The sequence below is a fragment of the Vibrio mediterranei genome (genome assembly GCF_013364395.1).
Taxonomy (GTDB): Bacteria; Pseudomonadota; Gammaproteobacteria; order Enterobacterales; family Vibrionaceae; genus Vibrio; species Vibrio mediterranei.
Genome location: NZ_JABXGK010000007.1, coordinates 57,672 through 112,103 on the forward strand (window position 1 = coordinate 57,672; position 54,432 = coordinate 112,103).

55 protein-coding genes and 1 riboswitch (1 of these 56 cut by a window edge) are annotated in these 54,432 nt (G+C 45.4%); of the genes, 32 read left to right on the top strand and 23 right to left on the bottom strand.

The window, feature by feature from the left end; translation table 11 throughout:
- The 5 genes in view from HOP38_RS16765 to HOP38_RS16785 are tightly spaced (at most 31 nt apart) and all read left to right on the top strand, a layout consistent with a single transcriptional unit that may run on beyond the window.
- On the top strand, positions 1-281 hold the 3' portion of the coding sequence (locus HOP38_RS16765) for a flagellar basal body P-ring protein FlgI (RefSeq protein WP_006072123.1). Its footprint begins 841 nt before the window's first position; only the last 281 of its 1,122 coding nucleotides appear in the window; the start codon falls outside the window, past its left edge; the stop codon is at positions 279-281.
- Between the two features lie 9 nt (positions 282-290).
- On the top strand, positions 291-845 hold the full coding sequence (locus HOP38_RS16770) for a rod-binding protein (protein WP_198558536.1): 555 nt from the start codon (positions 291-293) through the stop codon (positions 843-845).
- 2 nt (positions 846-847) lie between these two features.
- Positions 848-2,221 (top strand): flagellar hook-associated protein FlgK, encoded by a 1,374-nt coding sequence (gene flgK / locus HOP38_RS16775; RefSeq protein WP_198558537.1) that lies wholly within the window; start codon positions 848-850, stop codon positions 2,219-2,221.
- Positions 2,222-2,230: 9 nt separating this feature from the next.
- Positions 2,231-3,130, top strand: coding sequence for a flagellar hook-associated protein FlgL (flgL, locus tag HOP38_RS16780; protein ID WP_006072129.1), 900 nt, complete (start codon positions 2,231-2,233; stop codon positions 3,128-3,130).
- A gap of 31 nt (positions 3,131-3,161) precedes the next feature.
- Positions 3,162-4,199, top strand: coding sequence for a flagellin (locus HOP38_RS16785; RefSeq protein WP_198558538.1), 1,038 nt, complete (start codon positions 3,162-3,164; stop codon positions 4,197-4,199).
- A gap of 296 nt (positions 4,200-4,495) precedes the next feature.
- On the opposite strand, the gene HOP38_RS16790 is transcribed toward HOP38_RS16785, so the two are convergent.
- The 18 genes from HOP38_RS16790 to HOP38_RS16875 all read right to left on the bottom strand — a co-directional run bounded on the left by HOP38_RS16790 (position 4,496) and on the right by HOP38_RS16875 (position 19,736).
- The gene (locus HOP38_RS16790; protein ID WP_006072133.1) at positions 4,496-4,789 is read right to left on the bottom strand and encodes a hypothetical protein; all 294 of its coding nucleotides are present in this window, start codon (positions 4,787-4,789) and stop codon (positions 4,496-4,498) included.
- Positions 4,790-4,879: 90 nt separating this feature from the next.
- Positions 4,880-5,869, bottom strand: a complete 990-nt coding sequence (locus tag HOP38_RS16795) for a flagellar motor protein MotB (protein ID WP_006072134.1) — start codon at positions 5,867-5,869, stop codon at positions 4,880-4,882.
- Complete coding sequence (gene motA, locus HOP38_RS16800) at positions 5,869-6,726, bottom strand: flagellar motor stator protein MotA (RefSeq protein WP_006072135.1); 858 nt, start codon at positions 6,724-6,726, stop codon at positions 5,869-5,871. Before motA ends, HOP38_RS16795 begins: the two co-directional genes overlap by 1 nt.
- A 9-nt stretch (positions 6,727-6,735) precedes the next feature.
- Positions 6,736-7,464, bottom strand: a complete 729-nt coding sequence (locus HOP38_RS16805) for a FliA/WhiG family RNA polymerase sigma factor (protein ID WP_006072137.1) — start codon at positions 7,462-7,464, stop codon at positions 6,736-6,738.
- A gap of 9 nt (positions 7,465-7,473) precedes the next feature.
- Positions 7,474-7,962: a flagellar basal body-associated FliL family protein gene (locus HOP38_RS16810; RefSeq protein ID WP_031493313.1), complete on the bottom strand. Its 489-nt coding sequence runs from the start codon at positions 7,960-7,962 to the stop codon at positions 7,474-7,476.
- 34 nt (positions 7,963-7,996) lie between these two features.
- Positions 7,997-9,046: a flagellar hook-length control protein FliK gene (locus HOP38_RS16815; protein ID WP_242456552.1), complete on the bottom strand. Its 1,050-nt coding sequence runs from the start codon at positions 9,044-9,046 to the stop codon at positions 7,997-7,999.
- A gap of 4 nt (positions 9,047-9,050) precedes the next feature.
- Positions 9,051-9,362 (bottom strand): hypothetical protein, encoded by a 312-nt coding sequence (locus HOP38_RS16820; RefSeq protein WP_006072143.1) that lies wholly within the window; start codon positions 9,360-9,362, stop codon positions 9,051-9,053.
- Positions 9,346-9,732 (bottom strand): flagellar export chaperone FliS, encoded by a 387-nt coding sequence (gene fliS, locus HOP38_RS16825; RefSeq protein WP_006072145.1) that lies wholly within the window; start codon positions 9,730-9,732, stop codon positions 9,346-9,348. Before fliS ends, HOP38_RS16820 begins: the two co-directional genes overlap by 17 nt.
- Positions 9,733-9,750: 18 nt before the next feature.
- Positions 9,751-11,088 carry a flagellar filament capping protein FliD gene (gene fliD, locus HOP38_RS16830; RefSeq protein ID WP_198558539.1) on the bottom strand — a complete coding sequence of 446 codons (1,338 nt, stop codon included), beginning with the start codon at positions 11,086-11,088 and terminating at the stop codon, positions 9,751-9,753.
- Positions 11,089-11,545: 457 nt separating this feature from the next.
- Entirely contained in the window at positions 11,546-12,412 is an 867-nt protein-coding gene (gene lafA / locus HOP38_RS16835) for a lateral flagellin LafA (RefSeq protein ID WP_006072148.1), read from the bottom strand.
- Positions 12,413-12,650: 238 nt separating this feature from the next.
- Positions 12,651-13,463, bottom strand: coding sequence for an EAL domain-containing protein (locus tag HOP38_RS16840; protein WP_006072151.1), 813 nt, complete (start codon positions 13,461-13,463; stop codon positions 12,651-12,653).
- On the bottom strand, positions 13,456-15,549 hold the full coding sequence (flhA, locus tag HOP38_RS16845) for a flagellar biosynthesis protein FlhA (protein WP_198558540.1): 2,094 nt from the start codon (positions 15,547-15,549) through the stop codon (positions 13,456-13,458). Before flhA ends, HOP38_RS16840 begins: the two co-directional genes overlap by 8 nt.
- Before the next feature lie 33 nt (positions 15,550-15,582).
- Complete coding sequence (gene flhB, locus HOP38_RS16850; RefSeq protein ID WP_198558541.1) at positions 15,583-16,710, bottom strand: flagellar biosynthesis protein FlhB; 1,128 nt, start codon at positions 16,708-16,710, stop codon at positions 15,583-15,585.
- A complete protein-coding gene (gene fliR / locus HOP38_RS16855; RefSeq protein WP_006072156.1) occupies positions 16,707-17,483 on the bottom strand; it encodes a flagellar biosynthetic protein FliR in 777 nt (258 codons plus the stop codon). Before fliR ends, flhB begins: the two co-directional genes overlap by 4 nt.
- Entirely contained in the window at positions 17,483-17,752 is a 270-nt protein-coding gene (gene fliQ, locus HOP38_RS16860) for a flagellar biosynthesis protein FliQ (protein ID WP_006072158.1), read from the bottom strand. The genes fliR and fliQ overlap by 1 nt, the downstream gene beginning before the upstream one ends.
- Before the next feature lie 11 nt (positions 17,753-17,763).
- Positions 17,764-18,477, bottom strand: coding sequence for a flagellar type III secretion system pore protein FliP (gene fliP, locus HOP38_RS16865; RefSeq protein ID WP_050798619.1), 714 nt, complete (start codon positions 18,475-18,477; stop codon positions 17,764-17,766).
- Positions 18,478-18,552: 75 nt separating this feature from the next.
- Positions 18,553-18,921: a flagellar motor switch protein FliN gene (gene fliN / locus HOP38_RS16870; RefSeq protein ID WP_038228711.1), complete on the bottom strand. Its 369-nt coding sequence runs from the start codon at positions 18,919-18,921 to the stop codon at positions 18,553-18,555.
- Positions 18,918-19,736, bottom strand: a complete 819-nt coding sequence (locus tag HOP38_RS16875) for a FliM/FliN family flagellar motor switch protein (RefSeq protein ID WP_242456553.1) — start codon at positions 19,734-19,736, stop codon at positions 18,918-18,920. Before HOP38_RS16875 ends, fliN begins: the two co-directional genes overlap by 4 nt.
- 519 nt (positions 19,737-20,255) lie before the next feature.
- Here HOP38_RS16875 and HOP38_RS16880 point away from each other — a divergent pair.
- From HOP38_RS16880 to tatC, 15 genes are all read left to right on the top strand, one after another.
- Positions 20,256-21,125, top strand: coding sequence for a MotY family protein (locus tag HOP38_RS16880; RefSeq protein ID WP_198558542.1), 870 nt, complete (start codon positions 20,256-20,258; stop codon positions 21,123-21,125).
- The gene (locus tag HOP38_RS16885; protein ID WP_198558543.1) at positions 21,126-22,454 is read left to right on the top strand and encodes a sigma-54-dependent transcriptional regulator; all 1,329 of its coding nucleotides are present in this window, start codon (positions 21,126-21,128) and stop codon (positions 22,452-22,454) included.
- Between the two features lie 12 nt (positions 22,455-22,466).
- Positions 22,467-22,823: a flagellar hook-basal body complex protein FliE gene (gene fliE / locus HOP38_RS16890; RefSeq protein WP_006072170.1), complete on the top strand. Its 357-nt coding sequence runs from the start codon at positions 22,467-22,469 to the stop codon at positions 22,821-22,823.
- A gap of 3 nt (positions 22,824-22,826) precedes the next feature.
- Positions 22,827-24,575, top strand: a complete 1,749-nt coding sequence (gene fliF / locus HOP38_RS16895) for a flagellar basal-body MS-ring/collar protein FliF (RefSeq protein WP_006072171.1) — start codon at positions 22,827-22,829, stop codon at positions 24,573-24,575.
- Complete coding sequence (locus HOP38_RS16900; RefSeq protein WP_006072174.1) at positions 24,541-25,557, top strand: flagellar motor switch protein FliG; 1,017 nt, start codon at positions 24,541-24,543, stop codon at positions 25,555-25,557. The genes fliF and HOP38_RS16900 overlap by 35 nt, the downstream gene beginning before the upstream one ends.
- A gap of 3 nt (positions 25,558-25,560) precedes the next feature.
- Complete coding sequence (fliH, locus tag HOP38_RS16905) at positions 25,561-26,310, top strand: flagellar assembly protein FliH (protein ID WP_006072177.1); 750 nt, start codon at positions 25,561-25,563, stop codon at positions 26,308-26,310.
- Positions 26,303-27,649 carry a flagellar protein export ATPase FliI gene (gene fliI / locus HOP38_RS16910; RefSeq protein WP_171390131.1) on the top strand — a complete coding sequence of 449 codons (1,347 nt, stop codon included), beginning with the start codon at positions 26,303-26,305 and terminating at the stop codon, positions 27,647-27,649. The genes fliH and fliI overlap by 8 nt, the downstream gene beginning before the upstream one ends.
- A 28-nt stretch (positions 27,650-27,677) precedes the next feature.
- A complete protein-coding gene (fliJ, locus tag HOP38_RS16915) occupies positions 27,678-28,109 on the top strand; it encodes a flagellar export protein FliJ (protein WP_198558544.1) in 432 nt (143 codons plus the stop codon).
- Between the two features lie 172 nt (positions 28,110-28,281).
- Positions 28,282-29,691, top strand: a complete 1,410-nt coding sequence (gene rmuC / locus HOP38_RS16920; RefSeq protein ID WP_423250097.1) for a DNA recombination protein RmuC — start codon at positions 28,282-28,284, stop codon at positions 29,689-29,691.
- A 45-nt stretch (positions 29,692-29,736) separates the two neighbouring features.
- Positions 29,737-30,519, top strand: a complete 783-nt coding sequence (gene ubiE / locus HOP38_RS16925; RefSeq protein WP_006072183.1) for a bifunctional demethylmenaquinone methyltransferase/2-methoxy-6-polyprenyl-1,4-benzoquinol methylase UbiE — start codon at positions 29,737-29,739, stop codon at positions 30,517-30,519.
- Between the two features lie 10 nt (positions 30,520-30,529).
- Positions 30,530-31,174: a ubiquinone biosynthesis accessory factor UbiJ gene (locus tag HOP38_RS16930; protein ID WP_006072185.1), complete on the top strand. Its 645-nt coding sequence runs from the start codon at positions 30,530-30,532 to the stop codon at positions 31,172-31,174.
- Positions 31,171-32,805 (top strand): ubiquinone biosynthesis regulatory protein kinase UbiB, encoded by a 1,635-nt coding sequence (gene ubiB / locus HOP38_RS16935; protein ID WP_062462577.1) that lies wholly within the window; start codon positions 31,171-31,173, stop codon positions 32,803-32,805. Before HOP38_RS16930 ends, ubiB begins: the two co-directional genes overlap by 4 nt.
- Before the next feature lie 54 nt (positions 32,806-32,859).
- Positions 32,860-33,114, top strand: coding sequence for a Sec-independent protein translocase subunit TatA (gene tatA, locus HOP38_RS16940; RefSeq protein WP_006072188.1), 255 nt, complete (start codon positions 32,860-32,862; stop codon positions 33,112-33,114).
- Positions 33,115-33,117: 3 nt separating this feature from the next.
- Positions 33,118-33,519 carry a Sec-independent protein translocase protein TatB gene (gene tatB, locus HOP38_RS16945; RefSeq protein WP_006072189.1) on the top strand — a complete coding sequence of 134 codons (402 nt, stop codon included), beginning with the start codon at positions 33,118-33,120 and terminating at the stop codon, positions 33,517-33,519.
- Between the two features lie 82 nt (positions 33,520-33,601).
- Positions 33,602-34,357: a twin-arginine translocase subunit TatC gene (tatC, locus tag HOP38_RS16950; protein WP_006072191.1), complete on the top strand. Its 756-nt coding sequence runs from the start codon at positions 33,602-33,604 to the stop codon at positions 34,355-34,357.
- Positions 34,358-34,516: 159 nt separating this feature from the next.
- On the opposite strand, the gene HOP38_RS16955 is transcribed toward tatC, so the two are convergent.
- Entirely contained in the window at positions 34,517-35,278 is a 762-nt protein-coding gene (locus HOP38_RS16955; RefSeq protein WP_124940500.1) for a TatD family hydrolase, read from the bottom strand.
- A gap of 142 nt (positions 35,279-35,420) precedes the next feature.
- Between HOP38_RS16955 and hemB the strand changes: the two genes are divergently transcribed.
- From hemB to spfP, 4 genes are all read left to right on the top strand, one after another.
- Complete coding sequence (gene hemB, locus HOP38_RS16960) at positions 35,421-36,458, top strand: porphobilinogen synthase (protein WP_006072195.1); 1,038 nt, start codon at positions 35,421-35,423, stop codon at positions 36,456-36,458.
- A gap of 92 nt (positions 36,459-36,550) precedes the next feature.
- Positions 36,551-36,979, top strand: a complete 429-nt coding sequence (locus HOP38_RS16965) for a GNAT family N-acetyltransferase (RefSeq protein WP_006072197.1) — start codon at positions 36,551-36,553, stop codon at positions 36,977-36,979.
- 651 nt (positions 36,980-37,630) lie between these two features.
- Positions 37,631-40,429 carry a DNA polymerase I gene (gene polA / locus HOP38_RS16970; RefSeq protein WP_124940502.1) on the top strand — a complete coding sequence of 933 codons (2,799 nt, stop codon included), beginning with the start codon at positions 37,631-37,633 and terminating at the stop codon, positions 40,427-40,429.
- 193 nt (positions 40,430-40,622) lie between these two features.
- Positions 40,623-40,670, top strand: a complete 48-nt coding sequence (gene spfP, locus HOP38_RS26270) for a small protein SpfP (RefSeq protein ID WP_438356636.1) — start codon at positions 40,623-40,625, stop codon at positions 40,668-40,670.
- Between the two features lie 401 nt (positions 40,671-41,071).
- On the opposite strand, the gene yihA is transcribed toward spfP, so the two are convergent.
- Entirely contained in the window at positions 41,072-41,731 is a 660-nt protein-coding gene (yihA, locus tag HOP38_RS16975) for a ribosome biogenesis GTP-binding protein YihA/YsxC (RefSeq protein WP_031493055.1), read from the bottom strand.
- Positions 41,732-41,926: 195 nt separating this feature from the next.
- On the opposite strand from yihA, the gene HOP38_RS16980 reads away from it, so the two are divergent.
- From HOP38_RS16980 to dinF, 3 genes are all read left to right on the top strand, one after another.
- The gene (locus HOP38_RS16980; protein ID WP_031493056.1) at positions 41,927-42,544 is read left to right on the top strand and encodes a c-type cytochrome; all 618 of its coding nucleotides are present in this window, start codon (positions 41,927-41,929) and stop codon (positions 42,542-42,544) included.
- A gap of 752 nt (positions 42,545-43,296) precedes the next feature.
- Positions 43,297-44,109, top strand: coding sequence for a class I SAM-dependent methyltransferase (locus HOP38_RS16985; protein ID WP_038165398.1), 813 nt, complete (start codon positions 43,297-43,299; stop codon positions 44,107-44,109).
- A gap of 95 nt (positions 44,110-44,204) precedes the next feature.
- Positions 44,205-45,551 (top strand): MATE family efflux transporter DinF, encoded by a 1,347-nt coding sequence (gene dinF, locus HOP38_RS16990; RefSeq protein WP_124940503.1) that lies wholly within the window; start codon positions 44,205-44,207, stop codon positions 45,549-45,551.
- Positions 45,552-45,594: 43 nt separating this feature from the next.
- On the opposite strand, the gene sthA is transcribed toward dinF, so the two are convergent.
- Positions 45,595-46,995, bottom strand: a complete 1,401-nt coding sequence (gene sthA / locus HOP38_RS16995) for a Si-specific NAD(P)(+) transhydrogenase (protein ID WP_038228742.1) — start codon at positions 46,993-46,995, stop codon at positions 45,595-45,597.
- Between the two features lie 395 nt (positions 46,996-47,390).
- On the opposite strand from sthA, the gene fabR reads away from it, so the two are divergent.
- Both fabR and HOP38_RS17005 read left to right on the top strand, forming a co-directional pair.
- Entirely contained in the window at positions 47,391-48,032 is a 642-nt protein-coding gene (gene fabR / locus HOP38_RS17000; RefSeq protein ID WP_006075522.1) for an HTH-type transcriptional repressor FabR, read from the top strand.
- The gene (locus HOP38_RS17005; RefSeq protein ID WP_006075523.1) at positions 48,032-48,403 is read left to right on the top strand and encodes a YijD family membrane protein; all 372 of its coding nucleotides are present in this window, start codon (positions 48,032-48,034) and stop codon (positions 48,401-48,403) included. Before fabR ends, HOP38_RS17005 begins: the two co-directional genes overlap by 1 nt.
- Positions 48,404-48,474: 71 nt before the next feature.
- Here HOP38_RS17005 and trmA read toward each other — a convergent pair whose 3' ends face one another.
- Positions 48,475-49,584 carry a tRNA (uridine(54)-C5)-methyltransferase TrmA gene (trmA, locus tag HOP38_RS17010; protein WP_006075524.1) on the bottom strand — a complete coding sequence of 370 codons (1,110 nt, stop codon included), beginning with the start codon at positions 49,582-49,584 and terminating at the stop codon, positions 48,475-48,477.
- 154 nt (positions 49,585-49,738) lie between these two features.
- Positions 49,739-49,948, top strand: a riboswitch (cobalamin riboswitch).
- A 52-nt stretch (positions 49,949-50,000) separates the two neighbouring features.
- Between trmA and HOP38_RS17015 the strand changes: the two genes are divergently transcribed.
- The 3 genes from HOP38_RS17015 (at position 50,001) to murI (ending at position 53,444) form a co-directional block, all read left to right on the top strand.
- Positions 50,001-51,851, top strand: coding sequence for a TonB-dependent receptor domain-containing protein (locus tag HOP38_RS17015; RefSeq protein WP_124940504.1), 1,851 nt, complete (start codon positions 50,001-50,003; stop codon positions 51,849-51,851).
- 50 nt (positions 51,852-51,901) lie between these two features.
- Positions 51,902-52,573, top strand: a complete 672-nt coding sequence (locus HOP38_RS17020; RefSeq protein WP_124940505.1) for a Dph6-related ATP pyrophosphatase — start codon at positions 51,902-51,904, stop codon at positions 52,571-52,573.
- 70 nt (positions 52,574-52,643) lie between these two features.
- The gene (gene murI / locus HOP38_RS17025; RefSeq protein ID WP_124940506.1) at positions 52,644-53,444 is read left to right on the top strand and encodes a glutamate racemase; all 801 of its coding nucleotides are present in this window, start codon (positions 52,644-52,646) and stop codon (positions 53,442-53,444) included.
- Here murI and HOP38_RS17030 read toward each other — a convergent pair.
- Positions 53,398-53,853 (bottom strand): RNA recognition motif domain-containing protein, encoded by a 456-nt coding sequence (locus tag HOP38_RS17030; RefSeq protein WP_006075693.1) that lies wholly within the window; start codon positions 53,851-53,853, stop codon positions 53,398-53,400. The genes murI and HOP38_RS17030 overlap by 47 nt on opposite strands.
- Positions 53,854-54,432: the final 579 nt, after the last annotated feature.

The following is a 54,432-nucleotide window of genomic DNA, read 5'->3' on the forward strand; positions in this document are numbered from 1 at the left end:
AAGCAGCGGTAAGCCATGGCAACCTAACGGTATCGATTACTGAGTCTCAACAAGTGAGCCAACCGAATGCTTTCGCTGACGGTGACACGGTTGTGGTCGATCAATCGAAAATTGATATCAGTGAAGACCAAGCGCAAATGGTGATCTGGCCTGAAGGGACAGAGCTCAACACCATTGTGAATGCCGTCAACAGCTTAGGGGCAACCCCAACCGATTTGATGTCCATTCTACAGGCCTTGCATGAAGCGGGTGCGCTCAATGCTGAGTTGGTAGTGATCTAGGAGAGTGTGATGAAAATAGATGCGATGAATGACAGCACGAGAATTAATAGCATGCTCTATCACGATAATGCCGCTCTGACCAACATTAAACACAGTGCCGATGAGCAAAGTGCACTAAAAGAAGTCGCAGGGCAGTTCGAAGCCATGTTCTTGCAAATGGTACTGCGCCAAATGCGCAGCAGTAGTGACGTACTGGCAGATGAAGACAGCCCTTTCTCGTCGCAGCAACATGGCGTGTTTCGAGATATGCATGATGGACAATTGGCTATCGAACTTGCCAAAAAGCAGAATTCTGGCATTGCCGATATGCTGGTGAAACAGCTAAGCCCTACTCAAGCGTCAGCCTCGAACCTCGAGGTGCAGTTCGACCCTAGCTTAACACGCACCCTAGGGTCGGCTAACGATATGGAAGCAAGTTCACAGGTTAGCACAACAGCTTCGCTTCACAGTGACGATGTGATTAATGGCATCGATCATTCCGTCGCCTTCACTATTCAGTCCCCAAGCGAGGCGGCCACGACCATGGCGTTTTCTCAGCCTCTTATTAGAACAACGGAGCTCTAGTTATGAACCTCGTCAATATTGCGCTTTCAGGCATGAATGCCAACCGAGTGGCATTGGATGTGACCGCTCAAAACGTCGCCAATATTAATACGCCGGGATACAGCCGTCAGCAAGCGGTGATGGCGTCGTTGGCTGGGGGGAAATACGATAAAACTAACCCCGGAATGGGGGTGGAAGTGACCAGTATTCGCCGAGTGACCGATCAATATTTGGTGAAGCAAACTTGGTCAACGGCCAGTGCCGCTAACTACGCATCGGGTTATACCAGCGCCATGAGTCAGTTGGAAAACATGTTAGGGGCTGATGGCTTTAGCTTATCGGCGGGCTTAGATTCTCTATTTGCAGCACTGAACGATGCAACGACAAAGCCTGAATCAACCCCACTGCGGCAACAGGTGATTAATGAGTCGGAGGCCTTAGCTCGCCGCTTCAATACTTTGACCGAATCGCTGCATAATCAACATAAAGATGTACACGACCAGCGTAACGCCGCCATTTCTCATGCAAATAGCTTGATGTCCAATATCGCGGAAGTGAATAAGCAAATTGTTGAAATGCAAGGCACGGGTGGTAACCCTGCGCAGTTGATGGACACGCGTGATGCGCTTGTGGGAGAACTTTCCAAAGTGATGGAAGTGAAGACCACCGATCAAGCGGATGGCAGTATTCAAGTTTCATTAGCTTCAGGGCAGCCTTTAGTAATGGGCAGCGATGCCAGTGTGATTAAAGCGATTCCAGACCCAAGCGATCCATATCTTGCCGACATCCATATTGAGTTTGGCAATCAAACCTTTGCGGCTAAAGGTGACCTTGGCGGTAAGTTGGGCTCACTTCATGACTATCAAGTGGATGTACTCAAACCCTATCAAGTTGCCATTGATGATATGGCGCGTAGCTTGGCGGATGAAGTGAATGCGGTCTTGGCAGCAGGACAGGATCTTAATGGCAATGCGGGTAAAGCCTTATTTAGCTACGACCCAGCTAACCCCGCTGCCAGCTTAACTATCACGGATATTAAGTCGGATGAGTTAGCATTTTCGAGCGATGGTAACCCAGGTAACAGTGATAACCTCAAGGACTTGATTGCCATCAGCAACAAACCAGTGACCATTACTGGCTTTGGTTCCCTGTCGCTGAATGACGCGTTTACTGCGATGGTCGGAGAAACGGCAATCAAAGCCCGCCAAGCGGATTCAGATTACCAAGCGAAACAGTCAATGTTTGAACAGTCGGTGGCAGCGCGCGATAACGTCAGTGCCGTTAATAGTGATGAAGAAGCGGCGAACCTAATGACCTTTGCCAATGCGCACAATGCCAATATGAAGGTGATCAGTACGGCTAACCAGCTGTTTGATTCCGTTTTGCAGTTATTTTAAGGAGTTAGTATGAGAATCAGTGATACTCAATTTAGCCAGATGATGCTGCAAAGCTTGCAGACCAATAATGCTGGGCTTGGCAAAGTGCTACAACAAATGGCGACCGGTGATCGGCTAACTAAATTGTCTGATGACCCAATGGCCTCGATTCAGTTGTTGAACCTCGACCGTGAAGGCAGCGCAATTAATCAATATCAACGCAATATTGCTAATGTGAAAACCACGCTATCAAGCCAAGAGGTTTATCTTGATTCGGTCAATGAGAGTTTAAAAAGTATGCGTGAATTGGTGCTGTGGGGTTCTAATGGCACGCTAACGGACGAAGACCGCGACGGCATGATCACCGAGCTGGAAAGTCTACGTGATTCCATTGAGTCTTCGTTTAATGCTCAGGATGAAGAAGGCCACTATTTGTTCTCAGGCACCAAAACTGATACGCCAGCACTGTCAAACTCTGGGGCAGGTTATGTCGTGGATGGTAACAGCGATAAGCGAGTGGTGACGGTTGCAAAAGGCGTCACCATGGAGTCGAACATGACGGCCAAGGATATTCTTGAGCTTGGCGGAGGAAACAACGTACTTAATCAAATCGATGCGTTGATTGTCGAATTTAAGAACCCGAGTCCAAATTTCCAAGCTGAAGTTGATGCTAGCCTGAACGCCATAGATGATACCTTGGGTAACGTGCTTGGGGCGATGACAGAGATCGGTGGTCGCCACAATAACCTTGATTTGATGGATGGCGCACACGGTGAAAACAAGCTATTCGTTGATAAAGTGACCAGTGATATTTCTGCGTTGGATTATGGTGAAGCATCCGTTCGTCTCAGCAACTACATGGCAGCATTACAAGCAACTCAAGCCAGCTATGTAAAAATTAACGATCTCTCGCTTTTCGACCGTATTTAGGTCTAAGAATTAGTTAACAAGGAAAGGTGTTATGGCAGTAAGTACGGTTGAAGTTAGACCGCATAGTATCAAGCTAACAGGGCAAGAAGCGGCCAGTATCGCGCCCTCACAAGCGTCCACTGATACCAGTACCTCACTGTCAAAGCGCCTGCTAAGACCTCAAGCTGACATTACGTCAGCTTATTCACTTTCAGGCGTGTTGCTTACACAAGGTCAGCAACACGCTACTTCAGTGCAGATTGCCACTAAGGCACTGCAAGGTGTCGGTAAAGAGCTCACCCAAGTTAAACGCCAACTGACCCAAGCGCTTTCGCATGGTGTTAACAGTAACATGCCTGATTCGTTGGCACGCTCTAAAGCCACGATTGAAGCGACATTGAATCAAGCGAGGTTTGATGGCAAGCGAGTGGTGGATAATGAGCTTAACCTTAAGCTCGATACCGCCGATGTGCGCCGTTTTTCTATTCCAGGACTTAACGTCCATCGTATGAGCGAAAGAGCCGAGCAAATTCGACTGGATTTCCCAAGTGGCGGTTCGGTTGTGTTGCAGTTTGATGGCCAATCTGATGGTGTTCGAACGGTGAAACAGCTCGATCGCAGCTTAATACCTATGGGTATGCGAGCCTCTTTATCGCAGGATGGCAGCATTTTGTTTGATGTCCATGAATCTGCTTATGCGGCCATGCAGCAACAAGTGCTGGTCACTGGGCAAGGACACCGTTTCCCTGCCGGACAAGCGAACGCATTCAATATTCAAGCTGAGCCTGATGGCATGGCGGAGTTAAAATTCGACTTAGCGTCTCGAGATGGAATCAAACAGTCCATTGCTAAGGTCAATCAACATCTACAGCAAGCACAAATAAGCTTAAACGAAGCCAGACAATTTCAATCTCAATTGAATACCCAAATGACGCGCATTCAAAGCCAGTCTAATGTGCCATCTTCAGAACAAGTTTCCCAAAAGCTCAATGACTTCACTCAGCTCTCTCAAGACTTCACCACTACATTTAAAGCCCTCAACGCACAAGCGAATGTTCGTCGTCATACTGTAGTTGCCTTGCTTAAATAATCCCTTCGAAAAACCTCGGAAACAAATCATTCTCCTCTCGGATGTGAGGATTTGCAGCTGCCCGTGAAAAGAAAAATTGTCACGGCAGCATCCTGTCTCCTGCAATCTCAAATAGACCGTCATCTTCGTGACAACGAAGAATTTCTAATTCGCGTAGATGACTGAAAATTAGAGCGTAAGTCATGTTATTTAGGTTTGAGATGCACTGTATGAGATTCCCTTTTTCAAGGGAATGATGAACGTTTTTTTGGGGGGGATGACACCTGAGGTAAATGACTTATTAAATAGGGTTTAAGTCACACCAAAAAGAAAAAATACAAAAAGCAGATAAACGCTAACAGCGTCGCTGAAAGAGTGGGGTAGATGATGTAGGCGTCGCGCTTATTGGTTCGGCGGAAGCAGAGGAAAGTCAGTAGGCCGTTATAGACTACGAGCAGCAAGCTGATCCCCGTTCCTCCTTTTAAAGACAGCGTGGATAACTGACTTAAAAACAGAGCAAGCAACGCGTAATCAATAATGATCAGCCACAAAAATGCTTTTTGAAGCGGGTCAGATTTGCTGTCTGCAATGTGAGGATGAGTTTGACGCATAACACGCTCTACTTCGATGAAATCAATAAGAAATTATTAGCATATTTAGGTGTTCTACCTAAGCATAGAACACCTGATTAAGCACGCAAGCTAAAGTGCTTGTGGCTCAACGGAAGAGGTGCCTTCCGACTCAAAGCGAATGGTATCGGTTCGGAACACAGGTTGATTAAACTGAGCCTTCTCACGTGCCTTTTCGACCTCGTTAGTCGGCTGTTCGCCAAATAAGGTGCTGATCACTTCGGCAGCTGGAGTGGTCAAGATAAACAGTTCAATACGGCGGTTCTCACTCGATTTAGGATCCTGTTGATTGAGCAGCGCTCGGTCAGACATTCCGGTGACTTGTAGCACTCTTTGCTCAGGCATACCGCCAGCGACCAAGGTTTGTCGGGCGCTATTGGCTCGAGACGAGGACAGTTCCCAGTTAGAGGAGCTACTAAACGCTTTACGGTATTGAGTTGCGTCGGTGTGTCCACTGATGATCATCGGGTTTTCAACGCGTTGGAATACCGGTGCTAATGCCAATAACAGGTCTTCAAAGAAAGGAGTAAGCGTTGAACCACCTCGTCGGAACATGTTTTGTTTGTAGTCATCTTGCAGCACGATTCTTAAGCCTTGTGGGGTGACCGTGACGTCAACGTTCCCATCAGCATTAATCTGGCGCATCATTTCATTGACCACTTTCGCCAAGGCTTCTAAGCGCTCTTGGGTATCAAAGGTGCCGTTTATCAGCGAGTCAGACTCTGGTCCATCGCGATCACCCTGGAAAAAAGAGGTCACGGTATGCACTGAGTCATGACGGCTGGTCACCGATGAGTCGGAGGCAAGATCAATAGGGGAGATACTTTGTGAAGTATCGAAAAGGCTGCCAGTGCTCTTATCAAAAACACTGGCCATTTGTAGGTGGGCGACAATCGCTTTGCGCTCTTCTTTGTCGACCACTTGCATTACCCATAACACGAGGAACAGAGCCATTAACGCGATCATAAAGTCGGCTAAGGCGACTTTCCAAGCACCGCCATGGTACTCATGGTCATGGCGGCGTCCTGAACGCTTAAAGACGACTTGCTCTTGTTTTTGCATTATCCCTCCTGTTCAGCTAGCCACCTCTCCATTTGATTAAAGGTTGGTTTGATGTCGAGCTGAATGTGTTTGCGGCCAGCATCAATCGCGAGCAATGTCGGCTTCTTCGCTACATAGGCGACCAGTGTCGCGCGGATGCAATCGAAGGCTGACATATCACGCTTAACGCGTTGAGCCATGGCATTACTGGCTGGGTCTAAACAGCAGTAACAACCAAAAATACCTAAAAATGTACCTACTAGAGCGGCGGCGACGTGATAGCCAATCAAGGCAATGGAACCATCAATAGCTTGCATGGTGATGATGATCCCGCCAACGGCCGCCAATATCCCAAAACCGGGTAGAGCTTCTGCCGTACGTTGCATCGAGCGAGATGGAAGCAGCAGGTCTGATTCAATCGCTTCAATCTCTTGCTCTAGTAGTCCCTCTAATTCATGAGGCGACATTTGTCCCATTGCCATTAAACGCAAATTGTCGGTAATGAAAGAAACAAGACGATAATCACGGCTAACCAGTGGGTAACGGTTGAAAATCGGGCTTTGTTCAGGGTTCTCGATATGTTTATCGAGTGCTTTGAAGCCACCACTGCGAACGGTTTCTAACAAGACTTGTAGTAATGCCATTAATTCCATGTAGAACGCTTGCTCGTCCTTGTGAGGTGACATAATAGAGCGAAGCTGGCTGCGCATTTCTTTCAAGACTTGCGGAGGGTTACCTATGATCAATGAACCGACTGTGGCACCTATGATGATCAGAAATTCGGCTGGCTGCCAAATGGCCATCATGCTTCCCCCGGCCCAAACGTAACCGCCGAAGACACACATCAGAATAATGATCGCGCCCATAAACTTTTGCATATGTGACTCCTAAGAAGATAGTAATTGGTTGAGTTGTTTTAGCGCTTGTTTGTGGAGCTGACAGATCCGTGGTGGTGTCAGTTCGAGTACCAAGGCAATTTCATGTAGGTTGAGTTCGTGCTGATAAAACAGTGTCATCAGCAGTTGTTCTCGTTTTGGCAATTTTGCGAGAGCGACCTCTAGACTGCGGCGAATATGTTCATGGCTCATGCCTTCATAAGCACTATCTACCTGACCTTCCAGCCCTTTTTCTATCAACTGATCGAGACTTTGCATCTCGCCAGCCATTGAGGCGCTGAGCCGAGTGTGATAATCCGCTTGATCGGTGCCGAGGGCTTTAATGATCTCTTGCTCCGTCGGCATTCGTTTCAGTGCTTTGGTGAGATCGCGGGTGATATCGTTGAGCTCATGCGCTTGCTGGCGTGTTTTACGTGAACGCCAATCAAGTCGGCGTAGCTCATCCAAAATAGAGCCTCGAATACGACACACAGCAAATGCAGGGAAGTTGGGGTCATCGATATTGCCATAGCGACGCCCTGCTTCCAGTAACCCTATCAATCCTATTTGCTGCATGTCTTCGATGCTGCAATGGGTCGTAGCATGGTTACGCAGTTGATTGACCACTCGTTTCACCAAAATCTGGTGTTGGCTCAGAAGACGATTTTCATCAATGGGTGTCGTTGGCGAATTCACTTCGTCGGCGACACCATAACTGTCCGTGTAATTCATATCCAACATAAGCGGCCTCTACTGCACGACGTACTTGGTAAGCAGTACATCGTCGATATCGCGTATCACCTCAGTTTTAGCAAATGCCATCATCACAGTGTTTTTTACTTCGTCCTGTAGCGATGCAAGGGCTTGTTCGCCATGAAGGTCTTCATAAGTTTTTTGGCTGAACAAGTTGAGCATGGCATTGCGGACAATGGGCATGTAGTCATTGATATTCTGCAGTCGATCTGGGCGGCGAGTTTCTACCGCTAGCTCGATCATTACAAAGTGAGTTTGCTTCTTGCCTCTGACACTCAGTACTACCTTGTCCAATGATTGAAAGCTTGGGCCTTGGCTATTTTGGTTGTCTTGGGTCAAAAACGACAGTGGAGTGTCTTCAATCATGCTGCGGTCATCGCCCGCTTGCTTTAAATACCAGGCTGCACCAAACACAGTAGCAGCAGAGACCAAGGCACTGGTCACTATCATGGCGATGAACATGGCGAAGAGTTGCGGTTTAGTCATAATTTATTTCCTATGAGGTACTTAGTGCATAGCACTAGGCTTGCGTACTGAGCCAGTGTTCAGCAGTGGTAAAGGTGGATTGAAATGAAGAGTCATCATCAAAGCGACGAGAGGCGAGAACCGTCGACTCTTCCTCCTGACTATGCTGCGGTGATTCGTGTTGGCCTTCTCCAGTACCGACCTGAACGTCAACATGCATAAAGTTCTGATTTTGCAGTTCAAATCGAAGACGTTCTGAGACCTGCATTAATGCCTCGCGTGTAGCAGCGGCATTGGCATTGATTTGCACACTTAAGCGATCGCCTTCAACACGAACCATAAGATCCAATTTGCCAAGATCAGGCGGATCTAATCTGATCCGAGCCTCTTGCAAGTTTTGTTGAGCTTGTAGAGTGACTCGGTCGTTGAGCACTTGCAGCATTTGCTCCCCCCATTTACCTGCTTGAGTGTCCACTCGAACCGGTGCCCATTCTGTTGTGGAAGGTGTGGTGGATACTGGCGCAGGAGTAGTCTGGTGACCTTGAGTTTGTTGGGCTGTCACTGGCTGGCTACTTAAGTTTGTTAGTGAGTTAGCTATCTCTGCATTAATGGGGCGAGAGATGGTGTTGTCTGGAGCTGCTTGTGTCACCAGCAGAGCCGAGTTGACCGAGCTACGTGGTGAGTTTTCTTTACCTATCGCTATTGATGGGTGAGCGACATGTGCCTCAACTTGAGGTGCCGCGGAATGGCGTGTATTGGCATTGACCACAAACTGACTAAGTAGCTCGGAAGCTTGTTGCTGCAGTGAGGTTGCAGGTGTTTGGCTTGTTGCAACGGCAGAACCTTGAGGCAACTCTGGCTCGGTAATCAGTGTCGCTAGTGTAGCGTGCACAGCACTTTCGTCAGCGTTATCTGCCTCGTTGGTTAACAAAGGGTCATCAACCACGGATTGATCGTGTTGTTTTGGCGCTTTAACGAGCTGGCCAAAAGGGACAGCAGCGTCCTTAGGTGATGAGGTACTTGCTGCATTAATGCTCTGGTTTGATGAACCATCACTAACACGCGCCGAACTGTCACCACTTTGAATATTGGTCATGGTTAGCATGGGGTTACTCCAATGTCATCGCAAGTTGATAAGCCACCGTTCGCTCTTTTTCCTCGCTCACACTGTGGAGGCGTTTTTTGAGTTCACTGGTTGCAACGGACAACGCTTCGTACGCCGCTAAATGAGTCTGTCTAGCATGGCGAATTTCGGGCGCTAACCTAGGGTCCTTTAAGTAAGGTCTATGGGTGTCCAAAAGCTCACGAAGCTGTACGTCGTAGCGTTTTAGTGCGTGCCAATCTTCCGTTTTTGTCGCGATTTCAATAAGTTTACTGAGGTGTCGGAATCGCTCAGGGGACACCTTATGCTTGATTGCCAAAATTCAACCATCCTTCTCTGATATTGCCCATCACACGCTCTACACTGGCGAGTTTTTCCACGTCATTGTGAATACTGGCTTGATAGAGTTCGATTTGGCAGAAGTCATAAAGTTGGTGCAAGTTCTCGGCGATTTCGCCACCATTTTCATCATCAAGTGCGCTATCGAGGCCGACAAGAATGTTCATACACTTGCTGATACCATCACCTTTTTCAGCTAAGCGCCCTGCGCCTATATGACCGCGCACACGTTCAATTTCATTAAGTAAACCGTCGATCAGCATCACCACTAGTTGATGTGGGTTTGCGGCTGCTGCTTGGGCATCTAAATCGACCTGCTGATATGAGTCGTAGCCTGAATCCATTAGCATAATTTTGTACTCCTAGCCCTAACCAAACATGCTCATGGTTTGGTTCATTTGTGTCATTAAGGTGTTCATTTGAGTGAATTGTTTGAGGTAGCGGCTGTACGCCATGTCGTACTTGCGCTCTAACGTTGCTTGTTTGTCGTCAATGCGCGAAATGTTCTGTTGTAAGGAGTCTTTACGGGTTTTGAAAAGACCGGTGGTCGACTTCAAAAATGGGTCAACCATGGTGTCGATGGAATCCAGAAGATTACCGTCGCCGTTAAACATGGCTTCTAGCGCGGCACTGTTATTTTTTTGCGCCTCTTCGAACTTGGTAGTATCCAGTGTCATCTTGCCGCTGCGATCAATCTCAATACCCACTTCACTTAGGCGCATTCCGTTGTATTCACCACGAATAATGCTGGTAAGTTGGCTTTCAATAGAGCGAAGTGTTGGGTCACTCGCTAACACGCCACGTGCTTTATCCTCCCCGCCGATACCAGTGTATTCATCCATGGTAGACATCAGAGTGTTGTAAGCGTCAATGAAGGCGTTAACTTGTTCTTTTGTCGCTTCATCATCGGCACCAATAGTCAGCGTCAGCGGTTGCTCTTCTGAGACCTGCGCCTTACTGACCGTCAGGTCAACACCATCAATAACGCCAGTAAAGGTATTGCTACTGTTGGTCAGTTTTAGGCCGCTACCCTCAGCGCCTAGCCAAATGACGGCATCTTGCGGTGTACTGATATTGCTGGTGTTAGTAAAGGCATCTTCAAACCAGGATGCTCCAGTGCCTGAAGCTGACACGTTTACAGTATTGGCAACACCCGTTTCAGTACTCGACAGCATGAAGTGTGTCTGGCCATTGGAACGAACCAGAGTGGCATTGACGCCTGGGTTATCAGGGTCGTTATTAATAGCTGAAACCAAATCGGCCATAGTTGCTTTGCCATCGCCGTCGGTATCAACTGTTGATAGATCGAGTGATAGGGTTTTACCGTCAACCGTTAAATCGAGCGTGCCTGTTGTTGGAATCTCAGTGTTGGCATCTAGGTCGGCTGGCATACCCGTTGAGAGTTGGTGTGCGGTGGCAACTTGTTCCACAAACACTTGATAGCTGCCCGCCATGGCACTGGCATTGGCCGTCGCAGAAAGGAAACCCTCTTGTGAAACCGTTGCCGTATTCTTAATGATGTTCGAGCTGCTGCTGTTCATGTTGGTTACGGCAGTTCGGAACTCACGCAATGCCGATTCCACTTTACCTAGCGCAGTAATTTGAGCCTGATACTTATCCGCTTGCATTTGGTAGCGCTGCTGAAATGGCTGCACATCATAAGTGGCAAGGTTGGTCGCCATAGTGATTGGGTCAAACGAACTCATTGGAGTGCTCCTTAGTTTTGCTGCTCGCCGTGCAATAGGGATGGACAGCACAGTATTCTTAGTGGGTTAAATCAAGATGTATGCCATGATTTAAAACATTAAAATTCAATTGGTTAGGATAGTTTTCTCTCGTGGGCGGAAGCGGGGTTTCCATTGTGCTAGTTCCGCTTTTCCACCAGTAAACTGCCTATTACTCAGAGGGTTAAGGCGACTTGACGGTGAGAGGTATTAATCGTTGGTGATAAGATAAGTGGCAATATGAGATCTGGGTTCAGAGTTAGTTTTGTTTTCATCTCTTCACATCCCATCAAGCACCACCTAGTAATGAAAAAACCTCCCGAAGGAGGTTAAAAGGACGGATGAATAGTTAACGAAGGAAAATTCATCATATCCAAAAATAACCGATGCGGTTGGCTGGTAGCGATCACCGCACCAATTATTAAGGATGCTTGCTTTATTAACGAAGTAGTGACATCGCCATACCAGGTAGCTGGTTAGTTTGCGACAGAACTGTTGTACCCGCTTGCATTAGCATTTGGTTCTTCGTCATGTTTGAAGACTCAACAGCGAAGTCAGCGTCAGTGATACGACCTTTCGCAGCAGATGTGTTCTCAACCATGTTGCCAAGGTTAACGATAGTGTGCTCTAGACGGTTGATGTTCGCACCAAAGCTTGAACGTGTAGTACCGATATCAGCAAGAAGACCTGTGTCACCTGTTGCACCTGTTAGAGTAGTAAGTGCTGTCTGAGCACCAGCTTCTGTCGAGATATCACCTAGAGCAAAGCCACCAGCTGCACCGATTGCTGTGTTTAGAGCTGTGATGTCTGTAGATACGTCAACTGCTAGTTGCTCACCAGCATTAGTACCGATTTGTAGGTTAACTGCACCCGCAGCGAAACCAGTCGTGTTAAACAGCTTTTGACCACCGAAGTTAGTTGAATCCATGATGTTCACTAGCTCTTCGTTAAGCTGTTGGAATTCTTTGTTCAGTGCAGTTTTGTCAGCAGTAGAAGCAGAACCGTTTGATGCTTGAGTTGCTAGGTCGTTCATGCGGTAAACGATGTTTGTCATCTCGTCCATCGCACCTTCAGCAGTTTGCATCATTGAGATACCGTCTTGTGCATTACGCATTGCAACGTTCATACCGCGAGTTTGAGATTCTAAACGAGTAGAGATTTGAAGACCTGCTGCATCATCTGCTGCAGAGTTAATGCGGTAACCTGTGCTCAAACGCTCCATTGCTGTGTTTAGCAGACCGTTTGTGTTGTTCAGAGTGTTTTGTGTAACTAGCGAAGCGTAGTTAGTGTGCATCGATAAAGCCATTGTCATTCTCCTTGAATCTATATCAATGTGGGACATTCGCCCCGCTCACTAACAAGAGGCGGTCGGTTAATTTCTAGGATTAATTGGAAAATGAAAAAAACTTGGAAATTATTGATTTTGGATGGGAAAGTGTGAGGTTTATTCCGAAAAATAGCGATTTTGTTAGGGAGGTTGGCCTCTCTTTTCTGCTAGAAAGAGTGAAAGGAGAGGCGCCGATGTGGTTTAAATAAGCGCTTGGTTAGTACTCATCATTACCGGCATCACCGAATGACTTAAATGACATTGAGGTCGGAATATCACTGAAGTAGCCAAAGTAATGACTGGCACCAAGGCGCTTAAATTGGGTGAGTTCATCTTGATTACTGATTCGTCCTGCCACCCAAGCTAACTTATGATTACGACAGAATTTCACCAAAGGTAATAACCGTGTTCGGTCTTGTTTGTTTTCTAACGTTGCTGCTACTTTGAGCGCATCGGGCTCGAAGGGTAGTAACTGTTCGAACATACCTTGGCTCGGGTCAACGTCGAACCATAATGCGAAAGCTTGCTCTTTGAGGGTTTCGGTTAATGCATTAACCCGCTCATGCAAAGGGGTGGTCTCACCCAGTTGCAGTGAAGGGATAATATGGTAGAACGCGCCTGCGTGGTATCGAATCACTTGTTTGAGAAAGTGCTCACCCGATTCCCACAGCAGGGCATCACTACTAATAGGCACGACGACATTACTGGTGAGATCTGGGTGAAAGGTCTCTATTTGGAACTTGGTTTGGCGCAAGGCGAGATACAAACTGTACAAATCGAGACAAAAGCGCATCGTATCAGAAAGGTCAAACTGGTAGACGCTTTGCTCACTTTGGCTGCCGAATCGCAGCGTTAAATGCTGAAACTCGACTTCCCCGTTTTTGGTGTCGCGAATGGCCTGACAGGCATGGCGAATGTCATTTTGTTCAAAAGCGTCAAAAATAATCTGGTCGTCTTCCGTAACGACATGCTGCTCCACTAGCTGATGTAGGTAGCGATACAGCGCTTGGTTTGAAGTTAGGTTATCCAAGGTTTCCTACCACGTTTATCTGTTTGTTTTCTGGGATTTCGTTATAAGACAGTACCGCCAATCCTTGCGAGAAGGTGCGGGCATATCGAGCGATCAAAGGTCTTAGCTGGGGCATGACCAATAAGATGGGCGCAAGCCCTTGTTGCTTAAGCTGCTGTTTTATCAGCGGTAAGTTTTGCTGGAATTGACTTAGGATATTGGGCTCAATTGGGAAGCTATCTAACATGACGCTGCCATTGGCTTGAGCTTGTTGTAGTGACGTCATCAACATCTGTTCGAGCTCATCAGAAAGTGCGTACACGCTTAGCTCTTTACGTTGCCCAGCCACAAGGTTAACTAAAGTGCGGCGCAGTGCACAACGCACGTCGGCAGCAATAAGAATAGGGTCCTTAGTATTTTCTGCTGATTCCAGCATGGTATTGGCAATGGTGCGAATGTCCTTAAGAGGAACCTGATCGAGCAGTAGTTGCCTGTACACCTTTAACTGTTGTGCTGGGTTTAAAGCTGCACCGAGCGCTTCGGAGAGTTTAGGTGCTTGTTGGGTTAAGCGCAGATTCATTGCATCCACGTCATCATGAGTAAATAACTCCGCTAGATGCGACTTCATCACCTTACTAATGTGTGTAGCGATAACGGTGCCATCATCGACGACTTGATAGCCCATATTAAGCGCTTTAGCTTTGTCTTTATGTTCGATCCAAACAGCCGGCAGATGATAAGCAGGGTCACTGCCTAAGATGCCATCCACTTCGCCATACGTTTCACCAACAGCGATAGCCATCAGACGATCGGGTTCGATAAAGCCTTCTTCGATGATTTCACCGTTAAGTGATAAGGTGTACTGGTTAGGTTTAAGACTCAGGTTGTCTCGAATACTCACCTCTGGAACTAAGAAGCCCACTTGTTCGGAAAGATTTTTACGTACCCCTCGAATACGCTGTGTCAGCGGCGCACCTTGCTCTTTATTCACTAGGTGAACCAATCGATAACCCAAAGCTAGCGATAAGCTGTGTACATGTGGGATATCATCCCAAGATAGTGGTTGCTCATTGTCTGCTTGCATGGCAGCAGAAATCGCTTCAACTTCATCAAGTTGCGGGTCGCTAACAGGAGCTTTGGATTGACGCCAGCCTGCAAACGCTAATACACCAGAAAACGTGAAGAAGGCGAGATGTGGCATGCCTGGTACTAGACCAATAATCAGCATAATGGCGGCAACCGTGTATAAGGTTGCTGGCGTCGCCAATAACTGCTTATGCATGGTATCGGTCATATCGTTATCGCTGTCATTGATGCGAGTAACAATGATGGCCGCTGCCGTTGCCAGTAACAGTGATGGAATCTGTGCCACTAAGCCATCACCGATGGTCAGTAGTGCATAGGTCTTGAAAGCTTCAGAAGCGGGTAAGCCGTGTTCAAACACACCGATACTGATACCGCCGATAATGTTGATAAACAGAATCATTAAGCCTGCGATAGCATCGCCACGCACAAACTTAGAGGCACCATCCATCGAACCGTGGAAATCAGCTTCGTTGGCGACTTCTTTACGTCTTTGTCTTGCCGCTTCTTGATCAATCAGTCCTGCGTTTAAGTCTGCATCGATCGCCATCTGTTTGCCAGGGAGCGCATCAAGGGTAAAACGAGCCGAAACTTCAGAAATACGTTCACCACCTTTGGTGATCACCACAAAGTTAATGATCATCAAGATGACGAAGACCACCATACCTACGACGTAGTTACCACCAATCACGACTTCACCGAAGGCTTGGATAACTTTACCAGCCGCGTCTCCACCATTATGGCCTTCGAGTAGAACAATACGAGTCGAGGCCACGTTCAAGGTGAGTCGCATTAGGGTTGCGATAAGCAAAATGGTTGGGAAGATGGAAAAGTCGAGCGGTCTTTTGGCGGTGGTACTGACCAGTAACACCAAAATAGCCAGAACAATATTGAACGTGAACAACGCATCGAGTAGCAAAGGTGGCAATGGTAAAATCACCATCGCCAAAATCATCAGCAACACAATAGGGATGCCAATATAGCCTTTTCCTGAGCGTCTAAATTGTTTAAGACGATTCAACATGAGAGTTCCTTTGTTACTTGTTCTAGTTATCCGTTAGTGTTGCAAATGTTTAGGTATTGAGAACACGGGAAGTGGTAGCGGTTTGTCTCCCGAGCCTTGGCGAAACGCCTTTAATTGCATCACGTAAGTTAAAATATGTGCCACGGCGATGTAGAGCTGGCTTGGGATCGCTTGCTCTATGGCGGTGGTGTAGTAGATAGAGCGCGTTAATGGCGGCGAGTGTAATATTTCTACCTGATTTTCGCGGGCAATACGTTGAATGTGCATCGCCGTCTCATCGATACCTTTCGCCACCACAAATGGCGCATCTGACAAAGAGGTGTCGTATTTTAGAGCCACGGCGTAGTGCGTTGGGTTAGTGATTACCACATCAGCCTTGGGGACGGCTTTGTCGATTTTTCGGCGTGCAAACTGCTGTTGAATCTGACGAATACGCTGTTTTACTTCCGGACGCCCTTCATTATTTTTGTACTCTTCTTTCAGCTCTTGCTTGGTCATTTTAAGCTGCTTGAGATGCTCCCAACGTTGGTAAGGAATATCAATCACGCCAAAGATAAGCAGAGCCACACCCATCAGTAATAGACCTTCAAACAAAATCGTCATCACCATAGTGATGCCCTGAGATAGGGTGAGCTTTTGCATATCAAGTAGTTGAGAAAAGTTGCTATCCAAATAGGTATACAGTAAGGCAAAAATCACCGTGACCTTGAGTGACGACTTCAGCAGCTCAACCAATGAACGTGTTGAAAACATACGTCCAACACCGGAAATGGGGTTGAGCTTACTCAACTTGGGTTGGATATTTGCTGGGCGAAACATCCAACCGCCAAGTATCATGCTACTGCCGATAGCGGCAATGACGATTACCATAAACATGGGCAGCAGTAATTCGATGATGATGCCAAGGCTTTGACCCAGTTGCTCAATCATTTGTTTAGGGTTTTCTAGGTCCTGACGTGTTAGTGCCATATTGAAGCGAAATACACCAGAAATGTGCTCCCAAATACGACCGATTTGGCTATAAAAATAGATGGCAACAATCAAAAACAGCACCGCAGTAGTGAACTCTTTGGCACGAGGAATTTGACCTTCCTGCCTCGCCTTTTTGATCTTCTGGGGTGAGGCTTTTTCGGTTTTATCTTGGCTGGACTGCTCGCTCATGCGCCCCCTACCATAAACAGGTTAAGTTGACTCAATGTTTCGTGTACCAGCGCGGTATAGCGACTAGGGATGCCACTAACTGTTAGCAAGATGCTAAACAAACCAAGCAACATGGTCATTGGGAAGCCAAGGGCGTAAACGTTTAGGCTGGGTGCCGCTCGGTTCATGACACCAAAACTGATGTTCGCCAATAGCATGGAGACGATGGCTGGCAACGCCAAAGCTAAGGCTGAAGCAAACATCCAACCAAACAAAGAAACGATATTGTCTAAAGAGGCGATGGTGATGCCAGAGCCGACCGGCCATACCACAAAGCTCTGCACCAAAATATCAATGACCAGAAGATGCCCTTCGAGTGCAAGGAATAATAACGTACACAGCAGCAAGAAAATTCGTCCCAAAATGGCAACGGAGAGTCCATTGACCGGGTCGTTCATGATCGCCATACCAAGCCCCATTTGTAGCGAGACGATTTGCCCTAGCATGGTGAAGATGGTGAAAAAAAGGTGCAGTATGAGTCCGAAAAAAAGTCCCCACATAGCCTGTTCAAAGGCCAAAAACAGAGAGGTCATCGACAGCAAATCAACGGCAGGCATTGCAGGCATAAGCGGTGCCGTGATCACTACTATCGATAAAGCAAGTAGGGCTCTGACCCATACTGGAATTAACGCATCACCGAAAAATGGCATGGCCAGAAAGGCAGCCCCAATCCTGAAAAAGGGCCACCATAACTGACCTAACCATTGAGATATTTCGGCGAACGTAATCTGCATTAACCAATCATCCCTGGAATGTTATGGAACAAGAAGTCGAATAGCTCCATGATTTTGCGTAGCATCCAATGCCCGGCAAAAATGACCATCAACAGGGTGGCCAATAATTTAGGTAAAAAGCTAAGTGTTTGTTCTTGGATTTGAGTTGCAGCTTGAAAAACCGCGATAACCAAACCCACAAGCAGTCCTGGCACTACCAGTACCATGACGATACTGATGATGAGCCAGACGGCGTTTGAAAACAGAGTAACGGTCAGTTCTGGAGTCATGATTCACGCTCTCATCCACTGCCAAAGCTGGCGGATAGGGTTCCGACTGTCATCGCCCAACCATCAACCAAAACGAACACCACCAATTTAAATGGTAATGAGACAATCAATGGCGAAAGCATCATCATACCCATTGCCATCAAGACACTTGCGACTACCAAATCTATGATTAAAAAAGGAATAAACAACATGAAGCCGATCTGAAACGCGGTTTTCAGCTCACTGATCACAAAGGCTGGAAGAACAATAGCAAAGGAAATGTCCTCCACTTTTGAATCCACTGGTTCGTTGGCAATGCGCAGCATTTGTTCGAGTGAATTACGTTGTGTTTGTGCGAGCATAAAATTGCGTACCGGCTTTTCTGCGGTAGCAAAAGCTTGCATCAAAGTGATTTCGCCTTGGTCATAAGGAACGAAAGCGTGCTCATACACATCGCTCCAAACGGGCCGCATGATGAGGATGCTCAGACTGAGTGCAATACCGATTAATACTCGGTTGGGGGGACTTTGTTGTAAGCCCAGAGCCTGACGCAAAATCGCTAACACGACAATGATGCGAGTGAAGCTGGTGGCCATCAAAATGAACGCAGGTAAAAAGCTCAAAGCTGTCATCAAGAGCAATATTTGCAGCTTTACGCTGTATTCTTGTTCTGATTGACCATCGTTAACGGTCAGAAAAGTCAGCCCGTTATCCGCTAAAGCGGGATGAGCAAACAAACCGAGCATGACGATGACCAGGCCTATGAGGAGCAGGCGTAGGTTCGAAGGATAAGCGATACCAGCTAAACGCAGTTTCACGAGCTACTTACCCATAGAAGTGAGCGCAGAATCAACGACATCAATCAGTCTCAGGCCGTACTTTTCATTGACGACGACGACTTCGGCATGCCCCATTAGAGAACCATTCACCTTCACATCCAACGGTTCGCCATTTAGCTTATCAAGTTCGATAATACTGCCCTCACCAGCAGACATCAGATCGCCCAGTGCGACCTCTTTGCTGGCGACTTCAAGCGTCACAGTGACGGGGATATTTTTGAAGAAGCTAAGATCTCGCTCAGATTGAACTGGAGCGGCCATTGGGGCGTCGGTATCAAAGTCCTCAAGTTGAAAGTCATCGAAGCGCAGTTCGTCACCGTCGAAGACACTTTGTTCTGGCGAATCGCTCATCGGTTGGTTTCCTTATCATCATTTAAAATTAAAACGAGTTGTCCTTCTTGTTCTGCCACGCGCCCTGTGAATAGGGTCTCTTTACCAATGTTCACTGGAGCGTTATTGAGCAGTTCAATAGGGAGAATGTCGTCGGCTTTGAGTTTGAGTACTTGTGTTAAAGGCAACACGGTCTTACTCAATTGAACATCCAATCGGACTGGGGTTTTATGCAAGGCATGATTGAAGTCACTTGCCATATGTGGATTGGGTGTTAATTCCAGTTCGTCGATCAGCGTCTGAATCAGGGCACTGTCTAGTGTGATGGCTAATAGAGCTTGTTGGTTACGCACGTGAATGGATAGCGTGGCAGTAATGCCAATACCCGGAATAACCTCAAATTCATGTTGTTTCCATGCGGTTTCTGGCGCTATCCACTGCGAGGTGCACTTGGCAATGCGCTGTAATAGTCGCAAGTCGCTATTGGTGAGCTCCCCACCGCTGCGTTCCATGCTAGTGCTATAAAATTGGTCAGATAAGCGCATTAGCATGGTGGACTCCATCGACACATAGAGCATGCCGTCGTCGCTATGTTTGAGCACTGAAACACTGGTGACATCTACGTTGGTTTGCGGTAGTTCCGTAAGCGAAACATGGTCCAATTCGACTAACACTTGTTGTGTTTTTAACCAAGCTTGTAGTTCAAGGCTTAGCTGTTGGCATGAGTTAATCAATAACTCTTCGAGTTTATTGCGAATGATATGAATGGGTTTACCTAATAATTCTACATTAAGAGTTTGCACCTGTTCAGGCATCTCTGTTTTTTGCATATCCATATCTTTACCAAACGTAATCTGAGTGGGGTTTCATTTGTAATTATGTGTTGCTATTTAATAACAAAGCGTCATTTTTCGTCAGTCTACTCTGGTTTTTTTATTTATTTTTAGCCCTCTAATGTAAATTTGTGAACTTGGTTCATATGTTTGTTTTCGCTATATAAAGCACCTTTAAATATAAAATAAATACAGGTAGCTTAATTAAATAATAATTATATTTCATGGGCAAAATTGCGACTAAATAATGCGCACAGCCCTTGTATAGCAACAATCAGAGTGAGTATTTTATCTAAATTTATGTTTTATAACGCCTATCAAGGGGTTTTATAAAACGTCTCTCTCATATGAAAGTAGGCTTCTATGTATTATGTGAAAGAGATATAGATGGACAGCAATATGATCTATGGCTTAGTTAAAAAATATTATTTCTCATTATGTCGAGATTTTTCTCGGTCAAGAGAATGTAAAATACAAATTCACACTTTCGCTGTTAATAAGATGTATCCATTGGCGTTATTAATGGGGATGTTTTTTGGGATTAAGATCTCACACGCAGCGGAAGTAAATATTCCGATGGATTTGGTTAATTGGCAATTTGTAGAGGGAGAATTTGAGTGCCAGCTTGTTCAGACCTTGCCAAATAATAGGGGGAAGTTTTACTTCCATGCGGAACCTAATAACCAATTGTCGGCAGTTCTGCATTTACCTAACAATAACATCAAACAAGCCCAGCTATTTCAAATGTCAGCACCATGGCATACCCCAGTGCAACACACCATGATTGATGATGCTGCGAAAACAACGCGTGGCTACGCCATCTTTGATGTGGATATTGATGCTTTATTAGCAGCCACCACTCGTGGGGCTTGGATCAGAGTGAGCTCTATGCAAGCTGCTAATCAAGTAGGTGATGCCTTTGTTTTACCTTCCACTCGAATTGAATCGGCATACTTTAGCTTCAATCAGTGCCGCTCCAAATTACCTGAAATGAACTACAGCCAAGCGAGAGACGTGGTGTTGAAGTTTGATTTTGGCCAACGAGTGGTCACCAGTGAACAGCGTCAAACACTGCAATCATTAGCCAGCTATATCAAAGCAGATGGCCACATATCAAAAGTGCTAGTGGATGGACACACGGATAATGTTGGTTCGTCATTGAGCAACCTACAGGTGTCACGAGTACGAGCCGATGACGTCGCCAGTGTACTCACTGAGTTAGGGACGCCAGCCAAACTGATCGAAGTACGAGCCCATGGCGCCCGTTACCCCGTGAGCAGCAATGAGACTGAGTTTGGTCAAGCTAAGAACCGCCGAGTTACGGTTCGAGTGGTTCGTCACCCTTCCACCAACACAGCGTCTTCAACGGATCTGAAGACGGAGGTTCAGTAAATGAAAAAGGATATTCTCTACGTTGAGCCTTGTGAGCAAAACGCTCAACCTATTATCGACCTATTAACGGAGCAGGGCTTTAGCGTAAATCATGTTCGAACTGGTCGTTCGGCGTTGTTAACCGCTTCAAGCTCCATCAGTTTAGTCAGCTCCAATCTGCCCGATATGAGTATTCGTGAGTGGATTGCCTGTCATCAGCGAAAAGCTAACCCTGGTGTAGCCATTGCCATCGTCGAACAAGACCAAGGTATATTAGCCGCAGAAGCGATGAAGGCGGGGGCGACAGATTACTTGCTGCGTCCATTTGAAGCAGCGCAACTGGTTAACTTGATTCGTCGCGTTGAGGCATTAGAGAAACCAATGGCCAATATTGTGGCGGAGTCTTGGCGAAGCAAACAAGTCTTGCAATTGGCGCACCGTGCGGCGTGCACCAGTGCTAGTGTGTTGATTACTGGGGAATCGGGTACCGGCAAAGAAGTACTCGCTCGTTACGTCCATGATCAATCGCCTCGCGCACAGCAGCCTTTTGTAGCCGTTAACTGTGCCGCTATTCCTGAGTCCATGTTAGAAGCGGTACTGTTTGGTCATGTGAAAGGAGCATTTACCGGCGCGACGGGTTCACAAACCGGTAAGTTTGAAGAAGCTAACGGTGGCACAATTTTGTTAGACGAAATTGGCGAAATGTCACCAGCCGTTCAAGCTAAGTTATTGCGAGTGCTTCAGGAGAGAGAAGTAGAGCGTGTGGGTAGCCATAAGTCGATTGCTTTAGATATTCGAGTGATTGCGGCCACTAATAAAGATCTTCGCGAAGAGGTTCAAAAAGGGACGTTTAGAGAAGACTTGTATTACCGCTTAGACGTATTGCCGCTGCATTGGCCGCCACTTCGTGATCGCAAAGATGACATCCTACCTATTAGCCAATTCTTTATTAATAAATACAAAGAGCAAGCCAATTGCTACTTATCTGAGGATGCGCAGCAAGCGCTTAGTCAATACCACTGGCCCGGCAATATTCGTGAATTAGAGAACGTGATTCAACGTGCGCTCGTCATGCGCCACGGCGACTATATTACGGCTCACGACTTGATGTTGCCGATTGAGATCCCTGCTTTTAATCCTGTGGTGTCCAATGAAAACCTAATGGGGCACGTGGAAGTCAAAAAGCAGGCGGAATTCCAATTTATCTTAGAAAAACTACGTCAATTTGGCGGAAACCGAACTAAAACGGCGGACGCTCTAGGGGTTTCTACGCGAGCACTGCGCTACAAATTAGCTGCGATGCGAGAGCAAGGAATCGATCTACAGTCAGCCATTGGCTCGGCTGCGTAAAGGAGAAATTTGATGGCGATGCAACCTATAAATAACGCGTTATCCGCAGAGCAATTAATGCTGACAAAAATGCAGGTAATGCAGCAGCACGTGCAGCCTGATTTTGTGGTGTCCAATAACCCAATCGATGTGAACAAGGTTAATGAACCGATGGCATTTTCTGGTGCAATGAAAAATGTGCTTGATATGGTGAACCAGCATCAATCTACGGCATCACAGAAAATCACAGCAGTAGAGACTGGGGAGAGTGATGATCTTGTTGGAGCCATGATTGCTAGCCAGAAAGCGAGCTTATCGTTTTCTGCTCTAATGCAAGTTCGCAACAAGGTAGTTGCTTCCTTTGAAGATATTATGAAGATGCCGGTGTAGAACATGTCAGAATTAGCACCTCAAACTGTGGCGGCAGCGGGACCAATCGATGTTGCCCCCAAAACAGCAAACTCATCGAATATGAACGATATCAACGCCAAGGTGAAGCAGCTGTGGTCAAGCTCGCAGCGTAACTTGGTATTGTCAGCAGTACTGGCTGCTATTGTTGCAGCCATTATTGTGGTGGCGCTGTGGAGTTCTTCACAAAGTTATCGTCCGCTATACAGTCAACAAGAACGTTTTGATATAGGTGAAATTGTCTCGGTATTAGAGTCCGAAGGTATTGCCTATCGACTGCAAGAGCAAAATGGCCAAGTGTTAGTCGCAGAAGGTCAAGTGGCGAAAATCCGTATGTTATTGGCGGCGAAGGGTGTTAAAGCTCAACTGCCAACCGGATTGGACTCACTCAAAGAAGACAGCTCTTTGGGAACGAGCCAGTTCATGGAAAATGCCCGTTACCGTCATGGACTCGAAGGTGAACTAGTACGCACCATCATTTCTCTTAATGCTATCTCTAATGCCCGTGTTCACTTAGCCATTCCAAGACAGACATTGTTTGTTCGCCAACAAGGTGAAGAGCCGTCGGCGTCGGTGATGATTGAGCTTAAGCCGGGCGAAGATCTGAAACCTGACCAAGTCGAAGCTATCATCAACTTGGTAGTGGGTAGCGTAACGGGAATGAAACCAGAGTTTGTTTCGGTTATTGATCAATATGGCCGTTTGTTGAGTGCCGATGTTGGCTCGGCAGAAGCAGGTAAGGTCAATGCGAAATATCTGGAATATCAAAAGAACGTTGAAAAGCAGATCATTCAACGTGCGGCAGATATGCTTACGCCGATTGTAGGTCCGAGTAACTATCGTGTTCAGGTTGCGGCGGATATGGACTTCAGTCGAGTGGAAGAAACACAAGAAATCCTCGACACCAATCCGGTGGTGCGCAACGAGCACAGCATTCAGAACAATACCATTGATAAAATTGCACTTGGTATTCCGGGCTCTCTGAGTAACCAACCGCCAGTGACAGGTGAAGTGCCAACCAATGATAGTCAAAATACCAATGCACGCAGTGAGCTAAATCGTCAATACGCGGTAGGCAGCAGCGTGCGCCGTACTCAATATCAGCAAGGTCAAATCTCTAAGCTAAGTGTCTCTGTACTCCTTAATGAAAGTGCTGCGCCAAATGGTACAGCATGGACACCAGCCGAACGCGCACAAATATCAACGATGATCACCGATGCTGTAGGTATCTCCGCCGATCGTGGAGACAGCTTGAGTCTAATGAGCTTTAACTTCACCCCAATTGAAATCGAAGCGCCACCGGCTATGCCGTGGTGGCAAGACCCGACAGTGCAACAGCCTCTGCGTTATGTCATTGGCGGTATGCTCGGAATGGCGATGATCTTCTTTGTACTTCGTCCATTGATTATGCACCTAACGGGAGCGGACAAGCGTGGCAACGAACTTGAATTCGCTGAGCCTCAAGAAGAGGAATACCAAGAGAATATTCAGACTCGTGAAGAGCGCGAACGTGAAGAGATGCTGAATCGTCGATTGTCTGAGAAAGGCATAGAATCCACCTCTTCAGGTCTTGATGCTAGCAGTGACATGCTGCCCCCTCCAGGGTCGCCGTTGGAAATTCAACTTAAACATCTACAGCTTATTGCCAATGAAGAGCCTGAGCGCGTAGCGGAAGTACTTAAACAATGGGTAAATGTGAATGAAAACAGCACAGTCAACGCCAGCAACGCTTAGTCATGTTGAGAAAACCGCTCTTGTGCTTTTAGGTATGGGGGAGGACGCCGCTGCTCAGGTGCTACGTCATTTCTCTCGCGATGAAACACAGCGTGTCACCCGAGCGATGGCACGCCTAAGTGGCATCAAAAGTGATAATGCCAAAGGGGTGATTCAACACTTCTTCGAAGACTTTAGACAGCACAGTGGTATTCGTGGCGCCTCAAAAGAATACCTGTCGAACACATTGCGTAAAGCTCTAGGTAATGATTTAGCTAAGGGATTACTTAACAACCTGTATGGTGATGAAATTCGCAATAACATGCAGCGACTGCAATGGGTTGATGCGGAGATCTTGTCGAGATTTGTAGCGAAAGAGCACCCACAGATGCAGGCTATATTCTTAGCGTATTTACCTCCAGAGACCTCATCGGCGGTACTGAGTTACCTTCCTGCGGATTATCACGATGAGTTGCTGTATCGCATTGCTCGCTTACAAGATATTGACCATCAAGTGGCAGCGGATCTTAACGAATTAATAGAACGCTGTATTGAGCAGGTCTCAGTAAGTCAAAGTGCACCTATGTCTGGCGTTAAACAAGTAGCCGACATTATCAACCGTTTCTCGGGTGACCGAGCAATGTTGATGGAAATGCTCAAACTGCATGATGAAGACGTCGTCAGTGAAATTGAAGAGAACATGTTCGACTTTATGGTGCTAGGTAGGCAGCGTGAAGACACCATGGATACGTTAGTTCAGCAAGTACCAATTGAGCTTTGGGCGGTGGCGTTAAAAGGGGCGGAAATTACCTTGCAGCAAGCGATCAAACGTTCGATGCCACAGCGTATGGTAAAAGCACTGGAAGACGATATGCAATTGCGCGGCGCGGTGCCTGTTAGTGCGGTTGAGCGTGCTCGCAATGACATTATGCAGATCATCAAAGAGCTATCGGAAGCGGGCGAGATCGAGTTGTCGCTATACCAAGAGCAGACAGTGGAGTAAGCCATGAAGGAAAAAGCGATTTTTACCTTGCCACCTAGTGGTTATAGACAACACCGCTTCCCGCCATTGGCACAACCTTCAGCAGTGGATGAGTTTACCGCTGAACTCAGTTGGGATGACGCACCGACACAAATCGACGTGCAGGAACGCCTTGAAGAAGGCTTTCAACAAGGGCTAGAGCGTGGTCATCGAGAAGGCTTAAACCAAGGAATTGAGCAAGGCAAGCAACAGGGTTTATTGGAAGGTCAAAAAGAGGGCTTTCAAAAAGGTTTTGTCTCGGGTGAACAGTCGGGCAAGCAAGCGTTCCTTGATGCCGTTAAACCTGTTAATGATATCTATGTGTCACTGTCTCGCTGGCAGGAAGAAAAAGAACAGCAACAACGCCATATCATCTGTGAGTTGGTGCAAAAAGTGGCGCAGCAAGTCATTCGTGCTGAGTTGACGCTGATGCCCCAGCAAATTCTGGCATTAGTCGATGAGACACTGGAGGCCATGCCGGGTAAAACTGAAAAGGTCACCGTACACCTAAACCCACAAGACCTAGAGCGTATTACCCAGATTAACCCTGAGTTAGCTGACGGTTGGAAGTTAGTTGCCAAACCAGAACTGCCCGTTGGTGGCTGTCATTTGGTGACAGAAGATGCTGAAGCTGATGCCAGTTGCGACTCTCGATTGGAGTCGTGTATGGATGCAGTAAAAGAGCACTTATTGGATGAAGTGACACCTATTGATTTAGCGAGTAACGATGACTAGTGCTTCCTCCCCTCTACTTCATGACCGCCTAAACGATGCGATTGCGTCGCTTAACCTAGTACCTGTTGCGCGAGTCACAGGTCGATTAGTAAAGGTAAACGGTTTAATGCTGCAAGCGGTTGGGTGTCGATTTAAGCTTGAGCAACGTTGTCTGGTTGAGACAGATGAAGGCGATATGATTGAAGCGCAAGTGGTGGGCTTTGACCATAATATTGCCTACCTCATGCCCGTTCGTCAGTTGGGGGGATTATTTGCCGGTGCCAAAGTCATACCGCTTGATGGTGATAGCTCGGTTAATTTGGGCAGCCATTGGTTAGGGCGTGTGGTGAATGGACTTGGTGAAGCATTGGATGATGGCGCGGTGCTAAAAGGGGGCGATCGTGTCTCTTTAGAGCCGAAACCAATAAACCCATTAAAACGTCGTCCCGTTGATACGCCACTGGATGTTGGTGTTCGTGCGATCAACGGTTTACTCACTGTCGGCAAGGGTCAGCGCATTGGTTTAATGGCAGGTAGCGGTGTGGGTAAAAGTGTGTTGATGGGGATGATTACTCAAAACACCGAAGCTGATGTCATTGTTGTTGGCTTGATTGGTGAGCGTGGCCGTGAGGTGCGTGAGTTTATCGAACGTAATTTGACGCCAGAAGCGCGTAAGAAAGCCATTATTATTGCGGCTCCTGCGGATGAGTCACCATTAATGCGCTTACGAGCCACATTACTTTGTCATCGAGTTGCCGAGTATTTTCGGGATAAAGGCAACGATGTGTTGTTGCTGATGGATTCTTTAACTCGCTATGCCATGGCGCAGCGTGAAATTGCGTTAGCATTAGGTGAACCTCCGGCATCAAGAGGATATCCACCTTCGGTTTTCAGTGTCTTGCCTCAGCTGTTGGAGCGTGCCGGTAACAGTGAGCATCCCGATGGCAGTTTGACTGCCATTTACACGGTTTTAGCAGAAGGGGATGACCAACAAGATCCTGTGGTGGATTCTGCCCGCGCAATTCTAGATGGGCATGTGGTACTCTCTCGCTCATTGGCGGAGCAAGGACACTATCCCGCGATTGATATTAATGCGTCGATCAGCCGTTGTATGTCAGGATGTACTCCTGAAGCGCACAGTACGCTAGCCAATCAATTTCGTCAGCTTTATTCCAACTATTTGCAAGTGAAAGAGCTGCTTCCTTTAGGCGGTTATCAGCCAGGCCAAGACCCTGAACTCGACCAATCGGTGGCGATGCACCCTCAACTCAAAAACTATCTATTGCAAGCGGCCAATGATGCGGTGGATTTTCAGACATCGTTAACGGAGCTGGCGCAGCTATTTCAAAACCCTAATTAAGTAGGAAGCCAAACGCTAACCAAAAACTATGGATAGTAAAATTCGTGCAGTCGGTAAAATAACCCAAGTAGAGGAATTACGACGTGATCAGATTGGTGCGCGTTTGGAATCTATGCGCCACCAAAATGAGCATTTGGCTAAGCAGCTACTGGCATTGTCTGAACTGAAAATATTAAATCACAGTGGCTCAAATCAAACCAATAGCATGGGGTTGATGAACCTTAACCTTGTTGACCAAATGCTGCAAAAAATGCTGAATCATCAAAAGCATGAGCAAGCGGTGATGGAAGCACAGTGTCAGTCGGTTCAGAAACAGCTGCAACAAAAAGCGGCCAGAGTACATGGACTAGAGCAAGTGCTGGATCGTTGGAGTAAAAAACAAAACTACGAAAAAGCAAAGCGTGAACAGAAGCTTATCGAAGATATCATCAACTCACGTATCAAGCGGCGTGCCTTGTAAATATCTGGACATTTATCCAGTATAAATTACCATTAGCTATAGAACCTAGGCTGATGGCACGTATACAATGCAATGGATAATTGATAACCAAACCCTCCTACTTTCAATCACTTCTATTTCAACTTGTCTCGGATTTTCCGCCGCTGCAATTCTGCACTTTAAGTCACGTCAGATGGAGCAGATGTTTGAGCAAAAAGCGCAGTTAGAAAAGACCGCTTTAGAGCAAGAAATTGAACGCTTACGCCACGACCTTCAAGACGCAAAGCAAGAGCTTGACGAACTGGATGACGAACGAGATAAATCGGCGTTTGAGCTTAAGCAAGCGCACGGCAAAGTCATGGCTGCAATGGAAAAGTTGCGTTACTTTGAAGCGGTGAAGCAAGAACGTCAGCAGTATGCGACTGACCTTGAATATGTGAAGCAGCAGCGGGCTCAGTCTGAAGCCGAGCTGCGTGAGCAGTTAGCGACTTATCAGCAACAACAGCGGTCTGACCAAGAAAAGCTTGAGCTTCTACAGCAATCTGAATTGCGCTTAAAAGAGCAGTTTGAACGTCTAGCCAACCAAGTGTTTGAAGCCAAAACGGCTAAGGTTGACGCACAAAACCGACAAAGTTTAGAGGGCATCCTGTCGCCACTCAAAGAGCAGTTGGAAGGGTTTAAAAAGCAAGTTAATGATAGTTTCAGTCAGGAAGCCAAAGAACGCCATACCTTGGTTTATGAACTAAAGAACCTACAACGTCTTAACGATCAGATGACCAAAGAGGCGATGAACCTCACCCAAGCGCTAAAAGGTGATAATAAACAGCAAGGTAACTGGGGTGAGGTTGTTCTGGCGCGCGTGCTGGCTGAATCAGGACTGCGTGAAGGTCACGAGTATCAAACCCAAGTCAGCCTGCAAAATGAAGCGGGTAAACGATATCAGCCAGATGTGATTGTTCATCTTCCCCAAGAGAAGCAAGTGGTTATCGACTCGAAAATGGTGCTGGTGGCCTATGAGCGCTACTTTAATGCTGAGACAGACGCCGAACGCGATCGTGCATTGAGTGATCATCTGATTGCGCTACGTAATCATATTCGAGGATTGTCGCAAAAAGATTACCATCAACTAAAAGGTATCCGTTCGCTCGATTATGTCTTGATGTTTATCCCGGTAGAGCCTGCATTCCAAGTGGCGATTCAAGCCGATCCGAGTTTGGTGAAAGAGGCGATGGAGAGCAACATCATCTTGGTTAGCCCAACCACCTTGCTGGTGGCGCTGCGTACTATTGATAACCTTTGGCGCAACGACCGCCAGAATCAGAATGCACAGGTGATTGCTGACAAGGCGAGCAAGCTTTATGACAAGTTGCGTTTGTTTGTTGATGATATGGAAGGACTGGGCGGCGCACTCGATAAAGCGAACCAAAATTATCAAGGTGCAATGAACAAATTGGCTACCGGAAGGGGCAATGCGATCCGTCAAGCGGAGAGTTTTAAGCAACTCGGTGTGGAAGTGAAACGCTCCATTTCTCCTTCTCTGACAGAAATTGCACAAAATGATGCGTTGGTGGAAAGACAACCAGACATGGATAAAGTAAACTGACCGTCTGCGGCGTAGGTGATGTTGCGCCGCCTAAGAGGAAGAATAATGACGGATAGTAACGTGCAATCAAATCAGCTTAATCAACAAGACGAAACCACACACTTTGGTTTCACAACAGTCGCGAAAGAAGAAAAAGTGACAAAAGTTGCTGAGGTATTTCACTCGGTAGCAGCAAAATACGACATCATGAACGATTTGATGTCTGGTGGTGTTCACCGCTTATGGAAGCGCTTTACTATTGATTGCAGTGGTGCGAGACCGGGTCAACGTATCCTCGACCTTGGTGGTGGTACTGGTGACCTGACGGCTAAGTTTTCTCGTATCGTTGGTGACAAAGGTCATGTGATTCTCGCTGACATCAACAACTCCATGTTGAATGTGGGGCGCGACAAATTGCGTGATACTGGTATTGTCGGTAACGTTCATTACGTTCAGGCTAATGCTGAAGAGCTGCCATTCCCAGATAATTACTTTGACTGTATTACTATCAGTTTCTGTCTACGTAACGTGACCGATAAAGACAAGGCGCTGCGTTCTATGTATCGCGTATTGAAGCCGGGTGGTCGCTTACTGGTACTTGAGTTTTCAAAACCTATCCTTGAGCCTCTATCTAAAGTTTACGATGCGTATTCTTTCCATCTGTTGCCGAAAATGGGTGAATTGGTAGCGAACGATGCAGAAAGTTATCGTTATCTTGCTGAATCTATTCGAATGCATCCAGATCAAGAGACTCTGGAAGGCATGATGAAAGACGCTGGCTTTGAGCAGACCAAATACTTCAACCTAACGGGTGGTATTGTTGCGCTGCACCGTGGATACAAATTCTAAGGACTGAGCTATGCCCTTTGACCCATTAGTCACCGCGGTGGTGGAAACCACGCTCAATACCTTAATCAAAGATGACGATGCGTTGGTTAAGCGCGTTGCACGTCTTAAAGGTCAGATTATTCAAGTTCATTTGCGTGAGTTTAATAAGTCACTCACTTTTGTGTTTAGTCATCAGTTGGATGTTCTTTCCAATTACGAGGGTGAGCCGGACTGTTATTTATCTTTAAACCTTTCGGTACTTCCTGAACTAAAAGAGCAGGCGAATATCACCAAGCTTATCAAACAGGATAAGTTGCAATTGGAAGGTGACATTCAGCTGGCTCAGAAGTTCTCTGCTCTGCTAACCGATTGCAAACCAGATCTAGAAGAGTGGTTATCCCGTGTAACTGGTGATGTGGTGGCACATACTGCGGTTCAAGGAGCAAAAGGGCTCTTTTCCTTCTTCGCATCACAAGCTGCAAAGCACCAAGACCACTTTGGTCAAGTATTAACGGAAGAGTGGAAAATTGCTCCGCCACCGTTAGCGGTAGCAGCATTTTGTGACGACGTTGATGAAGTGCGTAGCCAAGCAGATAGACTGAGTGTGCGTTTGGAGCGTTTAATTGAAGCGACATCAAGCGATGATTCTAATGATGCATCGGCGGAGCGCGCATGACTCCAAGTGAAATCAAACGTCTTTATCGAATCATAAAGGTTCAGCTTGAGTACGGCTTAGATGAGTTGATGCCCACGCATCAGCTCACCAAAGCACCGTTGCTAGCGCGCAAATCTTTGTTCTGGATGAAGAATAAACATCCAGACAAGCCGCTTGGTGAAAGGCTTAGGTTGGCACTGCAAGAGTTGGGTCCAGTATGGATTAAGTTTGGTCAAATGATGTCAACGCGTCGGGATCTATTCCCTCCGCATATTGCTGATCAACTTGCGCTACTTCAAGACCAAGTGTCGCCATTTGATGGACACTTAGCCAAGTCGCAAATGGAACTGGCTCTCGGTGGCCCTATTGAACAATGGTTTGATGATTTTGATATTGAGCCTTTGGCATCGGCCTCAATTGCTCAGGTTCACACTGCTAAGCTGAAAGACTCTGGGCAAGAAGTTGTCTTGAAGGTGATTCGTCCAGATATTCGCCCTGTCATTGATGCAGATCTTAAGCTGATGTATCGCATGGCTAGGATAGTGTCGAAAGCTCTACCTGACGCTCGCAGGTTAAAACCTGTTGAAGTGGTGCGCGAATACGAAAAGACCTTATTGGATGAGCTTGATTTAAGACGTGAAGCGGCCAATGCAATTCAATTGCGTCGCAACTTCGAAGGCAGTGAAGAGCTTTATGTTCCTGAGGTTATGCCGGACTTTAGTAGCGAAAGCTTAATGGTTTCTGAGCGAATCTACGGTATTCAAGTGTCTGATATTCCGACACTTGAAGCGAATGGCACCAATATGAAGCTGTTAGCGGAACGTGGTGTGAGCGTATTCTTTACTCAGGTGTTTCGTGACAGCTTTTTCCATGCCGATATGCATCCAGGCAATGTGTTTGTTAGCTATGAGCACCCAGAGAATCCGCTTTGGATTGGCTTAGATTGCGGCATTGTTGGCACGTTAAATAGCGAAGATAAACGTTATCTGGCGGAAAACTTCCTTGCTTTCTTTAACCGTGACTATCGTAAGGTGGCTGAGCTGCATGTCGACTCTGGTTGGGTGCCAACCGATACTAACGTCGATGAATTTGAGTTTGCTATTCGCATGGTGTGTGAGCCAATTTTTGCCAAACCTTTGTGTGAAATCTCTTTCGGCCATGTGTTACTGAATCTATTTAATACCGCGCGCCGGTTCAATATGGAAGTACAGCCCCAGCTTGTCTTGCTGCAAAAGACCTTGCTCTATGTCGAGGGGTTAGGCAGACAGCTCTATCCACAGCTAGACTTATGGGAGACGGCGAAACCATTTTTAGAAAAATGGATGGCGAACCAAGTAGGGCCGCAAGCTGTTATAAACGGAATTAAAGAACGCGCTCCGTTTTGGGCAGAAAAGTTACCGGAACTACCAGAGTTGCTGTACGATAGCCTTAAACAAGGTAAGGCTATGAATCAACGCATGGACATGCTGTATCAAGGATACCGTGAAACAAAACGGCAACAAGGTACAGGTAAATTTTTGTTTGGCGTTGGTGCAACTTTAATCGTATGCTCTGCCATATTACTGGGAGGGCCATATCAGCAGTTATCTGCATTGTCAGGCGCTGTTGGTATCACATTTTGGCTGTTAAGTTGGCGTACTTACAGACGTTAAGCGATAAACTCGTATTAATTTTTTATTTGTTAATCAAGACCCGAGGTAGAAAGAATGGGTGGTATTAGTATTTGGCAACTTCTTATTATTGCCGTGATCGTTGTTTTGCTATTTGGTACTAAGAAATTACGCGGTATCGGTGGCGATCTTGGTGGTGCGGTAAAAGGCTTTAAGAAAGCCATGAGTGAAGATGACAACACAACGGCGAAATCAGACACGAAAGACGCTGATTTTGAGCCAAAGAACATCGAGCAAAAGCAAACAGCAGACGCATCGACAGAAGCGAAGAAAGATAAAGAGCAGGCATAATTCGTGTTTGATATCGGTTTTTGGGAACTGGTACTCATTTCAGTAGTTGGTCTAGTCGTTCTAGGACCAGAACGTCTACCAACTGCAATCCGAAGTGTTTCTCGTTTTATCAGCTCTGCGAAGGCTATGGCAAATAATGTCAAAGATGAGCTTTCACACGAACTCAAGGTGCAAGAGCTTCAAGAGAACCTGAAAAAAGCTGAGAAAATGGGCATGGAAGACCTCTCTCCTGAACTGAAAAGTTCGGTGGAGGAACTGAAACAGGCCGCGCAAGAGGTGACTCGTCCTTATGCGAGTGACAAACCAAAAGCGTCGACATCGGAAGCCAGTGCAGAAGCACCAGCTGCTGAAGTGGCAAAGCCTGTTGAGAATGAGTCTCCAGAAAAAGATCTTAATAAGGGCTGAGCTTCAGCCCTTATCGTTTTCATTCCGAAAGTGCCAATGAGATAAACCTTCTCTTAGCACTTTTATTTTATTCGAGGTTTTCATGTCTAGCGTCGAACAGACACAGCCTTTGATCAGTCACCTGCTTGAGCTAAGAAATCGACTACTACGCGCGATTACGGCTGTGTTAGTGGTTTTTCTGGCTTTGGTTTATTTCTCCGGCGATATATACGATTTCGTTTCTAAGCCTTTGGTAGAGCGACTACCTGAAGGTGCAACGATGATAGCAACTGACGTTGCTTCGCCATTTTTTACGCCACTGAAATTGACGCTCATTGCGTCCATCTTTATTGCGGTTCCTTTCATCCTTTATCAAGTATGGGCGTTTGTTGCCCCTGGTTTGTATAAGCATGAAAGACGGCTGGTGATGCCATTGATGTTCTCAAGCTCGCTGCTGTTTTACTGTGGTGTGGCATTTGCGTATTTTGTTGTATTCCCACTAGTGTTTGGCTTCTTTACTGCCATTTCCTTAGGAGGGGTAGAATTTGCGACGGACATTTCGAGCTATCTCGACTTTGTACTTGCACTCTTCTTGGCGTTTGGTATTGCCTTTGAAGTGCCTGTCGCGATTATCTTATTGTGCTGGACAGGTGCGACGTCGGTAGACAGCCTCAAGCAGAAGCGACCATACATTATTGTTGGTGCGTTTGTTGTCGGTATGATGCTGACGCCACCAGATATGATTTCTCAAACCTTGCTCGCCATACCTATGTGTTTGCTGTTTGAAGTCGGGTTGTTCTTTGCAAGATTTTATACTCGCAAAGATGATGAGGAAGAGTCTGAAGCAGAAGACGCATAAGCATCCAAAAACAATAAAAAATAGCGGCTACTTTGGCCGCTATTTTTTATTGTTGAATCGTTGATATATTGTACAGTCACGAACTTTATGTTCTTGATGTGCAATTGTGCCATCTCAAAGGTGAGGAAATGTCACGGTTTGATATGAATAAACAACAATTTATAATTTAAATAGTGATTTAGCATTTTGTGTAGTGATGTCCAAGATCTGCTGCTCACTCATAGTTCGAACGTCTGCGATACGCTTTAAGATTAACTCAGTGTAAGCCGGTTCATTTCGTTTACCACGATGTGGGACAGGCGCTAGGTAAGGACAATCTGTCTCAAGAATCACCCAGCCTAAGTCTAATTCTGGTATCACTTTGTCCATGCCGGAGTTTTTGAATGTTGATACGCCACCAAGACCAAGATGAAAGCCTAGGTCATTAATGGCTTTGGCTTCATCCAAGTTACCGCCAAAACAATGGAATACGCCAGAAAGGTTGCCATCTTGCTCACCTTTTAGCAGAGCTAGGGTTTCTTCAATTGAATCTCGGGTATGAACAACAACTGGCAAGTCGAGCTCTTTTGCCCAGTTTAGCTGGGTAATAAAAGCGCGTTCTTGTTCCGCTTTATAGGTCTTGTCCCAATACAGATCTATGCCTATTTCACCAACGGCGATAAAGTTGTGCTTATCAAACCAAGAGTAAATGGTTTTTAAGGTCTGCTCGACGTCGCCATCCACGTAGCAAGGGTGAAGTCCCATCATTGAGCGACACACCTCTGGGTAGGCGGCTTCGGTGGCCAGCATGGGCTCAATAGACTCTAAATCAATGTTGGGTAACAGGATATGTTCGATGCCTGCAGCGCGAGCTCGTTGTACGACCTCGTCGCGATCGTTATCAAATTCTGTAGCGTAGATGTGAGCGTGTGTATCTATCATAGTCGCGTCATTGTAGTTTCACTGATCAAATAATAGGTTGAGTATATCGTTTCTGATTTAGCATTTTCCAATTTTACTACTAGCATGATGAAACAAGAGTGATATGCTTGGTTTTCGCATTTGTCCAGACAAGGAGAGAAAGGTGTCTGTATCGATTCAAGGTCAATTCCCAGCACGACGTATGCGCCGTATGCGCAAGCATGATTTCAGCCGACGTTTGATGGCGGAGAATAAAGTGTCGGTGGATGATTTGATCTATCCAATGTTTATTCTTATGGGGAAAAACCGCAGAGAGACGGTAGATTCTATGCCGGGTATTGAGCGTCTATCTATAGACTTGATGCTGGAAGAAGCGGAATATTTGGCTCAGCTTGGCGTTCCTGCCATTGCTCTTTTCCCAGTCGTCACCCAAGACGCGAAAAGTCTTTGTGCAGCTGAGGCTCACAACCCAGAGGGTTTGGTGCAACGTGCAGTGCGCCTACTAAAACAGAATGTACCCCAAATGGGTGTGATTACCGATGTGGCGCTCGACCCGTTTACCACGCATGGTCAAGATGGCATCATCGATGAAGACGGCTATGTGCAAAATGATGAGACGACAGAAGTACTAGTCAAACAGGCGTTATCTCACGCAGAAGCTGGTGCGGACGTGGTTGCCCCATCAGACATGATGGATGGGCGTATTGGTCGAATTCGTGAAGCGCTTGAAGAAGCTGGCTATATTCACACGCAGATCATGGCTTACTCTGCAAAATACGCGTCAAATTACTACGGTCCATTCCGAGATGCCGTTGGTTCCGCTTCGAACTTGAAGGGCGGGAATAAGAAAAACTACCAAATGGATCCAGCTAACAGTGATGAAGCCTTGCATGAAGTAGCAATGGACATCAATGAAGGCGCAGATATGGTAATGGTGAAGCCAGGTATGCCTTATTTGGATGTGGTGCGTCGTGTACGAAGTGAGCTACAAGTGCCGACTTTTGCTTATCAAGTGTCCGGTGAATATGCGATGCACAAAGCTGCGATTCAAAATGGCTGGTTGAAAGAGCGTGAGACAGTCTTAGAGTCTTTGCTTTGCTTCAAGCGTGCTGGCGCAGATGGTATTCTTACTTACTTTGCTAAAGATGTCGCGGAGTGGTTAGCTGAAGAAAATGGTCAAGCAAAGACCTTCTTGAAATAGTTAGCTTAGATTAGCGACATTCTTGAGTGTGAAAAGCCGGTTGTATAAACCGGCTTTTTTGGTTTTGCCAATAACAGTTAGGAGTGAATGATATGTTGGTTCGTGAAGGAACGCTTGAAGAGGTGGTGAGTATCGTTGAACTTATCGAGGAATTTGCTCACAAAGAAACCATCGAAAGCCTGCAAGCACGCTTGAATGGTCACAAGCACCTGATATTAGTGGCAGAAAAAGCGGGAGTCTTGCTGGGCTTTAAAATTGGCTATCAGATTGATGAGGCTAATTTTTATAGCTGGTTCGGCGGAGTCTCTCCTGTGGCAAGAAAACAGGGTGTTGCTCAAGTTCTGATGGAGTACCAAGAACGCTGGGCGAAGCAACAAGGTTACCAACACATTACGGTTAAATCGCGTAATCAGTTTCCATCCATGTTAAGGCTGCTGATAAAAAACGGATACTTTATCTATGATTGTGAGCCGAAGCAGTTAGTGATTGAAACCAGAATTAAGTTCATTAAGTATCTGTAAAATATAAATAAATGGAAGATGGGTGATGGTAATAAAAATTTAATGAGAAAAATTCTCAATTAGTTGTTGACGATTTAAATGAGAATGATTACTATTAACTCGTCCTAAGGAAAAAGGTTCTGATTACTTCAGTCGCACTAGTGAACAGATTTCAATCAAGCTTGGTTCTTTTTGACACGACATTGCTCACATTGCTTCCAGTGTATTTATAGCTTTTTGGTCGGTTAGATGTACTCAGATAATGAGATAACCTCCTCCTATTTTTGCTAGGCGACATCCATGATGTCGCTTTTTTTCTGTCTGGTGACTGAGTATTATTTGAGCGGTTATAAATAGAACATAATTCTGCAACGATTGCTTTCTGTAAAAGAAGGTTTTCCACATGGCGTGATCCTGAAAGGATCATAGTTATACATGTAGATCTGAATTTATTTACATATAAAACAAAGGATTAATTTAAAGTTTTTGTTCTTTTTCAGTTATCCACTTCGATTTAAAACAACTATATAAACAGACTTATCCACAGAAGATGATGTCATAATCGCCAATATTATTCTTAAGCTGTGTATATAGCCAGTGAAAGGTCGTGGCATAGTGCAATGAGACGTGGCATTCTTATAGCTTATAACCTGCAATCTTGGATAATTAGACATGGCTCATATACCAGACAACCCACTGATTCTCATTGATGGATCTTCCTATCTTTACCGAGCTTTCCACGCCTACCCAGAAACGATGAGCAATGGTGAAATACCAACCAATGCGGTTTACGGTGTAGTGAACATGCTGAGAAGCATGATGCGTCAATTTGCTTCTGAGCGAATTGCGGTGGTGTTTGATGCGAAAGGTAAAACTTTCCGTGATGATATGTATCCGGAATACAAGGCAAACCGTCCTCCAATGCCTGATGATTTGAGATGTCAGATTGAGCCTCTGCATAATGTGATTAAAGCAATGGGTCTGCCATTGATCTGTGTACCAGGCGTGGAAGCGGATGACGTTATCGGTACGCTGGCACATCAAGCATCGCAAGCAGGTATGCCTGTGCTTATTAGCACGGGTGATAAAGATATGGCTCAGCTTGTGGATGATAATGTTACGCTGATCAATACCATGACCAACGTAGTGATGGATCGAGAAGGTGTGGTAGAGAAGTTTGGTATTCCTCCAGAGCTTATCATCGATTATCTCGCTCTAATGGGCGATAAAGTGGATAACATTCCAGGTGTCCCTGGCGTTGGCGATAAAACCGCGACGGCATTGCTTCAAGGCATTGGTGGGATCAAAGATCTTTATGAACGCTTAGATGATATCGCACCGCTTGGTTTCCGTGGTTCTAAAACCATGGCTAAGAAACTTACAGAGCATAAAGATAATGCAGTTTTGTCTTATGAGTTAGCGACGATTAAGCTTGATGTCGAGTTAGACTGCACACCAGAGTCTCTTCTAAAGCAGCAACCGAACGTGGATGAACTGACAAAATTGTACGGTCAGCTTACCTTTAAGTCATGGTTAAATGAGCTACTTGAAGGTGGTACTGGTGAAGTTGAAGCAGTGGAGAGCGCAGCAAGAAAAACCACCAGTGCATCTCAAAGTGACGAACAATCTGAGATGGACACGTCACAAGTCACCATTGATCGTAGTGCCTATGAAACCATCCTGACTGAAGAGAGTTTTAACAGCTGGTTAGAGAAACTGAAATCTGCTCCTGTTATCGCTTTTGATACTGAAACCGACAGCCTAGATTATATGGTGGCGAATCTTGTTGGTCTGTCATTTGCGATTGAAGAAGGGGTGGCGGCATATGTCCCTGTAGCTCACGACTATATTGGCGCGCCTGAACAGCTTGATCGTCAGTGGGTTTTAGAGCAGTTGAAGCCGCTATTAGAAGATGATGCTATTGCTAAGGTTGGGCAAAACCTAAAATACGATGCCAGCGTATTAGCTCGTTACGATATTGAGCTTAAAGGCATCAAATTTGACACTATGCTAGCGTCTTATGTCTACAACAGTGTTGGGGGCAAGCATGATATGGATAGCCTTGCTCTGCGTTTCTTGCAACATAGCTGTATCTCTTTCGAACAAATTGCAGGTAAAGGTAAAGCGCAGCTCACTTTTAACCAGATCGATCTTGAGCAAGCATCGCCTTATGCTGCTGAAGATGCTGACGTGACCTTCCGACTCCATCAGCGTTTGAATGCAGAGCTTGAGAAGAATGAAGCGCTGAATCGTATCTACCAAGATATTGAAGTACCGCTGGTGCCAGTTCTGTCTCGTATTGAACGTACGGGGGTACTGATTGACGATATGTTGTTAGGCGCGCAGTCTCAGGAAATTGCAGCAAGACTGGATGAGCTGGAGCAAAAGGCGTTTGAAATTGCCGGACAAGAGTTCAACTTAAGCTCGCCAAAACAGCTTCAAACCATTTTCTTTGAGAAGATGGGCTTACCTGTAATCAAGAAAACACCATCCGGTGCGCCTTCTACTAATGAAGAAGTGCTACAAGAGCTAGCGCTAGACTATCCATTACCAAAGCTGATTTTGGAATATCGTGGGTTGGCTAAACTGAAGTCGACTTATACTGACAAGCTTCCTAAGATGATCAATCCAGAGACTGGCCGTGTTCATACGTCATACCACCAAGCCGTAACGGCGACTGGCCGTTTGTCGTCGACTGATCCAAACTTGCAGAATATTCCAATTCGTAATGAAGAAGGACGCCGTATTCGACAAGCGTTTATTGCACCGCATGGATGGAAGATTCTTGCAGTCGACTATTCTCAAATTGAACTACGAATCATGGCTCATCTGTCTGGTGACAAAGCGTTATTGGATGCGTTCAAAAATGGCAAAGATATTCACGCGGCAACCGCGGCAGAGATCATTGGTGTCGATATTGATCAGGTGACCAGTGAACAACGTCGCCGTGCAAAAGCGATTAACTTTGGTCTTATCTATGGCATGAGTGCATTTGGCTTATCTAAGCAGTTGGGTATTCCTCGTGGTGAAGCACAACAATATATGGATACCTATTTTGAGCGTTATCCAGGTGTGATGCAGTACATGGAAGACACGCGCTCATTGGCTGCTGAAAAAGGTTACGTGGAAACCATCTTTGGTCGTCGTCTACATCTACCAGAAATCAAATCGCGTAATGGTATGCGTCGTAAAGCAGCGGAGCGAGCGGCGATCAACGCGCCTATGCAAGGTACTGCTGCAGATATCATCAAGAAAGCGATGTTACTCGTTGATGAGTGGGTGCAAGCGGAAGGTGAGGGTAAGGTTAAGCTTCTTATGCAAGTACACGATGAACTGGTATTTGAAGTGGAATCGTCATCTTTGAGCGAAATTGAAAGTAAAATACAAAAATTGATGGAATCAGCAGCAGAGCTTGATGTTCCATTGGTTGCGGAAGCTGGTCACGGTGACAACTGGGATCAGGCTCACTAGACAATTTTTGAGCAATTTGAGCAAATTAACATGAGCCAGCGCACAGTCGTTGGCTTTTTTTTGTCATTAAAAAAGTTTTTATATCTAAAACAGTTATGTCTATTAACAAAACTTTCATGAAAAAAAACTACAAAAATGGTTTCATTTTCTGATCAGTTGTTGTACATTAGAACGCGTAGGGTACAGAGGTAAGATGTTCTATCTTTCAGACCTTTTGTTTCACGTTATTGGATTAGGCTGATTCAGCCGCCCCAGTCAGTATTTGACTGGGGCGTTTTTTCTTGTGGCAAAGAAAATTTCCCTACCGCATCATCACTTAAACGCCTTGTCATTTTTCTTCTGTTTTGACGCCCATTTACCATCCAATTTGTAATTTAACGACCTTCACAGTATTGATAATTTACACATAGAACTAAGCCATCTTTAGAGGTTTGTAATTCAGGTGTAACTATATGAAAAATAAAGATTAGGATGAGTTTTGTTACGAGAGGGATTTGGGGTGGTAGAGAAGACTAGCTCACATTTTGCGTGGTAGGCAATTGAATTATCAACGGACTTGATAGATTCTTTTTGCAAACAATAACTAAATCTTCTCTCTCCCATTGCCCTGCCAGGATGGCGGGGCGTTTTGTTTCTGGAGGCTTACTCTTCGATATCGTCGTTGATATCGTCTTCTAACATTTCAAATGCTGGAGCAAACCAAGTATCAAGTTTGCTGCGCAGTTGGTCGACACCAATTCCTTTCAAAGAAGAGAACGCATCTACTTGAACATCGCCACCAAAGGCCAGTGCAGCTTCACGAATTTTAAGCACTTGCGCTTTACGAGCACCGCTCTTTAGTTTGTCTGCTTTAGTCAGTAGCACTTGTACTGGAATATGAGATTCTACTGCCCATTGAATTAGCTGTTGGTCGAGATCTTTCATTGGGTGTCTGATGTCCATTAGGACCACAAGACCTTTTAAACATTTGCGCTTCTGTAAGTACTCACCCAGTGACTTTTGCCATTTCTTTTTCATTTCTAGGGGTACTTGAGCAAAGCCGTATCCTGGTAAGTCAACGATATGACAACCTTCATCAACCTTAAATAAGTTAATAAGTTGAGTACGGCCTGGAGTTTTACTGGTTTTAGCCAGAGCTCTTTGGTTCGTTAGACGGTTTAGTGAACTCGATTTACCTGCATTGGAGCGTCCTGCAAACGCGATTTCGATTCCTTCATCTTCTGGCAAGTGACGAATATCAGGTGCACTTGTTATGAAATGCGTGTTTTGATAATGAATTTTTACGCTCACTGTTAACTCCATCTCGACTTTGTGTAGTCGATTGATTACTTTTTTGTGAAATTGTGTAAAATAACCGTGCTCGGCATATGGCCACACATTGTACCATGAACGGTATTAATTGCCCGTGTTACCTCACTTTGTCCTTTTGGCACCATTCTGTTGGGTTTCGCGAGGCGTGTAGTGGTACTGGAAGCTTGATAATTATAATGGAATGTCATGAAAAAATTAGCGCTAATCTTGAGTCTTGTAGTCAGCTGCTCAGTATGGGCCCAAGGCGATATTGAAGCTGGTAAAGCAAAATCCCAAACCTGTGTTGCGTGTCACGGAGCTGATGGTAACAGTCAGTTAACCATGTACCCTAGCATTGCTGGTCAACACGCCAAATATATTGAAAAACAACTAAAAGATCTGAAACTCGGTATGACGAGTAGTGGTAAACAAGGTCGTTACGATCCTGTGATGAGTGGTATGGCAATGCCGCTATCTGAGCAAGATATGGCGGATCTTGCTGCGTATTACTCTTCAATGCCTCTAGCACCAAACAGTACCCCTGAGAATGTCGTTGACCAAGGTAAAGTACTTTACATGGCTGGTGATGCAGAACGTGGTATTACGGCTTGTATTGCTTGTCACGGCCCTCGTGGTAACGGTACAGAACTTTCTGGTTTTCCTAAAATTTCTGGTCAACACGCTGAATATGTTAAAGCTCAGTTAGAGAAATTCCGCAGTGGTGACCGTGCTAACGATATGAACGCTATGATGCGTGATATCGCTAAGAAGCTGAATGATGATGATATCGACACCCTATCTAAGTATGTAGGCGGTCTACACTAATCCAATTCAACGTTGCAACAACTTAGCAGCCCAACAATAGTTTCTTTACGCCAAACCGAGCGAACAATGCCCCTTCGAATGAAGGGGCATTGTTGTTTTTGGTGACTTATCTCACGAGTTGCTCGTTAAGCGTGTTGCTCTCATTGTTCTACTTGGCTGATGAGGTTGTGAGATATTTGCCATACTTGCTGTCACTAAACTGCCAGTAACTAAATTTAAGTGTTTGAAATTAATGATTTTTGTTCATTCTTCTGTAAAGGCAACATGAAAAAAGCGCTCTGCAGGTTGTTTTCAATCCTCGCTCGGGTAAATTGTTCCTTGTCGACAGGAAGTAGGCACAGGGATTTCAGACCAAGATGGTTTTCAAGGATGTCTAACTAGGAAGGTTAGAAGAAACACAACGGATTGGCTTGTACTAGGAGTACAGGCGGATAAGGATGGTCAACTTTTCTCAGGATGAGAACTTAAACGGACAGGGTTTAGGAAGAACTCGCGCAAATGGCTTTGCTAGGGAACGCGAAAACGCATCAGGATGATGACAAACAAGAATTAGCAGTGGAAGCACAAATAACAAACGGATATTTGTGAAGCATCAAAAGATGCTAACAGTTTCGCCGTATGGCGATAGAAAGCGACAGGTCTTCCTGTCGCTTTTTTTACGTTTGCTCACAAGATAAATGACATTAGTTATCATTTGTCTTGTGAAGTTAATTGATATCGATTATCATTTGCACTCTTTCGGAGGGTGGGAAATGAAAAATCAAACGAGTCGTGAGTCAGAGCATTTTGATGTGCCAACTAAGTTGCTTCGACCTCTTTGGTTTCGAAGTCGCGAAAGCCTATTAGATGATGGCATTATTTATGACCCTATTGCAGCTCATGCTTGCCGTCGTTGTCATCTCGCTCCCGATTGTCTCACCGGTAATGTAGATCAAAGTCAGCTTCTCCATGCCACTCTGACACAAATTTGTGATCTTCAAGTAAAGCGCTTTCTCGAAACCAACCCTGATGGCTGGGTTATCAACGTTGGAGCTCGGCTCGATACCCGATTTTATCGCCTTGATAATGGTCGTTGTCATTGGGTTGAAGTAGATACCAATGAACACCTTGTTTGGCGACAACGATTGTTCCATAAAAGTGAACGTTATCAATTAAGGTGCGGATCTATTGATGATATGAGCTGGCTACAATCTTTATCGGTTCCAAATGACAGACCTGTACTAGTGGTTTGTGAGCAAGCACTACTTGAAAGAAGAGAAAACCGCATTGCACACTTTATCCAATCGATCGGTTGCTATTTTCAACATGCTCAGGCGTGTGTGGTGTTGGCCGGTGATTTGACGACCTCGCGGTTGGGTAAAAGGATGGGAGGCGAGCGTTATCAACATGGTCTGCGCCGCCCAACTCAGAAATTGCTGAATTGGTTGCCGTGGATTCATAAAGTGTCACTCCTTTCACCCATCGACCAACATTGTCAGCGCTGGTCTAAGTGGCAACGTATTATCGCCAAGCTGCCACTTTATAAGCATCGATTAACACCGAACGTGATCAATATTGAATGGTAGGAGTAGGAACCTAGGGTCAATTAACGCTACTATAGCCCCAACTATTTTTTAACCACCACCATAGTTTCTATGGTGGTGTTGTTTTTGGGGTCTGCGTGTTTCGACAATATTTCTCTACTCTGTCTAATATTGAACTTCATCGCCGTGTCTTGCTATTAGCCATTCCCATGGTGCTTTCGAATATTACCGTGCCGCTTCTGGGGTTAGTGGATGCCGCAGTTATTGGTCATTTAGAGCATTCTTGGTATCTCGGAGGCGTGGCACTCGGTAGCACGATGATCAGTGTGACCTTTTGGTTACTCGGCTTTCTTAGAATGTCGACAACTGGGCTGACAGCTCAATCTTTTGGTGCTCAGGATAATCGGCAGCTCGCCTTAGTATTTTTGCAGGGAACACTGATGGCGTTGGGCTTTGCGTTGGCATTTTTATTGCTGCACAGCGTCATCGCCGACCTTGTCTTCTCATTGAGTAGTGCTAGTGAGGATGTGAAATACTATGGTCACCAGTATTTTTCGATCCGTGCTTGGAGTGCGCCTGCGTCACTACTCAACTTTGTACTACTGGGTTGGTTACTGGGTACACAAAATGCCAAAGCACCGATGTGGATGGTAATCATCACCAATGTAGTCAATATTGTGCTTGATGTTCTATTTGTCATCGGCTTGGGCTGGAAAGTCGAAGGGGCGGCGTTAGCATCTGTGATCGCCGATTACTCGGGTTGTGCTTTCGGACTTTGGTGCGTATGGCGTACTTGGAGTCATCGTCAGTTGCCTGCTATACGCTCATTGCTGTCCGGTGTCGCAAGTGATATTGGTCGTTTTGTAAAACTGAACCGAGATATTTTCTTACGCTCTCTTTGCCTACAAGCGACGTTTAGCTTTATGACCTTCCAAGGTGCGGCTTTTGGTGATGACATTGTGGCTGCTAACGCTGTGTTGATGAGCTTTTTAATGATCATCTCTTATGGCATGGATGGTTTTGCTTATGCGATGGAAGCCATGGTCGGTAAGGCGATCGGTGCAAAGAGTCGAACGGCGCTAACCGAGTCGCTGCTTGCTACCTTCTTCTGGAGTTTGATTATTTGTAGTGGTCTGACGGTGGTCTTTATGGCGTGGGGCAGTAATTTGATTGGTTTAATTACCAGTATTCCCGATGTCCAACAACAAGCGATGGTGTTCTTACCTTGGTTGATTGCTATGCCTTTGGTGTCGATGTGGTGTTTCTTGTTTGATGGCATCTTTATTGGAGCCACTAAAGGTCGAGATATGAGAAACAGCATGTTTGTTGCGACCTGTAGCTTCTTTGCCATTTTCCACATAACAAGTGGAATGGGTAATCATGCACTTTGGTTAGCCATGCTGAGTTTTATGGGAATGAGAGGCTTTGGGTTAGCCATGATCTTTTTGCATCAATGGCGCAGCAAAACCTTCCTCGAAGCATAAAAAAGGCGGCTATCAAGCCGCCTTTTTTTACTTTCGTTAAACACTAGAATAAGCGATTCAAACCATTAAGCGCCGCTACGCGGTAGGCTTCAGCCATGGTTGGATAGTTAAAGGTCGTGTTAACAAAGTACTCGATGGTATTTGCTTCGCCTTTTTGCTCCATTATCGCTTGGCCGATGTGGATGATTTCCGCAGCACGCTCACCGAAACAGTGGATACCTAAGATTTCTTTGGTTTCGCGATGGAACAAAATCTTCAAGCTTCCCACGTCTTTGCCAGCAATCTGAGCTCGAGCAAGATGTTTAAACGATGAACGCCCTACTTCGTAAGGGACTTTTGCTTCGGTAAGTTCTTGCTCTGTTTTACCGACAGAACTGATTTCTGGAATGGTATAGATACCTGTTGGAATGTCTTCAATCAGTTTACCGTCTGCTTCACCTTGCGTGATGGCTTGGGCGACGAAACGGCCTTGGTCATAAGCTGCACTAGCCAAACTAGGGTAACCAATTACATCACCCACGGCATACACGTGGTCAACATCGGTTTGATAGTTACTATCGACTTTCAGTTGTCCACGAGAATCAGCACTTAGGCCCACTGCAGATAAGTTTAACGCGTCAGTATTACCCGTTCGGCCATTTGCATACAGTAAGCAGTCAGCGCGCATTTTCTTCCCTGAGTTCAGATGAATGATGACGCCGTCTTCGGTCCCTTCTATTTTGGCGTAGGTTTCATCATTACGAATCATCATGCCGCTGTTCCAGAAGTGGTACGACAGTGAGTCAGACATTTCATTATCTAAAAATGCCAGCAGACGCTCGCGAGTATTGATAAGGTCTGTTTTGACATCTAAGCCACGGAAGATCGAGGCGTATTCACAACCAATAACCCCCGCACCGTAAATAATGATGTGCCTTGGGTCATGTTCTAGTGACAATATAGAGTCGCTGTCGTAGATACGAGGATGGGTAAAGTCAACATCGTCTGGGCGATAAGGTCTAGAGCCTGTCGCGATAACAAATTTATCGGCCGTGTAGGTATCGACGGTGCCGTCAGTTTTCGTGACTTCCAGAGTATTTGAATCGACGAAGCGAGCCGTGCCAAACAGTAACGTACACTCATTTCGGTCATAGAACCCTTGGCGCAGTCGAGTTTGCTTATCTATCACGGTTTTGGCATGACCAAGAATATTAGAGAAGGTAGAGTGGAGGCTGGTGTTATTGCCACAGAACAGTGGGTTGCTGTTGAACTCGATAATACGGCTGACCGCATGTCTGAGTGCCTTTGATGGGATAGTGCCCCAGTGAGTACATCCACCACCAACGCTGCTTTCTTTTTCTATGATGGCAACGTTCAGTCCTGCTTTAGTCAGTCCCATAGCAGCACCTTCACCACCGGGTCCACTTCCTATCACGATGGCATCAAAATGTTTGGAGCGACTCATAGTGTATATCCTCGTTGTACCTAACTGCATCACGCAAAAGACCTCCAGTTAGGCTTGCCTATTTAGGCACAACAGCAGGCATTGCGGCGTTAACATTGCTTAAATTCTTGTTAGCGAGATTCTAACGGATTATTAACCTTGGTAAACCAAGTTGCCGTGATAGGGTGTGAAAGATCACGAGATTTGTCTTAAGTTGCCATACCTTATGTGGTTTAGCCTTTGTAAGCTGCCAATTTTATAGAATATGTTGAGTTGCAAAGTGAAGTGAGACTTACAAAGTGTTTTATTAAAAATCCTTTTGCATAGGCTTATACAAACAGGCTATTCGCGCTATATTACCAGCACTCCCTCAATTACCGTATGAATGGTAGTCAACAAGTAAACCTAGGTAAAACATGAAATCAATGGGTATCCGTGCACAACAAAAAGAGAAAACGCGTCGTTCATTGATCGATGCTGCTTTTAGCCAGTTAAGTGCTGATCGCAGCTTTTCAAATTTGAGTTTACGCGAAGTGGCACGAGAGGCTGGTATTGCACCAACGTCCTTTTATCGTCACTTCAAAGACATGGATGAGTTGGGACTCACCATGGTAGATGAAGGAGGCTTGTTGCTGAGACAATTGATGCGACAAGCGCGCCAACGTATTGTCAAAGAAGGTAGTGTGATTCGTACTTCGGTTGAAACCTTTATGGAGTTCATTGAAAGTAGTCCTAACGTTTTTCGCTTATTGTTGCGAGAGCGTTCGGGTACATCATTTGACTTTCGAGCCGCAGTCGCTCGTGAGATCCAGCATTTTTCAGCAGAATTAACCGAATACCTTGTGAGCACGGGCATGGACCGTGATGAAGCAATCGCTCAGGCTGAAGCTTCGGTTATCTTGGTATTCAGTTCTGGTGCTGAAGCACTCGATCTTAATAAGAAAGAAAGATATGAACTGGCAGAAAGGTTAATTGTCCAACTTAGGATAGTTGCCAAAGGCGCACACTGGTATCGCAAAGAACGTGAAAGAAACCGTCAAAAAGAAGGGTTGAACTAATGTCCAATGAAGTATCCTCCGAAAGCCGTAATAGCGGTAAGAAAACCCTAGTGCTAGCACTTATCGCTGGTATGTGTGGTAATGCAATGTTGTCTTGGCTAACTGTTAGCGAAGTCGCATTCTCTATTTTCCCTCTGATAGCTCTTGTTCTATCTGTTCAAGCGCTATATCAAGAGTACCTAAAGAACCCAATTCCAGAAGACTTCCCGATGGTAGGTTTGGCTGCGTTTTTTGTTGGCGCATTTGGTCATTCGGCTTTCACTAAAGCCCAGTACCCAGATGCCGGCTCCAACTTCTTCGCGATCATCGTTGTATTGGTTCTACTGTTCTGGATTGGTAAGAAACTTGGCTACATTATGAAAGAAGCCTAATAGGTATTATTAATATCCGCGAATAAAAAACGAGCCGCTTGGGCTCGTTTTTTTGTTTATGCTGTGGCGGATTACGCTTTACGTTCTAACAACACACCGGCTTCTATGTGATGAGTAAACGGGAACTGGTCGAACAGCGCAAATCGAGTAATAGTGTGAGTTTCACTTAGTACATCTAAATTGTCTTTCAGTGTTTCTGGGTTGCACGAAATATACAGAATACGTTGGTAACCTTGCACCATTTTACATGTATCAATATCCATACCAGCGCGCGGTGGGTCGACAAAAATCGTGTTGCAGTTATAGCTTTTCAAATCGACATTCTGTTGCTGTAGACGGCGAAATTCACGCTTTCCTTCCATCGCTTCAGTGAATTCTTCAGCAGACATTCGAATAATTTGTACATTATCAATCTTGTTTTCAGCGATATTGAATTGTGCCGAGTCAACTGAAGGCTTGGCTAACTCTGTCGCGAGAACGCGTTCAAAGTTTTGCGCCAATGCAAGTGAAAAGTTGCCATTACCGCAGTAAAGCTCCAGCAAGTCACCTTTGCTTTCTTGGGTACAGTCCACCGCCCATTCCAGCATTTTCTGAGCCACGGGACCATTTGGCTGAGTGAAGCTATTCTCTACTTGTTGGTAGTGGTATGGCTGACCATTTACATGCAAGGTTTCTAGCACATAGTCTTGGTCTAAGACGATTTTCATCTTACGAGCACGGCCAATGAGGTTGAGTTTGAACCCCTCATCATTAAGGCGTTGCTTGAGGGCTTTTGCTTCTGCTTTCCAAGCATCATCTAATTGACGGTGATACAGCAACGAAACCAGAATTTCACCACTGAGTGTAGAGAGAAAGTCTACTTGGAATAGTTTCTTACGCAGAACGTCATTACCTTTCATTGCATCCATAAGCAATGGCATCAAATCGTTGATGAGGCGGCTTGCTGCTGGAAATTGGTCAACGCGATACTTTTCACGAGTTTCTTGATTGAACATGATGTAATACATGTCCTCTCCTTCGTGCCAAACGCGGAATTCTGCACGCATGCGATAGTGCTTCTCTGGAGAAGTAAATACTTCGAGTTCAGGAGCAGAATAAGGCGCCATCATATCGATCAATCGTTGAGATTTTTCTTCGAGCTGAATTTGGTAGCCTTCTGGTGTGAAGTCGAGATTTGCCATTGTGGTTGCCTATCGTCGGTAATGAGTTTTTAAAAGGAGGGCAGATTTTATTCAATCTCCCGTCGTTGTCCAGTTTTTCCCAGAATTGTCTCTCAATATGGCTGGATATCTATAGCTTAGTTCAATCTGTTATAGACAAATTACCATGTTGTTAATACCATTCCGCCTAGCTGGTGTGAGAATGACAAAGGAATCTCACTGAAAAGGGAATCTGGTGTAAATCCAGAACTGACGCGCAGCGGTAAAAGAGAACGACCCCTCAAATGACACTGTACGAGTTACGGGAAGTCGAGGCAGTAGGTTTAGGTTCACTGTGATCCTTACGCTCTTGAGTCCGAATACCTGCCAGCAGCCAAGCTTCGTTAACCAACAACGCTAGCTTGGTAGGACTTACGCGATTTAGGACAACATAACAAATGAACAAATCATTTTTGGCGATAGCAGTGGCTGCATCGCTCTCTTCTTATGCTTCTTTTTCACTGGCAGAAGCAACAAACCCAAGTGAACAAAGCAAACTCGCAAATGAAACCATGGTCGTGACAGCGAACCGTGTTGAACAGCAACTGAAAGATGTTCTTGCTCCAATTGAAGTTGTTGATCGTGAGCAAATTGACGCTATTCAAGCTAAATCAGTTTCTGAGATATTACGACGTTTACCTGGCGTACAGATCGCAAACCAAGGTGGCATTGGTCAAAATGCCGAACTGTATATTCGAGGTCGCTCTAGTAAGAACACTTTGGTATTAATCAACGGTGTTCGAATTGGGAGTGCAACAACAGGTGCTGCGAATCTGTCAGCCATTCCTCTTGATGGTGTGCAACGTATCGAAATTATCCGTGGTGCCCGTGCTGCGGTATATGGTTCTGATGCCGTAAGCGGTGTGGTTAATATTATCACCACTAATAAAAATGGCTCTCCAAGTAGAGTTAAAGCTGGAGCGGGAAGCTTTGGAAGTTACAACCTTGGTGGAACATTATCGTTAGGTGATGCGGAGAATGGATGGCTCAATCTGACAGCCACTCATCAGTCTAGTAATGGCTACAATGTCCAACCGACCAGCACTAATCCAATAGATGCGGATGACGATGGCTATACCAGTCAATATCTAGTCCTCGATATGGGTAAACGATTGGATCAAAACTGGCAACTAAAGGCCAATGGTTATTACCAAAAACATAATACTGAATTTGATAACCCTTGGACTGGTGTAGATAAGTCAGATAGTGACTTGTACAGTTTTAGTGTTGCTGGTGACTATATGCGTAATAACTTTGATTCTTCGCTGACACTGACGACGAATCAAGATAAAGCGAAATCTTATGGTCAAGGAGAGCCAGAAGGGACTATTTCGACCAATCGCGTTGCAGTAAATTGGAATAACAACGTAAAAATCAATGATGAATTGAGTTTCTTGGGCGGCATTGATTGGTACAAAGATAAAGTTGATAACACAACTAAAGCTATGACTAAAGACACTCGAGACAATGGAGCCGTCTTCTTAGGTGCACTCTACAATCAAGAACGCTTATCACTAGAAGCTAATGTTCGACATGATGACAATAGTGCCTATGGAAACTACACCACTTACCAGTTAGGTGGAGGTGTGAATGTCACAGAGCAATTAAAGGTTGTAGCCATGCATGGAACAGCATTTAAGGCACCTACTTTTAATGAACTGTATTGGCCTAAAGAGTGTGGTCCATGGGGCTGTTATGAAGGTAATCCAAATCTGGTCCCTGAAGAGTCAGCTACCTCTGAAATTGCTTTAGAGGGTGAGTTTGCTTTATTAGGATTTAGATTAGGCGCTTATCGCAGTAATGTGGATAAGATGATTGCCAGTAATGGTTCAACGAACGTCAATATAAACAAAGCTAAGATTGAAGGTATTGAACTAGTAACTCGTTTTGATACCGGAGCGATTGAGCATGAGGTGTCGTACGACTATCTAGATGCTAAAGATGAAAGCACAGGTAAGGACTTAGTAAGACGAGCTCGCAATAGCGGGAAGTGGAATGCCTCATATAATATTGCCTCTTGGAGATTCGAGCTAAGCTACCTATATCAAGGGAAACGCTATAATGATGCAGCCAATACTCAAGTATTAGACCCTTATTCGTTAGTTGATATTGCCGGCACCTACTACTTTGATAACGGCCTAAGTCTAGGTGCGAAAGTTGGCAACTTATTCGATGAAGAGTATGAAACGGTGAGTGGCTATAAAACACCAGAACGTAATTACTACGTGAATGCCATGTATCAGTTCTAATAGCAAACAGCGCCTCCAATTAAGAGGCGCTTTTTAATAGGTAGTCCTAAATGAAAAACATCATCATCAGTTGGTCATCTGGCAAAGATTCAACCCTTACATTCGAACGACTAATGGAATCTCCAAATTATAATGTCGTTGGTCTTTACACCACTCATGTTAAAGGTGAGGTTCCATTTCAAGTAACCCCATTAGAAGTCGTTCAATTGCAAGCAGATAGGTTAGGGATGCCATTAGTAACGATAGAGCTGCCAGAAGTTTTCCCACCTAACGATGTTTACCAAGCGCTCGTTATTGAGGGGGTAAAATCTTCTGGCTTGGCAGTAGATGGGATAGCATTTGGTGACATGTTCTGTAATGGAATTGTTGAATATAGAAAAAGCTATGTCGAACCAGCGGGGCTAGAGGCGGTTTTTCCTTTGGTTGGTGAAAGTAGCGCAAAGCTTGCACAGGAGATCATTGCCAGAGGGATTGAGACAGTGTTGGTTACCGTCGATAGAAATGTGCTTTCGGAAACATTTTGTGGAAAAGTTTATACCGACGAGCTTATTCAAGAATTACCTAATAATGTTGACCCTTGTGGAGAAGATGGGGAATTCCATACCTTAGTCTGTAACTCGAGGTATTTTAGTCACCCTATTTCCATTCAACAGGTTGAAATTGAATCAGCGCCGAGATTCAGTCATCTAAGATACAGCGTTGAGTCAGAACTTCGCGGATAAGTTTACCGACAATAGGGTTATGAGTATTATGTTGGCGAACAGGTTAGTAGTGAGCGTGATACGTTAATCAATGAATCGAAAAAATATACTAATATTTGACTCTGGTGTGGGGGGACTTTCTGTATTTAAAGAAATAGTCCAACGCTTACCTCAAGAAAACTATATCTATCTATTCGATAATGAGGCGTATCCCTACGGTGAATTAGCACCTGAAACACTAGTAAACCGCACCTGTACACTGATACAACAAATGATGCAGCGCAAAGCGGTCGATATTGTTGTTATTGCTTGCAATACGGCCAGTACTATTGTGCTCCCTCATTTAAGAAAACGAATAGACATTCCTGTGGTTGGCGTCGTCCCTGCCATTAAGCCAGCTTCACTACTCTCTAAAACAGCAGTTGGCTTGATTGCTACACCAGCAACGATTACTCGCCAATATACTCATGACTTAATTCGTAACTTTGCTACTGATAAAGAAGTAAAGCTGATAGGTGATAGTCGATTAGTTGAAATGGCAGAGCAAAAGCTGAGGAATGAGCAGGTCGACCTTCAAGAGTTGGAACTCATACTTTCTCCGATTAAAGGAAAAATTGATGTAGCAGTATTAGGCTGTACCCACTTTCCTCTTATTAAGGAAGAAATAGCATTGGTATTGGGAGACTGTGTTGAATTAGTTGATTCAGGAGCCGCAATTGCAAGAAGAGTTGAAAGTCTATTGGAGATAAAAGAGGCATCTTTGGGACAAGGAACCATGGAGGCGTTTAGTAGTGCTCCTCCTTTTGAAAAAGAAGCACTAAATAAAACATTACGACAACTCTGTTTTACTCCTGTTCAGTTGTTGCCGATTCAGGGTGCTTCGGATCATTAGCAATACGCACTTTCAAAGTACGTTGCATATAATCCTTTTCATTTAGAGCTTTGATTGCCGCTTTTGCATCGGAGCTCGCCATCACGACAAAACCAAACCCACGTCGTTTACCTGTGCGTTTATCCTTCATTAACCTAACGGCAAATACCTCACCATGCTCAGCAAAGAGCTCCTTTACGTGAGATTCATTTGCTTTATAAGGAAGATTGCCGACGTAGAGAGTTTTGGTCGACTTTGTAGTTTCTGCAGATGGTGTTGGTGAAGCAGTAGAAAACTTAACAACAAAAAAGGTGGCTACTACACCGATGACAAAAGCAACAGCTGGTGGTACGTCAGCGAATTGAGAAAATACAATACCGCCTAATATAGCAATTGCTACTACAAGAAAAAGAGATTTATTGGAGTCCATATTAAAGTACTACTTTTTTATTTACGAATAATGGCATCTATCGTTAACAAATAGATATAAGAATATTACGTAGTTGAGTGTGATTTTTCCAATTAATTGGTGTGATGTATTTCAAATGTTGAATTTTTATCGAAAAAACACCGTATCGATGGCTTTTTGTGCGAACGAAAAATAAATTCAAAAAAACACTTGTCATAGTTTGAGTGATCTCTATAATGCCGCCTCACCGACACGGAGTGAGACGAAAGTCACAAAGCGGGGTCGGTTGAGAGAGAAAAGAAAGTTTGAAAAAAACGCTTGACTCTCAAAACGGGAAGCGTAAGATACGCACCCCTAACGACGAGACGCGAAGCGGCTTGAGAGTTAGAAAATGTTCTTTAAAAATATAGACCTATCAATCTGTGTGGGCACTCGTTGATGATAATCAAATTAGAAACTTCGGTTTCAAATTAGGTTTTCAATGAACTGAGTGACCAATCAAGTCGAAAGACTTGGCACAGTCAATTCATTATCGTTCTGTTGGAACGATAATAGCTTTAGATTACTAAGGTAGTTTAAAGTCAGTATTCATTGAGCCGA

Coding starts and splice junctions, on each gene's coding strand:
- HOP38_RS16880 (WP_198558542.1), top strand. CDS start 20,256: ATGGGGATGTTTTTTGGGATTAAGATCTCACACGCAGCGGAAGTAAAT.
- fliN (WP_038228711.1), bottom strand. CDS start 18,921: ATGAGCGATTCGCCAGAACAAAGTGTCTTCGACGGTGACGAACTGCGC.
- ubiB (WP_062462577.1), top strand. CDS start 31,171: ATGACTCCAAGTGAAATCAAACGTCTTTATCGAATCATAAAGGTTCAG.
- fliQ (WP_006072158.1), bottom strand. CDS start 17,752: ATGACTCCAGAACTGACCGTTACTCTGTTTTCAAACGCCGTCTGGCTC.
- HOP38_RS16955 (WP_124940500.1), bottom strand. CDS start 35,278: ATGATAGATACACACGCTCACATCTACGCTACAGAATTTGATAACGAT.
- HOP38_RS16815 (WP_242456552.1), bottom strand. CDS start 9,046: ATGCTAACCATGACCAATATTCAAAGTGGTGACAGTTCGGCGCGTGTT.
- HOP38_RS17005 (WP_006075523.1), top strand. CDS start 48,032: ATGTCCAATGAAGTATCCTCCGAAAGCCGTAATAGCGGTAAGAAAACC.
- HOP38_RS17015 (WP_124940504.1), top strand. CDS start 50,001: ATGAACAAATCATTTTTGGCGATAGCAGTGGCTGCATCGCTCTCTTCT.
- HOP38_RS17020 (WP_124940505.1), top strand. CDS start 51,902: ATGAAAAACATCATCATCAGTTGGTCATCTGGCAAAGATTCAACCCTT.
- flgK (WP_198558537.1), top strand. CDS start 848: ATGAACCTCGTCAATATTGCGCTTTCAGGCATGAATGCCAACCGAGTG.
- HOP38_RS17030 (WP_006075693.1), bottom strand. CDS start 53,853: ATGGACTCCAATAAATCTCTTTTTCTTGTAGTAGCAATTGCTATATTA.
- fliI (WP_171390131.1), top strand. CDS start 26,303: ATGACTAGTGCTTCCTCCCCTCTACTTCATGACCGCCTAAACGATGCG.
- tatC (WP_006072191.1), top strand. CDS start 33,602: ATGTCTAGCGTCGAACAGACACAGCCTTTGATCAGTCACCTGCTTGAG.
- fliP (WP_050798619.1), bottom strand. CDS start 18,477: ATGCTCGGTTTGTTTGCTCATCCCGCTTTAGCGGATAACGGGCTGACT.
- HOP38_RS16965 (WP_006072197.1), top strand. CDS start 36,551: ATGTTGGTTCGTGAAGGAACGCTTGAAGAGGTGGTGAGTATCGTTGAA.
- HOP38_RS16980 (WP_031493056.1), top strand. CDS start 41,927: ATGAAAAAATTAGCGCTAATCTTGAGTCTTGTAGTCAGCTGCTCAGTA.
- flhA (WP_198558540.1), bottom strand. CDS start 15,549: ATGTTGAATCGTCTTAAACAATTTAGACGCTCAGGAAAAGGCTATATT.
- fliE (WP_006072170.1), top strand. CDS start 22,467: ATGGCGATGCAACCTATAAATAACGCGTTATCCGCAGAGCAATTAATG.
- fliR (WP_006072156.1), bottom strand. CDS start 17,483: ATGCAGATTACGTTCGCCGAAATATCTCAATGGTTAGGTCAGTTATGG.
- yihA (WP_031493055.1), bottom strand. CDS start 41,731: ATGGAGTTAACAGTGAGCGTAAAAATTCATTATCAAAACACGCATTTC.
- HOP38_RS16900 (WP_006072174.1), top strand. CDS start 24,541: ATGAAAACAGCACAGTCAACGCCAGCAACGCTTAGTCATGTTGAGAAA.
- fabR (WP_006075522.1), top strand. CDS start 47,391: ATGAAATCAATGGGTATCCGTGCACAACAAAAAGAGAAAACGCGTCGT.
- HOP38_RS16885 (WP_198558543.1), top strand. CDS start 21,126: ATGAAAAAGGATATTCTCTACGTTGAGCCTTGTGAGCAAAACGCTCAA.
- murI (WP_124940506.1), top strand. CDS start 52,644: ATGAATCGAAAAAATATACTAATATTTGACTCTGGTGTGGGGGGACTT.
- HOP38_RS16875 (WP_242456553.1), bottom strand. CDS start 19,736: ATGGATATGCAAAAAACAGAGATGCCTGAACAGGTGCAAACTCTTAAT.
- fliF (WP_006072171.1), top strand. CDS start 22,827: ATGTCAGAATTAGCACCTCAAACTGTGGCGGCAGCGGGACCAATCGAT.
- fliH (WP_006072177.1), top strand. CDS start 25,561: ATGAAGGAAAAAGCGATTTTTACCTTGCCACCTAGTGGTTATAGACAA.
- HOP38_RS16805 (WP_006072137.1), bottom strand. CDS start 7,464: ATGTTGGATATGAATTACACGGACAGTTATGGTGTCGCCGACGAAGTG.
- motA (WP_006072135.1), bottom strand. CDS start 6,726: ATGCAAAAGTTTATGGGCGCGATCATTATTCTGATGTGTGTCTTCGGC.
- lafA (WP_006072148.1), bottom strand. CDS start 12,412: ATGGCTTTATCGATGCACACTAACTACGCTTCGCTAGTTACACAAAAC.
- ubiE (WP_006072183.1), top strand. CDS start 29,737: ATGACGGATAGTAACGTGCAATCAAATCAGCTTAATCAACAAGACGAA.
- rmuC (WP_423250097.1), top strand. CDS start 28,282: ATGGAGCAGATGTTTGAGCAAAAAGCGCAGTTAGAAAAGACCGCTTTA.
- HOP38_RS16795 (WP_006072134.1), bottom strand. CDS start 5,869: ATGCAAAAACAAGAGCAAGTCGTCTTTAAGCGTTCAGGACGCCGCCAT.
- HOP38_RS16930 (WP_006072185.1), top strand. CDS start 30,530: ATGCCCTTTGACCCATTAGTCACCGCGGTGGTGGAAACCACGCTCAAT.
- flhB (WP_198558541.1), bottom strand. CDS start 16,710: ATGAGCGAGCAGTCCAGCCAAGATAAAACCGAAAAAGCCTCACCCCAG.
- polA (WP_124940502.1), top strand. CDS start 37,631: ATGGCTCATATACCAGACAACCCACTGATTCTCATTGATGGATCTTCC.
- fliD (WP_198558539.1), bottom strand. CDS start 11,088: ATGAGTTCGTTTGACCCAATCACTATGGCGACCAACCTTGCCACTTAT.
- sthA (WP_038228742.1), bottom strand. CDS start 46,995: ATGAGTCGCTCCAAACATTTTGATGCCATCGTGATAGGAAGTGGACCC.
- flgL (WP_006072129.1), top strand. CDS start 2,231: ATGAGAATCAGTGATACTCAATTTAGCCAGATGATGCTGCAAAGCTTG.
- HOP38_RS16785 (WP_198558538.1), top strand. CDS start 3,162: ATGGCAGTAAGTACGGTTGAAGTTAGACCGCATAGTATCAAGCTAACA.
- fliJ (WP_198558544.1), top strand. CDS start 27,678: ATGGATAGTAAAATTCGTGCAGTCGGTAAAATAACCCAAGTAGAGGAA.
- HOP38_RS16985 (WP_038165398.1), top strand. CDS start 43,297: ATGAAAAATCAAACGAGTCGTGAGTCAGAGCATTTTGATGTGCCAACT.
- HOP38_RS16810 (WP_031493313.1), bottom strand. CDS start 7,962: ATGACTAAACCGCAACTCTTCGCCATGTTCATCGCCATGATAGTGACC.
- fliS (WP_006072145.1), bottom strand. CDS start 9,732: ATGCTAATGGATTCAGGCTACGACTCATATCAGCAGGTCGATTTAGAT.
- tatA (WP_006072188.1), top strand. CDS start 32,860: ATGGGTGGTATTAGTATTTGGCAACTTCTTATTATTGCCGTGATCGTT.
- HOP38_RS16770 (WP_198558536.1), top strand. CDS start 291: ATGAAAATAGATGCGATGAATGACAGCACGAGAATTAATAGCATGCTC.
- trmA (WP_006075524.1), bottom strand. CDS start 49,584: ATGGCAAATCTCGACTTCACACCAGAAGGCTACCAAATTCAGCTCGAA.
- HOP38_RS16790 (WP_006072133.1), bottom strand. CDS start 4,789: ATGCGTCAAACTCATCCTCACATTGCAGACAGCAAATCTGACCCGCTT.